Origin of the sequence: Erwinia rhapontici (genome assembly GCF_020683125.1) — a bacterium.
Classification (GTDB): Bacteria; Pseudomonadota; Gammaproteobacteria; order Enterobacterales; family Enterobacteriaceae; genus Erwinia; species Erwinia rhapontici.
In genome coordinates, this window is the sequence record NZ_CP085627.1 from 3,792,747 (window position 1) to 3,850,417 (window position 57,671).

The window sequence follows — 57,671 nt, forward strand, 5'->3', positions numbered from 1 at the left end:
GCATAGCCCGAAACACGGATAGTCAGCTGTGGGTATTTTTCCGGGTTTTTTACGGCTTCTTCCAGCGTTTCACGGCTCAGGACGTTCACGTTCAGATGCTGGCCGCCTTCCACGCGCACCTGCGGTTTCATTTCCAGTGGAATTTCACGATATTCGATCTGGCCAAGCTCGCTGACTGGCACGATCTGATCTTCGCTATAACCTGCTTTGGCACAAACGCAACGCGCTTCCGCTTTATCACTGTCCAGCAGCCAGAATGAATTCAGTAATGCACTGTTGGATGCTTGAGTAATTTGAATTCCGGTAATCATGTGAGTCGCCTCCCAGGCAATACGGCGCTGCTCTCATTTCCAGCGCCAGGTTGATGAAAAAAACCGTGATCTTCTGGGATCTGTATACCAGCACCAGAATGGTGTCTCCTTGATACAAATCAACCTGCGAGGAGGAATTTAAAGCCTGAAAACAGCAACTTTCTGTTTTATATCAATTTTATCAAATCAAAAAATTCTTCTTTTTTTGCAAATTTTCAACTTTATTTTAAGTATTACCTTGTGGCAAAGCGCGATAAGCTACGCACTTTGATGATGAGAAGGAGACGGTAATGGTCAATACCATGACCTGGCACGACGTGCTGGCCGAGGAAAAAGAGAAGCCTTATTTCAGGGAAACACTGGCAAAAGTCGCGGCAGAGCGCGCAGCCGGTAAGACCGTCTATCCACCGCAAAAAGACGTTTTTAACGCATTTCGTCTCACTGAACTGGGCGAAGTGAAAGTGGTGATTTTAGGTCAGGACCCCTACCACGGTCCGAATCAGGCACATGGGCTGGCGTTCTCCGTTCTGCCTGGTGTTGCGGTACCCCCTTCACTGGTGAATATGTATAAAGAACTGGTCACGGATATTCCTGGTTTTGAGCGACCAAAACACGGCTTTCTCGAAAGCTGGGCACGTCAGGGCGTGATGCTGCTCAACACCGTACTAACCGTGGAAGCGGGCCAGGCACATTCACATGCTAAATTCGGCTGGGAAACCTTTACGGATAATGTGATTGCAGCCATTAATCAGCATCGTGAGGGCGTGATATTTCTGCTGTGGGGCTCTCACGCGCAGAAAAAGGGCGCGATTATTGACCGTAACCGCCATCACGTACTACAAGCCCCCCACCCTTCCCCGCTCTCTGCGCATCGCGGTTTCTTCGGCTCTGCCCATTTTTCGAAAACCAATCAGTGGCTCAGTGAGCACGGCGAAACCCCCATTGACTGGGTTCCGCACTTACCTTCCGAGTAAGCTCGATTATCAGGGGGTATCAACCCCCTGTCAGGCACGGGCATCCTGTTCATTTACATTCCCACACGTAATAATGCGATTTTTGTCACAATTTTTTATCAAGATTTCCCTCTCCCTGCCGATCTGATCGGCTTCAGGGTGCATATTCATGCGCCCAAGATTGGCTGGTCCATTCAGGGGAGAAGAACGGATGTTATCCATGAAGAATATGAAAGTAGGTGTCCGTCTGGGCGCCGCCTTCGGCCTGGTGATACTGTTATTGATTATCGTTAGTGCCACAGCAACACTCAAAATTGGCAACATTAATCAGGCGGTAGACAGTATCGTCAGCGATCGTTATATCAAAGTCCGGCTGGCATTTGATGTACGCGATGGCGTCAACGAACAGATTAAATATTTGCGCGGTATGGTTCTGGATATTGCCCGTCCGGACAGTAACATCAAACGGTTTAAGCAGCTCGATGGCGCGACGCAGAAAACCAATGCGGCGATTGAAAAAATCGCACAGTTGCAAAGCACTGAGATGGGGATTAAAAAAATCCAGGACGTCAAAGATGCCGCCCAGCGTTTTGAGAGTGATAAACAAGAACTGCTGACCCTCATCCGTGCAGGAGATGTTGCGCCGGCCACGGAATATGTACTGCGAAAAATCACCACCTCGCAGAATGCGTTTCTCGATATAGTGGTGAGTTTTGCGGATTCACAGTCCTCACAGTTGCAGGCTGAAGGAGCCAATGCCGTCAGTGATGGCACCACCGCCATTCACATCACGCTGATTTTCTCGCTACTGGCTATCGCTGCGGCGATGCTGCTCGGCTTCTTCTTAACCCGTTCGATTGTGCGCCCGCTGCGTGAAGCCGTCGGCATTGCTGAAAATGTTGCCGCTGGCGATCTGCGCACCACCATTCATGTCAACTCGACGGATGAAACCGGTCAATTGATGCTGGCGCTGAAAAACATGAATGACAATCTGCTGAAAATTGTTAACGAAGTCCGTTCCGGTACGGACCTGATTGCCACGGCATCCAGTGAGATTTCAGCGGGTAATATGGATCTCTCCTCACGCACTGAGCAACAGGCCAGCTCCCTCGAAGAAACCGCCTCTGCGATGGAGCAGATTACCGCCACGGTGAAACAAAACGCCGATAACGCTCGCCAGGCTAACCAGTTAGCCGCTCAGGCCTCTCTGGTGGCGGAACAGAGCGGCGATGCGGTGAAGCAGGTGGTCAGCACGATGGAAATGATCAACGGATCATCGAAGAAAATCGTCGATATTATCAGTGTGATTGACGGTATTGCCTTCCAGACCAATATCCTGGCGCTGAATGCGGCGGTAGAAGCCGCCCGTGCAGGTGAGCAAGGGCGTGGTTTTGCCGTTGTGGCTTCAGAGGTTCGCAGCCTGGCACAGCGCTCAGCATCCGCTGCCAAAGAGATTGCACAGCTGATTCAGGATTCTGTTGCACGGGTTGATGAAGGGGGTCGACAGGTCGCAAAAGCCGGGCTGACCATGGACGACGTTCTCAGCAGCGTGAAAAACGTGACCGGAATTATCGGTGAGATTACTATCGCCAGCGCCGAGCAAAGCAGCGGCATTGATGAGATCAACATGGCCATCACGCAGATGGATCAGGTGACTCAGCAGAATGCGGCGCTGGTGAATCAGTCGGCAGCGGCAGCCCAGTCAATGCAGGAACAGGCCGAACAACTGTCTCTGGCAATACGCGTGTTTAAGGTGAATGAACCCGCTTACCACTAATTCACCGGCAAAAAAATAGCCGCACAAGGCGGCTATTTTAAACAGGCAGACACAGGGGCGACCGGAAAAAAAGGTCCCCCCCTACAGCAATTAATTTTTAGCTTTCGATACTGCAACCATCGCCGGGCGCAGCAGGCGACCGTTCAGGGTATAGCCACGCTGCATCACCATCAGCACATGATTTGGCGCAACGTCTTCAGATTCCATCATAGACATTGCCTGATGGACTTCCGGGTTGAACGGCACGTTGATATCCCCCACCACTTCCACGCCAAACTTGCGCACAGCGCCCAGCAGGGATTTCATGGTCAGTTCGATGCCTTCAATCATAGCGGCCAACTCAGGATTGGATTTATCCGCCACTTCCAGCGCGCGTTCCAGGCTATCAATCACTGGCAACAGCTCGTTGGCAAATTTTTCCAGCGCAAATTTGTGCGCTTTTTCCACATCCAGTTCACTACGGCGACGGATGTTTTCGATCTCAGCCTGAGCACGAAGCTGTGCGTCACGCACACCGCCCAGCGACTCCGCCAGTTGGGCTTCCAGTTGTGCAATACGCTCATCCCGCGGGTCCACCACTTCTGCTGTCTCCGCGTCCTGGGTTTGCGCCTGCTCCATCTCAATTTCGTCTGAGACTTGCTCGTTAGGTGTGTTCTGTTCTTTACTACTCATGAATTTCTCCGCGTTTGTGCATATTCATCTCGCTGGTTCGCTTATTATGGGGATCAGAATCGCGGTTTCAAGGGAACCAGTCACATTGTCGGGGGAGTTTACCTCGTGAGGAATGCCAGGAACATGAATAACCACTTCAACTGCATCGGGATCGTCGGCCATCCACGCCATCCCACTGCACTAACCACCCACGAGATGCTCTATCGCTGGCTGACAGCGAGAGGCTATCAGGTGATTATTGAGCAGCAGATTGCGCGTGAGTTAAAACTGGAAGGCGTGCAGACCGGAACGCTGGCAGAGATTGGCCGCAAGGCCGACCTGGCGGTGGTGGTAGGCGGTGACGGGAATATGCTGGGCGCAGCAAGGGTGCTGGCACGTTACGATATTAAGGTCATCGGGATTAATCGCGGCAATCTCGGGTTTCTCACCGATCTCGATCCTGATAACGCTCAGCAGCAACTCGCTGACGTGCTGGAAGGAGAATACTTCATCGAGAGCCGCTTCCTGCTGGAAGCTCAGGTCTGCCGCCAGTCCGGCAGCCCGCGTATTGGTACGGCTATCAATGAAGTGGTGCTGCACCCGGGTAAAGTGGCACATATGATCGAATTCGAAGTGTACATTGATGAAAATTTCGCGTTTTCACAGCGTTCGGATGGCTTGATCATATCGACGCCGACCGGGTCGACGGCTTATTCATTGTCAGCAGGTGGCCCTATTCTGACGCCATCGCTGGATGCTATCGCCGTGGTACCGATGTTCCCCCATACCCTCTCGGCTCGCCCGCTGGTGATCAACAGCAGCAGTACGATTCGTCTGCGTTTTTCTCATATGCGCAGCGATCTGGAGATCAGTTGTGACAGCCAGATAGCACTCCCCATTCAACAGGGTGAAGATGTATTAATCCGGCGAAGTGATTACCACCTCAACCTGATACATCCTAAAAATTACAATTATTTCAACACGCTAAGCTCAAAGCTGGGTTGGTCAAAAAAATTATTCTAAAACTGCTGCCAGCGGGTTTACTGTTTATAAAACCAGTATATACTGTATGAAAAACCATATCTGTGTTTTCATACAGGAATACCATCATGCTGGCACAACTGACCATCAGTAACTTCGCGATTGTACGTGAGCTGGAGATCGACTTTCAGCGCGGAATGACGGCCATTACCGGTGAGACCGGCGCAGGTAAATCCATCGCTATCGATGCGCTGGGTTTATGCCTGGGGGGCCGGGCCGATGCAGATATGGTGCGCCAGGGTGCGGCACGCGCCGACATCTGTGCGCGATTCTCGCTGAAAGATACCCCCTCAGCCCAGCGCTGGTTAACCGACAATCAACTCGACGACGGCAATGAATGTCTGCTGCGCCGGGTGATCAGCAGCGATGGGCGTTCGCGTGGCTTTATCAACGGCACCGCCGTGCCTCTTTCACAGCTGCGCGATCTCGGCCAGGCGCTGATTCAGATCCACGGCCAACATGCTCACCAGCTCCTGCTCAAACCTGAACATCAAAAAAATCTGCTGGATGCCTATGCGGGCGAACCGTTGCTGATGCAAAACATGGCGCAACACTATCGCCAGTGGCATCAGAGCTGTCGCACCCTTGCCCAGCATCAGCAACAGTCACAGGAGCGTGAAGCCCGTCGTGAACTGTTGCAGTATCAGCTCAAAGAGCTGAATGAATTCGCCCCGGTCAGCGGTGAATATGAGCAGATTGATGAAGAGTACAAACGTCTCGCGAACAGCGGTCAGCTCCTCTCCACCAGCCAGCAGACTCTGCTGATGCTGGCTGATGGCGACGATAACAATCTGCAAAGCCAGCTGTATAACGCACGCCAGCTGATGGCAGAACTGATTGAGATGGATGATAAGCTCAGCGGCGTCTTTGCCATGCTGGAAGAAGCCGCAATCCAGATCAGCGAGGCCAGTGATGAACTGCGCCATTATTGCGATCGGCTGGATCTCGATCCCAACCGTCTGCATGAACTGGAACAACGGCTGTCACGCCAGATCGGCCTCGGACGTAAGCACCACATCGCTCCTGAAGAACTGCCGACTTTCTACCAGCAGCTACTCGCTGAACAGTTGTTGTTAGATCAGCAGGAAAGCGACCAGGATGAATTGAGCCAGGCCGTCAGCCTTCATTACGATGCTGCCCTCAACTGCGCACGGCAGTTGCATGAGCGCCGGGTTCACTTTGCTGATGAGCTTACCGGGTTAATTACCGAAAGCATGCATATGCTGTCGATGCCCCACGGGCGCTTTACAATTGATATCCAGTTCAACCCCGAGCATTTGACTGCGGAAGGCGCTGACCGCATTGATTTCCGCGTCAGCACCAACCCTGGCCAGCCGGTTCAACCGTTAGCGAAGGTCGCTTCCGGCGGGGAACTGTCACGTATTGCGTTAGCGATTCAGGTCATTACTGCACGTAAGATGGACACACCGGCGTTGATTTTCGATGAAGTGGATGTCGGTATCAGCGGACCCACCGCCGCGGTAGTCGGTAAAATGCTGCGTCAGTTGGGTGAGTCCACGCAGGTTATGTGCGTGACGCATCTGCCGCAGGTCGCTGGCTGTGGTCATCAGCATTTCTATGTCAGCAAAGAGACCGATGGCGCGATGACAGAGACGCATATGAAGCCCCTGGACAAGCGTGCACGCCTGCAAGAACTGGCGCGCCTGCTGGGTGGTAGCGAAGTTACACGCAACACGCTGGCGAACGCAAAAGAACTTTTAGCCGCGTGAAGATTGCACTTTTTTACCGGTTTGTGGTCATATCGTTGCTTCGCAGAGGTTTTAAACTGCGGAAAGGTTTATTATCATCGGCAAGTTACGCTGGTATCATCATTGCACACTGATAAACCCGAAAGACCCGGAGCTGCGGTTTCAGGGGAAACGAATATAGCCACAAAGGAATAAACATTGATTATGCGCTGTAAAACGCTGACTGCTGCTGCGGTGGTTCTTCTGATGATGACCGCGGGTTGTTCCACTCTGGAGCGCGTGGTTTACCGCCCGGATATCAACCAGGGCAACTACCTGGTTGCGAACGATGTTGCTAAAATTCACACGGGGATGACCCAGCAGCAGGTTGCCTATACCCTGGGTACGCCGATGATGCATGATCCGTTTGGCAGCAACGTCTGGTATTACGTGTTCCGCCAGCAGCCAGGCCACGAGGTGGTGAAGCAGCAGACACTGACCCTGACTTTCGATCAGAGCGGCACACTGACTAACATTGATAACAAAGCTGCTCTGTCTGCTAACGCAGGCTAAAAGCAGGTTGTGAGCTCAACAAGATAAGGCGCAGATTGCGCCTTATTTTTTTGCCGCGCGTTCAGCACGCTGACGACGAAGATCTTTAGGGTCGGCGATCAGCGGACGATAGATTTCAATACGATCGCCGCTCTGTACCACATCATGCAGTTTCACCGCGCGACTGAAGATGCCTACTTTGTTTTCCTGCAAATCAATATCGCTGCGCAGAGCCAGCAGACCAGAAGCGACAATGGCCTGCTCAACGGTGCTGCCCTCTTCGACCTTTACGCTGTAAAGGTACTGTTTATCTGGCAATGCATACACCACTTCAACAGCGATATCAGGCACTGTACACCTCTTTCGCGCGCTGGGTGAAAGCCTGTACCATGCTGCTGGCCAGCTCTTTAAAGATTCGGCCAAAAGCCAGTTCGACCAGCATATTGGTGAACTCGAAATCCAGATTTAACTCCACTTTGCAGGCTTCATCGCTCAACGCCGTAAAGCGCCAGCCGCCGCTCAGTTTGCGGAACGGGCCGTCAACAAGTTGCATATGGATGCTTTGGTTATCCGTCAGCGTGTTACGCGTGACAAATGTCTTACTGATTCCAGCTTTAGAGACATCCACCGAGGCCGTCATTTGATCGGAACTGGCATCCAGCACCCGGCTACCGGTGCAACCCGGTAAAAACTGCGGATAACTGTCAACATCATTCACTAAGCGGTACATTTGTTCCGCACTGTACGGCACCAGCGCCGAACGACTAATCTGGGACATATCGATTCCTGTCATTTTCTAAACATACCAATAATACCATCGCCGGCAATCAAACAAAAATTCTCTCCTGCTAACCATCTGCTAGAATAGGCTTTTCCCCCATGCCTGGCGCTACAGGGGATGCCATTAATCACTGCTTCATGTACACTAAGTGGCACTATGACAAAGAAAAAAGCACATAAACCCGGTTCCGCGACCATTGCCATGAACAAGCGCGCCCGCCACGAATACTTCATCGAAGAAGAGTTCGAAGCCGGGCTTTCGCTCCAGGGATGGGAAGTCAAATCTCTCCGCGCCGGTAAGGCCAACATCAGTGATAGCTACATCATGCTACGCGATGGCGAAGCCTACCTGTTCGGGTCAACTTTCCAGCCTCTGAGCGTCGCCTCATCGCATTATGTTTGCGATCCCACGCGCAGCCGTAAGCTGCTGCTGAAAAAGCGCGAACTGGATAGCCTGATTGGTAAAGCCAATCGTGATGGTTTTACTATCGTTGCACTGTCGATGTACTGGAAGAATGCCTGGGCCAAACTGAAGATCGGCGTGGCGAAAGGTAAGAAAGAGCACGACAAGCGCGATGACATTAAAGATCGTGAGTGGAAACAAGACAAAGCACGTATCATGAAGCACGCTAATCGCTAACCTACTGGTACAACGACAGGTTTTTCTGATATACTGCTAAACAGTACTTGGGGCTGATTCTGGATTCGACAGGATTTGCAAAGCCCTAGGAGCATGCCGAGGGGCGGTTTGCCTCGTAAAAAGCCGCAAAAAAATAGTTGCAAACGACGAAAACTACGCACTAGCAGCTTAATAACCTGCTTAGAGCCCTCTCTCCCTAGCTTCCGTTCTTAAGACGGGGATCAAGAGAGGTCAAACCTAAAAGAACTCGCGTGAATACCTTGCCTGGGGTTGAAGCGCTAAAATCTAATCAGGCTAGTTTGTCAGTGGCGTGTCCGTTCGCAGCTGACCGGCGAATGTAAAGATGGACTAAGCATGTAGTGCCGACGGTGTAGTAATTCTGGACGCGGGTTCAACTCCCGCCAGCTCCACCAAATCTTTTCGCGGCGGTTCCAGAGCCGACCGCGTAGAAGTCCTGAAAGCCCACAAGGTTAACGCCGAGTGGGCTTTTTTGTGCCCTCGATTTGCCCCGCGAAGTCCGAACTCAACTCATTAAATCCGAACATTTTAGGCTGGTTGATAGGCCCAATGAAAACAATTATGTTTTTCGATGGGCCTCCAGGAGCAGAGACTGAGCATGGCAAGTCAAACCATAGCCATTGACCGATACGGAAATCAAAGCCGCCAAACCTAAAGACGTCGATTACCAACTTTAAATAATGATGGGCTGACGCTCCTAATGAAATCCAGTGGAAGCAAACTCTGGCAATTTCGCTACTATCGCCCCTTCACCAGGCAGAGTTTTGAAGCCTACCCCTCGATCACACTTTCCGACGCATGGAAGCGGAGAGCAGAATCGCGTGCATTACTTGCAAAGCAGATCGATCCTCTTGAACATCAGAAAGAGCAGCTTCGATCTTCACAAGAAGCCAAAACCAATACTTTCAAATTGATTGCCGAACGTTGGGGAATGTGAAGAAAACAAGCGTAACTGAAAATTATGCTGAAGGTATCTGGCGGTCTTTGGAGAGAGATGTTTTTCCTGTTATTGGTGAAATCTGCATTACCGACATCGAAAACTATACTCTACTCAAAGCCATACAGCAGGTTCAAGCCAGCGCATTAATGAGGTGATGGTATACGCCAAAAATACCGGGCTTATTGACGCTGTTTCTAGCGTTAATATCGGCAAGGCCTTTGAGAAAACTCAAAAGAAGAATATGCCAGATTTATGCAAATAAGTGTTTTTACGAAAAAGACGATGGTGTACAGGATAACGTTTACCCGTTCACTCCGCGCCATTACTATCCATTCTGGATAGCTTGATAACAAGGAAAGGTTATGGAAAACGGTTTTAGTATTGCAATGACCCCGGTCCAGCTGGCAGCCGTCATGGCTGATGAATCTGTGCTCACTGAACGTATCTGGGGTAGCATCGGGTTTCTCGGGAGTGTACTGGAGCTGGCCGGTGCCACCGCCCTTTGCCTGGTCCCTGAACCTACCGGAGTGACGAAAGCGGGATGCATTATTGTGGGGGCGCACAGTCTGGATGGGATGAGTGCTTCGGCCTATCAGGTGTATTCCGGCAGACCAACAGCCTCAGTGACCGCTCGCGCTACGGCGGGTATCGCAAGAGAGCTGGGATCAGATAAGTCCACTGCTGACCAGATTGGTATCGCCGTGGATGTGATCCTCCCGTTCTCTGTTGCTGGTGCAGCTCGTGTGGCGTCGGTCAGAATGGGTCAGGTTAACCTGATGAAACATGAGGCCGTGAAAGGTTTTTCGGGCGGTGGGCATACTTTGAAAAAGCATGTTGGTAAAACTCAGCAGGATTTACTGGATAAACGCGCCAGAGGCATTCAATCAGGTACATATAGAGCAAATAGCGCATCCAGTTCATTCATATCACAGGCAATTGCAGAAAAGGCATTAAGCCAGGCCGTCAGAGCGAACAGGGCTGTAATAAGACAATGGGCCAGAAGCACCTCTGTAGTTCGGTCGGATTACTCTTTGCAGCTCAGGCATACATTTAGCAAACCTGTGGGAATAGTGCTCAAAAATGGGTCGGAAACGGTTTCTGAAACAAATAAATTTGAATTCGTTTTATATAAGAAAAGTTATAATGGTAAACCCTATTACCTTCTTACTGCTTACCCTATCTGAGTGAAAAATGGAAAATTACCGTTCTATTAAAATGTTTTTTCTGATTTTTTTTGGGCAGGATGCTGATCATTGGGGGAATTCTTACCCTGAGATTGTCGATAGTGCTATTGAGTTTCAGGATGGAGTAGACGATGTACTAATTTCCGACATTGACAGATTTATTAGTGAGCACCCAACCAACGAGAAAGCGTCACAGGTGTTGAACGAAATTACAATGGGTTCCGTTGGAGATACTGCATCATTTCCCCCAACGTTAATCGACTTCCTGACCTGGCTCTCAGCTTATCTGAAACAAAAGCGTGACGAATAAATAGGAAGCCCGCTACTCAACGCTGCGGGACAGCAGGCTGAGTGCGACCACAGGTGTACGGATGGTTATAGCCAGTGATTTAAGTCCTTTGGGCACCTCACCAACGGCCAGATCGTGACGGCTGTTTCCTTCAGCTGAATCAGGCGCAGATAGTCGATGGCAATCAGCGCCGTCTTTGACTGCTGTTGCTTGTGGCAATTCTCGCCCAGTCTTCATCCCATATCCCCCCGAAGCCGCAGAGGCCTTTCTTACCCGGGTTCATCTGACATCCTCTACGGTTTCATGGTATGGTGCCGGGCTGTAACGTCATCATGTACAATCCGTTAGCAGGATGGCACCATCCCCCGGTTTTTTAGCATCCCCCACGTTGATTTGCACTGCTACGCACAGGGGCAGCCGTGGCGCATTCCGGGCATCTTATGGCGTCACAGTTTCGCTTTCTGCCGGGCCTGTCTACGGGTATCATCGCTACGCTCCTGGCACCGGTTCGGCCTGGTATAATATAGATTCAAAATTTGCCATTTTTTCCAGTACCGCCGTCTTTGTTATTGATACGAAAATCGGCTGAAATAAGGTATAAAGCCGCATGAAAATTCCCAACAGACTCCAGCCTCTGGTTGATGATGGCCTGATAGACGATGTGCTTCAGCGACTAAAAAGCGGTAAAGAAGCAGACGTTTACACCGTTTTATGCGGTGACAATATCCGCTGCGCCAAAGTTTATAAAGAAGCAACCCAGCGTAGCTTCAAGCAAGCCGTGCAGTACCAGGAAGGGCGTAAAGTCCGTAATACCCGTAATGCCCGTGCCATGCAAAAAGGCTCAAAGTTCGGCCGTAAGCAACAGGAAGAGACCTGGCAAACGGCAGAGGTTGATGCCTTGTTCCGCCTGGCGAATGCCGGAGTTCGCGTGCCACAGCCCTATCTTTGTATGGACGGGGTGTTGTTGATGGAACTGGTCACTGATGCAAACGGTGGAGTTGCCCCACGTCTCAGTGATGTGACCTTAACGGAAGAAATGGCCGTTACTGATTTCCACGAGATGATCCGCAATATCGTGCGCATGTTGTGTGCAGGGATTGTGCATGGTGATTTATCGGAGTTTAACGTGCTGCTGGATGCACAAGGGCCGGTCATTATCGACTTACCCCAGGCCGTTGATGCCGCCGCTAATAATCATGCTGAATCCATGTTTGAGCGTGATGTGAATAACATCACTACTTACTACGGCCAGTTCGCACCACAGCTTCTGCAAACACGTTATGCGAAAGAAATCTGGTTGCTGTATGAAGACGGCAAATTAACACCAGAAGCCCCGCTCACCGGTCTGTTCGTTGAAGAGGTCCATGATGTGGATATGGATTCCCTGATGGATGAAATCATCTCAGCAGAAGATGAGTTTTACGACCGTCAGCGAGCAGCCCAGGAACGCGAAGATTAATAAGAGAGTGCGCCAGGTTACAGCAGCAGGATGATGACAGCCCACAAGGTTAATACTGGTGGGCTTATTTAACACTGAACCGATAGCGTAGAAAAATGTGATACCTTGCCATGTTATAAAATCTAATACCTCCCTTCCCTAACAGCCGCTACAAAGTGCTCCTCTTTAAGACATCGCATTTTCTGAAATGAAACCCCCTCTCGCTGTCGTTATGCTGCAGTCCCTCACTTCTTAAAATACATGGATTGTTATGATGAAGAATTATCCTCACGCGACAGCGAGACTGCTTTTCGGCATTTTTTTTTGTACAGCCCCGGTCACAGTCGCCCTTGCCGGTGTCCCAAATGCAATACGTACGCCGCTTTCACTCGACTATAACGGTGATAATGTCGATTTGAAGAAAGAAAAAGAAGCAAAAGAAGCAGAAGCAACAAAGTCACCAGACTTATTTGGCCCAACGACAGGACCGCTGCCTTTCTTTGGTGAGGAAATACGCAAGCGGGGTTATGACTTGCCCGATCCTTATGGGATTGGCTATAACCATATGAATATGCGCCAGAACATCAAAGTTAATAGCATCGGTTTTTCCGGACTTAAACTTTTCGGCTTTCCTATCCCTCAGAGCATTTTTAAAATCGATGTCGGCCACACGCGGGAAAGGTCTCTGACTGATACCGCGAAACTGGACACCTGGTTATTCCCTTTCTTAAATGTTTACGCAGTTGTCGGGCATACCAAAGGAAGTTCAAACTCTACTGTTTCCGTTAATGCCCCCATCATCGGAAAAATGTCAGATATCGATTTTATCCTGAAATTCAAAGGGACCACCTATGGTGCGGGCACAACCCTGGCCTATGGCTACCATAACTGGTTTGGCACTATGGATTTCAATTATACCCGTACGAACTTTGATATCCTTGACGGTAGTACTACCGCCTATACGTTTACGCCGCGCATTGGGTATCGTTTTACCGTTCCTGGATCAACGAAATATTCTATTCCCGTTTCTCACGCCAGTTTATGGGTTGGCAGCATGTACCAGGATGTTTCCCAGAATTTTGGTGGCAATCTGAGTAATCTACATATGCCGGCTAATTTGATTAACCTGGTTAACTTCGTTAATAAAGACAAAGAAGGACGCTTTCGTGTCAAACAGCACCTCCAGTCACCCTGGAATATACTGGTGGGTGGTCAGTACGAATTGACACGTAACTTTAATGTCATGACTGAAGTGGGCTTTGAGAAACGTAATAGTATTATGGTTGGCGGCGAGTTCCGTTTCTAAATATGCGCTATTTCCGCGCCCTGTTAGTGGGGTTATTGTTAATTCCAACTTTGTCTGAGGCAACATTATTACCCAGCAGGGCGACAGTCGACGGCTATCTTGCCAGATTCAGCTCAGACCCTGTTGATATGCACAAAAGGATCGACTGGGGCGTTGTGCCAGGCCCCTTTTATACTCCCGAGCTGGGCATTGGCATCGGGGTGGCGGCTGTAGGCTTTTATCGTCCCGATGAAGAACAACAGCGGGCCCCGATTTCGTCGCTCTCACTGACCGGATTTGTCAGCTCCACAGGCGCCTTTGGCGTTGGTTACGAAAACAACACATTTCTGCGTAATGACCAATGGCGTTTTATTCTGAGCGGCGATGTCAGCTATCGCCCACTGGATTATTGGGGCCAGGGATATGCGGAGGGCCATCACCAGCGAGGGAAACAGTCCTATAACTCGCGCACCCTGTCGTTCAATCCAGAGATCCTGTATCGATTACAGGCGCATACCTATGTCGGTATGGGGGGGGCCCTCGCCTATGAGAAGGCAACCGGACTACAGAATAAGGCGGCAGGCAGTTTCTTCCAGCATCCGGTACCGCTAAACGAGCTTAACACCGGTTTCAGCTTGCTATTCAGCTACGACACACGAGATGTCACCATTAACCCCTCTAAGGGACAGTTGTTGAATCTCCGCTACACCGATTACCTCCCGGAATTAGGCGGAGACAACCGACTCTCCATCTGGGATATGCAATACAACCTTTACCACGCCGTCAACCCAACCACGCTGCTGGCATGGGATCTGTACGGCCGTTTTGCCGGCGGCAATGTGCCCTGGACGATGGACGGCACACTCGGCGACAGCCATCACCTGCGCGGTTACTACCAGGGACGATATCGCGACCGCAATGTGGTCACTACGCAGATTGAACTGCGTAAAAAACTCAGCTGGCGACATGGAATGGTTGCCTGGGCTGGCGCAGGCAGTATGTCTCCCCATCCCAGTGAGGTTCTGGACGGGCATTGGCTCCCTTCTGTCGGTATCGGCTATCGTTTTGAAATTAAGAAAAGAATGAATTTGCGTCTGGATTACGGTGTAGGACAGAAAAGCTCAGGCTTCTATTTTCAGGTTGGAGAAGCCTTCTGATGAAAAAAGTACTGCTCCTGTTATGCCTGTTCCTTAACGCCTGCCATGCCAGTATTCCCCTGACTGATAAGCCGATAACGCCGGGTGATTTTCAGCTTCCGCCCCCACCCGCGCAACACGTCTGGCCAGCGATCCTGCCACTCCCTCCTCCTGATGGTCTGCGCCCTTGTTGTGCTTTTGGCTATAACATTCGGGCTAAGCTTTTAGGGGTTCCTGTCCCCTTTTTTCAATTACGTAATGTCGTCGATCCTGATAACACGGGAAAGCATCACTATAACGACAGCTGGAAAAGCATCTTTACGACACTGACGGGAATAAGCAGTGAGCTCAACGGTATTATCTATACCCGACGGGGCGGATTTATTGACCTTGCTCATGTGCGTGATACCGCGGATAACACGCTATGGCTGTTCAGCAAAATTTGGCCAGCGCTGGGGCGTGCTACCACGATAAAGATGAGCGATGAACTCGGGCAACGCATTATCCGACTACGGCAGTTCTCGCCCCCTGAAGACACGCTGGCGCGTTACAATCTGAGTGTCAGTCTGGCGGCTTACCTCGCCTTTCAGCTCGCCGCCTGGCATGAGGTCGCTCAGTGGTATGGCTTCGAGTCCGTACCCGGCTATCCTGAAACCGTTTCCGCATTTTCACCAGAAGATCTCTATTCCAATCTGCTCGGGGCGCGCATGGCTACAGATATACTTAATTCGGGCGGAGCATCATCACTGCCGCAGTATCAATATTCGATGGCACAGATGCTTCCGCTGGCGCTCGCACAGCTACAAGCCGTCAGCCCGCAAGCCACCCGCTTTCACTTTGATATGCTGGATGGCATATGGTGGAACAACCATTGTCGCCTGCCCGACAAATTTCTGGTGCGTCTGCGCAACTACAGCGTCAGTCACCAGCGGCTGCCGTCGCGTCCTGCGGATACTGTGCCGGAACTGTGGCTGACGTTACCCGATCATTTTGACCATCGTCCGTTGTCACAATTTGCACGACTTGAAATCTGGCGCGGTGATCATATGGCTAACCTGCCTTCGCCGTCATTGATGTATAGCGATAATGATTTTGTCACTCTGGCGCAACAGGCAGCAAAAAATGACCGCCACGCCCTGGCAAAAATCGGTAACCAGTGTGATTAACGCCCCCCTGCCAACCTTCCGTAATATAAGAAAATATTATTAATAACCAGAGAGCGTGAAGCACACTCCTGGTGTTTCAGTATGTCCACTCTCCCCGTATTTCTGCCATTTCCGGCAGGCAACCGTTTTCGCCTTGCCACAAACGGCCCTAAACCCCATTACGGGAAAAGTTCCCCTCACACGGCACTTTAATGTGACATTCATCACACTTTAACTGAATTAAAATGAAACTGAATTTGACAAGTGTGAGCAATCTCTATTTCCTAATGCCCTGATAGCGGCACACTGCCGCAGTATTCATGGCGGGTGTTTTTGTTACAGTCACAAGCACCCATTTGTCGCCCGTAGATAACATGACCCGACCAGCGCGCTGGCTGCCGAGCAGGGTCTCAGAGCATGTGGTAATAATAATGAAATATAAAATTATGATGGCTGGCGCACTGGCAGCACTTTCCTATACCAATGTTTCTCTCGCCGAAACCAACAGTCCGGAATATGTTTCTGACTGGTGGCATCAGAGCGTGAACGTCGTAGGAAGCTATCACACCCGCTTCGGGCCGCAGCTGAACAACGACGTCTATCTGGAATATGAAGCGTTTGCGAAAAAGGACTGGTTCGATTTCTACGGCTACATCGACGTTCCTAAATTCTTCGGCGTGGGTAACGGTAACGATGTCGGCGCGTGGGATGATGGTTCTCCGTTCTTCATGGAGATCGAACCGCGCTTCTCTATTGATAAACTGACCGGCACCAACCTTGGTTTTGGTCCGTTCAAAGAGTGGTATTTCGCCAACAACTATATCTACGATATGGGCGACAACAAGGCGAGCCGCCAGAATACCTGGTATATGGGTCTGGGTACCGACATCGACACCCATTCTGATGTGGGCCTGTCACTGAACGTGTATGCCAAATACCAGTGGGAAAACTACGGTGCAGCCAATGAAGACAGCTGGGACGGCTACCGCTTCAAGGTGAAATACTTCGTTCCACTGACTCAGCTGTGGGGCGGCAACCTGACCTATATCGGCTTTACCAACTTTGACTGGGGTTCTGACCTCGCCGATAAAGCCGGCCCGTCACGCACCAGCAACTCTATCGCGTCCAGCCATATTCTCTCGCTGGGCTATGATCACTGGCACTACTCTGTTGTGGCGCGTTACTTCCACAACGGCGGCCAGTGGAATGACGGCACCGAGTTGAACTTCGGTAAAGGTGATTTTAACGTGAAATCAAACGGTTTCGGTTACTACCTGGTTGTCGGTTACAACTTCTGATAACCCGGGGATATCCCCAATGCTGACATAACGCGCCTGAGGGCGCGTTTTTTTTGCCTGCAATAAACCGCTATACTCCTCCGGCAATATTGCGTCCGCTAAAAGGAATTTTTATGTCTGCCAAGTCTGTTGATCACAGTGTGAAACTGCGCCCGCTCGAACGCGAGGATCTGCGTTTTGTTCATCAGCTGGATAACAACGCCAGCGTGATGCGCTACTGGTTTGAAGAGCCGTACGAGGCGTTTGTTGAGCTGTCCGATCTCTACGACAAGCATATCCACGATCAGAGCGAACGTCGGTTTGTGGTTGAACACGATGGAAGTAATGCCGGGCTGGTTGAACTGGTGGAGATTAATCATATCCACCGTCGTGCAGAGTTTCAGATAATTATTGCCCCCAGCCATCAGGGAAAAGGGCTGGCCAGTAAAGCCGCGAAACTGGCGATGGATTACGGATTTTCGGTCCTTAATCTCTACAAACTTTACCTGATCGTCGATAAAGAGAACGAAAAGGCCATCCATATTTACCGTAAGCTGGGCTTTGAAATTGAAGGCGAGCTGATCCACGAGTTCTTTATCAACGGTGAATATCGCAATACCATCCGCATGTGCATTTTCCAGCATCAGTATCTGGAAAAATTTAAACCCGCGCAGGGTATGGTCAAAACCACGGCGCAGTAAACAACAACGGCAGGTGGGATAGCCCGACCTGCCGTTGTTCGTTTAGCCGCCTCGCGCGCCAACCGGATTCATGATGGTCTGCAAGCGTTCCGGTTCAATCTTGTACATGCCCCCGTAGAACGGGTCGACCACCAGCCAGCCAGGGATGCCAAGCAGCGGAATGTTGCCCAGCAGATACCACAGGTTCGGGCTCTCTTTCAGTGGGAGCGTTTGCGGAACATAGCCTGCGCGCTCCAGCATCACCAGATACTTTTTCTTACCGAAGTAGTTGCCGTTAGACTTCTGCAGCGTAACGGTTTTTGGCGTGTAACCTTCGGCCACCGCTTTACCCGTTTCATCCTGTACCACAAACTTCACCCCTGGGGGCTGAGTCTGAAGCGTCACATCCTGGGTTTCACTACCGACAATCGTGGCGCAACCACTTAACATCCACGCTGCTGCCAGCGCTGCTATCAGCCGTTTCATCATTCATCCTGCCTGAATCCATCATGCTAACAGTCTACGCGTCAGATAAGGCAAGCTAGCGCGTTAATAGCGCGACGAATTGGTGGTTTATTCAGCCATTGGCACGCTGGGGTTAACCAAACATTCTTTCCAGATAGCGTTCCAGCGCAACGCGTGAGCTGAAACCATGAGGGATGCCGTAGTGATCGTTTGATTCCCCGACCAGATACATCGGGAAACGGACGTAATGGTCGCAGGTTTTAACATCCGATGATGCCGTGGCGATCGCCTGGCTTCGCTCCTTGAGCGTTGGGTGAATGACCAGAGCGGTTCGACCCAGACGTGCCTCACGGTTAACATACACATAGTCTTCACCGCGACAGTAACCGTAAGTTTTTGCGGTGACCGCATCCATCTCAAATCCCGCTTTTTCCAGTACGCGAGCTACCTCATCAGGTCGTAAATACATACTTGCTCCTCTAAGTCTGCTAACCCGGCAACCTTACAACAGGCTGCACAGTCAGCGCTTTCGGAATAGTCCATAAACGCCCTGTCGTGCATGGCGTTCTCTGCGTGTGTTCTATACTTAATAGTACGTTTTCAGAGTAAGGGAGCAAAAAATGTTCAACCGGACCACAAAAAATAACGATATAGACTTGAATCAGGATGTTTCTCTGCTGGCTGATAGCCTGGATGATTTATTGAAATCCTGGGGAAGCAAATCAAAGGAAGAAGCGGATGAGGCACGCTCTCGGGCCGAATCCCTGTTGAAAGAGACGCGGGCCAAACTCCATGGCCGCAACCGCGTAACCCAGGCCGCGAAAGACGCCGGAAATCATGTCGACAACTACATCCACGATAAGCCCTGGCATGGTGTAGGTATCGGTACCGCACTGGGTATCCTCGTTGGGGCGCTTATTGCCACCACCACATCCAGCAGATAGTCGAAAAATTTGCGTTAGAAAAAGAGGCCCGTGGCGAAAGCTGCGGGCTTTTTTTGTCAGCAAAACTTTTTAATCGGGCGCAATCCTTGTGGCACAAGGCTTCAGTGTGAGCTGACTTAACAAATACTAAAATCCTATATGTTGTGTGGTTGCATTTCGGCGGCACTATATCTAGTATTTACCCCATCAAGACCACACAACATGGTGTGGCAGTGGTGGCGCTTCCTGGGCAGTAAACTGGCGCCAGATACTCAAGATAACCAGCCCACAAGGTAAATACGAATCATGCGCATTATTATTTACACTAAAGATAACTGTGTCCAGTGCAATGCCACAAAAAATGCCATGGACAAGAAAGGCATCGATTATCAGTTGATCAATCTGGACAGCGAACCTGCACATGTGGAGACACTGAAGTCTCTCGGTTACCGCCAGGTGCCGGTGGTGATGGCTGAACAGGATCACTGGAGCGGTTTTCGTCCGGACAAAATCCATGCGCTGAGCCACCTGGCTGCGGCGCGGGGATGAGATCATGACCACGCTGGTTTACTTTTCCAGCCTGTCTGAAAATACCCATCGATTTATCACCCGTTTAAATCTGCCTGCTGTGCGTATTCCACTGGACTACGCGCAGTGCTTGCAGGTTGATCAGCCCTACATTCTGGTGGTGCCCAGCTACGGCGGCGGCACGGCTCAGGGTGCGGTCCCTAAACAGGTGATTCAGTTTTTGAATGACACCAATAATCGTCAGCTGATCCGCGGCGTTATCGCTGCTGGCAACCGCAATTTTGGCGAGGCTTACTGCCTGGCTGGCGACATTATTGCGCGAAAATGTCAGGTGCCTTATCTCTATCGCTTTGAGCTAATGGGCACCTCTGACGATATCGCTAACGTACACAAGGGAGTAACCCAATTTTGGCAGCGACAGACAGCACACTCATAGAGCCCACCGCAGCAACGCCGGATTACCATGCGCTTAATGCCATGCTTAATCTGTACGATGCTGAAGGTCATATTCAGTTCGAGAAAGATCGTGAGGCCACGCGTCAGTATTTTATCCAGCACGTGATCCCTAATAGCGTTCAGTTCGACTCTATTGCTGACCGTTTACAGTATCTGGTTTCCGAAGGCTATTACGAAGCTGACGTTCTGAATGCCTATCCGTTTGAGTTCGTCTGTTCGCTGTTTCAGCAGGCTTACGACCGTCGTTTCCGCTTCCAGACGTTTCTCGGTGCATGGAAGTTTTACACCAGCTATACGCTGAAAACCTTCGACGGAAAACGCTATCTGGAAGGCTTCACTGAACGCGTCTGCATGGTGGCCCTGACGCTGGCAAAAGGCGATCAGGCGCTCGCCCTGTCACTGACCGATGAAATTCTCGCTGGCCGCTTCCAGCCTGCCACGCCAACCTTCCTGAACTGCGGTAAGCAGCAACGCGGTGAGCTGGTTTCCTGCTTCCTGCTGCGCATCGAAGACAATATGGAGTCGATTGGCCGTGCGGTGAACTCCGCGCTGCAACTCTCCAAACGCGGCGGTGGTGTTGCCTTCCTGCTGTCAAACCTGCGTGAGTCCGGTGCGCCAATCAAGCGCATCGAAAATCAGTCTTCCGGGGTGATCCCGGTGATGAAGATGCTGGAAGATGCCTTTTCCTACGCCAATCAGCTGGGTGCGCGCCAGGGCGCAGGGGCTGTCTATCTCAATGCGCACCACCCCGACATCCTGCGTTTCCTTGATACCAAGCGTGAAAACGCTGATGAAAAAATTCGTATCAAAACGCTGTCGCTTGGCGTGGTGATCCCGGATGTCACCTTCCAGCTGGCGAAAGACAACCAGCCGATGGCGCTGTTCTCGCCGTACGATGTCGAACGCATTTACGGCCTGCCCTTTGCCGATATCAGCATCAGCGAGAAGTATGACGAAATGCTGGCCGATGAGCGCATCCGTCGCACCTTTATTAATCCGCGCGAGTTCTTCCAGACGCTGGCCGAAATCCAGTTTGAGTCCGGTTACCCGTACATCATGTTTGAAGATACGGTTAACCGCGCCAATCCGATTCATGGCCGCATCAATATGAGCAACCTGTGTTCGGAGATCTTGCAGGTCAATACCCCAACGGAATATAACGATGACCTCAGCTACAAGCGCATCGGTAAGGATATTTCCTGTAACCTCGGCTCGCTGAATATCGCCCATGCCATGGATTCTGTCGATTTCGCACGCACGGTGGAGATTGCTGTACGTGGCCTGACAGCGGTGTCAGATCAAAGCCATATCCATTCCGTGCCCTCCATTGAACAGGGCAATGCGCAGTCGCACGCTATCGGCCTGGGACAGATGAACCTGCATGGCTATCTGGCGCGTGAAAGCATTCAGTACGGTTCCGACGAAGGGCTGGATTTCACCAATATCTACTTCTATACCGTCACCTATCACGCGCTGCGCACCTCAAACCTGCTGGCGCGCGAACGTGGTGCCAGCTTTAGTGGCTTTGCCGACTCACGTTATGCCAGCGGTGAATACTTCAATCAATATGTAGAACAGAGCTGGCAGCCGCGCACGGCTCAGGTCGCTGCGCTGTTTGCCAAAGCGGGGATCGCCATCCCTACGCAGGCACAATGGCAGGCACTGAAAGAATCGGTGATGCAGTACGGGCTGTATAACCAGAATTTACAGGCGATCCCACCGACCGGTTCGATTTCTTATATCAACCACGCCACATCGAGCATCCATCCGATTGTGTCGCGCATTGAAATCCGCAAGGAAGGAAAAACGGGCCGTGTCTATTACCCTGCGCCGTTTATGAACAACGATAACCAGGCGTTCTATCGTGATGCCTATGACATTGGCCCGGAAGCGATTATTGATACTTACGCGGAAGCCACGCGCCACGTGGATCAGGGACTGTCACTGACGCTGTTCTTCCGTGATACCGCCACCACGCGCGATATCAACAAAGCTCAGATTTACGCCTGGAAAAAAGGCATCAAGACGCTGTATTACATCCGTCTGCGCCAGATGGCACTGCAAGGCACCGAAGTTGAAGGCTGCGTGTCCTGCTCGCTGTAAAACATCGCTGTGGGAGGGCGAGGCATGCCTCGCCCCTACACATCATGCACAGCATGCCCCGAACCGTATTGCGTAGGGGTCAGGCATGCCGACCCGACAAATCGTGCACCATATGTACAGCACCGTATTGCGTAGGGGTCAGGCATGCCGACCCGACAAATCGTGCACCACATGTACAGCACCGTATTGCGTAGGGGTCAGGCATGCCTGACCCGACAAATAGTGCACCATATGTACAGTACCGTATCGCGTAGGGGTCAGGCATGCCTGACCCGTTAAGATCCGCTCCAGGAACAACAACATGAAATTAAAGAAAATTCACGCCATTAACTGGAACAAAATCGAAGACGACAAAGATCTGGAAGTGTGGAATCGCCTCACCAGCAATTTCTGGCTGCCCGAGAAAGTGCCACTTTCTAACGATATCCCCGCGTGGAACTCCCTGAATCACGATGAACAACAGCTGACGATCCGCGTGTTCACCGGCCTGACGCTGCTGGATACCATTCAGAACACCCTGGGCGCACCCGCGCTGATGGCTGACGCACTGACGCCGCATGAAGAAGCGGTGATGTCGAATATCAGCTTTATGGAAGCGGTCCATGCGCGTTCCTACAGCTCGATCTTCTCCACGCTGTGCCACACCAGCGATGTCGATGCTGCTTACGCCTGGAGCGAAGAGAACGGTCCGTTGCAGCGCAAAGCCGAGATCATTCTTCAGCACTATTATGAGAACGATCCGCTGAAGAAAAAAATCGCCAGCGTGTTCCTTGAATCCTTCCTGTTTTATTCCGGTTTCTATCTGCCGATGTACTGGTCAAGTCGCGGCAAGCTGACGAACACCGCTGACCTTATCCGCCTGATTATTAAAGATGAAGCGGTTCACGGCTACTATATTGGCTACAAGTATCAGAAGGCGCTGGAGACGCAGAGTACGCAGCGTAAAGAGGAGCTGCAACAGTTCGCCGTTGACCTCCTGCTGGCACTGTACGAGAACGAGCTGGAGTACACCGATGCCCTGTACGAAGGCGTAGGCTGGCAGGAAGATGTGAAGAAGTTCCTGCATTACAATGCCAACAAAGCCCTGATGAACCTCGGCTATGAGGCACTGTTCCCGTCAGAGATGACCGACGTGAACCCGGCGATCCTCTCTGCGTTGTCACCGAATGCCGATGAAAATCACGATTTCTTCTCTGGTTCCGGCTCCTCTTATGTGATGGGGAAAGCCGTCGATACCGAAGATGCCGACTGGAACTTTTAACCCTTTCAGAGATGGCTGTAACTGACAGCCATCTTTCTCCTCTTCCCGTTTTAATTAGTTATTAATTTTCAAACCTTCCCTCCTCTTTCAGCGTCATCAATATGGCAGTTTTCTTACAATTATTTCCGTTGTCATAACGTCAGATAGCGAGCTAATTCAGCAGTCACTGAGATGTTTCTTAGCGAAATATTCATTTTTTTCAGACCAACTCAATTCGCTCTCATCCCTTACCTGCTCTGGCATTCGCCGGGACTGGCATCTCAATCAACATTTATGAACAGCCCATTTAGGGTTGTCTCAGATTCTCAGTGTGCTACGGTATAGTCCGTTAATATTTAACCACACAGAAGAGCAAATATATAAAACCAACCAATAACCAGGAAATTAATTAATGCATGGCTATTAAACTTGAAGTTAAAAATTTATATAAAGTTTTTGGGGAAAACCCCGAGCGCGCATTTAAGCACATTGAAAAAGGGATCAGTAAAGAGGCACTTCTGGAAAAAACCGGACTGTCTCTCGGCGTGAAAGACGCCAGTCTGGCCATTGAAGAAGGCGAGATTTTTGTCATCATGGGGTTGTCCGGTTCTGGGAAATCCACCATGGTTCGCCTTCTCAATCGTCTGATAGAACCCACCCGCGGCCAGGTCATCATTGATGGCGAAGATATTGCCAAAATATCTGACAGTGAATTACGCCAGGTTCGTAGAAATAAAATCAGCATGGTATTCCAATCCTTCGCACTGATGCCTCATATGACGGTATTAAATAATGCCGCCTTCGGGATGGAATTAGCCGGTATTCCTTTGCAAGAACGTCAGGAAAAAGCACTGGATGCATTACGTCAGGTTGGGCTGGATAATTATGCTCATGCCTACCCGGATGAACTCTCCGGAGGCATGCGTCAGCGTGTTGGATTAGCCCGTGCACTGGCCATCAATCCCGACATATTATTGATGGATGAAGCCTTCTCTGCACTCGATCCATTAATTCGTACCGAGATGCAGGATGAGCTGGTGAAATTACAGTCTCGCCACCAGCGTACTATCGTCTTTATTTCCCACGATCTTGATGAAGCAATGCGCATCGGTGACCGCATTGCGATCATGCAAGGCGGGGAAGTGATTCAGGTCGGTACGCCGGATGAAATTCTCAATAATCCCGCTAATGACTACGTGCGTACCTTCTTCCGTGGCGTCGATATCAGCCACGTGTTCAGTGCGAAAGATATTGCCCGCCGCAGTGCCGCAGCACTGATCCGTAAAGCCCCCGGTTTTGGCCCTCGTTCAGCAATCAAACTACTCCAGGATAATGACCGCGAATACGGTTATGTCCTGGAGAAACAACGATTCGTCGGCACCGTGTCGATTGATTCTCTGAAGGTGGCACTGGCCGCCGGCGAAGGCCTCGATCAGGCACTGCTGGAAAGCCCGGCGGCGATGCCTGCGGAGACGTCATTAAGCGATCTTCTCTCACATGTGGCGCAGGCCCCTTGTGCGGTGCCTATCGTGGGCGAAGAAGGTCAGTATGTGGGGATTATTTCCAAAGGAATGTTGTTGCAGGCATTAGACCGTGATGGAGGCCAGCCATGAGTGAACAAACCAGTAACCCGTGGGAGTCCGGCGCCACGCAGAATGCCGCACCCGCCACCAGCGCCCCAACGGACAGTAGCCAGGCTGCCGCCAGCAGCAGCGATCCCTGGGGTTCACCCACGGACGCGGCGACTACTCAGCCCGCACCGGATGCCGCCTCCAGCGGTGGTGACGCCTGGGGAACCGCCCCAGCCGGTGGCCATGATGCCGCAGCCAGCGGCGACTGGCTGAACAGTGCCCCGACCCCGCAGGTGGAACATTTTAATATTCTCGATCCGTTCCATAAAACCCTGATCCCGCTCGACAGCTGGGTAACCACCGCTATTGACTGGATTGTTGTCCACTTCCGTCCGCTGTTTCAGGGTATCCGCCTGCCGGTGGATTACATCCTCAGCGCCTTCCAGAACCTGCTGCTGGGCATGCCCGCGCCGGTGGCGATTATCGTATTTGCGCTGATCGCCTGGCAACTGTCCAGCTTCAGTATGGGCGTGGCCACGCTGGTCTCTCTGGTGGCGATTGGCGCGATAGGTGCCTGGTCACAAGCGATGGTAACACTGGCGCTGGTACTGACCGCCCTGCTGTTCTGCATCATTATCGGTCTGCCGATGGGGATCTGGCTGGCACGCAGCGAGCGAGCGGGCAAGATCATTCGCCCACTGCTGGATGCGATGCAGACCACGCCTGCGTTTGTCTACCTGGTGCCGATCGTGATGCTGTTCGGTATCGGTAATGTGCCGGGTGTGGTGGTGACGATTATCTTCGCCCTGCCACCGATTGTACGTCTGACCATTCTGGGTATTAAACAGGTGCCTGCCGATCTGATCGAAGCGGCAGAGTCGTTCGGCGCCAGCCCACGTCAGATGTTGTTCAAAGTACAGCTACCACTGGCGATGCCCACCATTATGGCGGGGGTCAATCAGACGCTGATGCTGGCACTGTCGATGGTAGTGATTGCCTCGATGATCGCCGTCGGTGGTCTCGGCCAGATGGTGCTGCGCGGTATCGGCCGCCTGGATATGGGGCTGGCCACCGTCGGTGGCGTCGGCATTGTGATTCTGGCGATTATTCTCGACCGCCTGACGCAGTCGCTGGGACGCGACAGCCGCAGTCGTGGCAACCGTCGCTGGTACGCCAGTGGCCCTCTGGGTCTGCTGACTCGCCCTTTCTGCAAAACCAAATAACAAAAAGGTACTGATGACTATGCGAAAAATAACACTGCTGGCCGCCGCGTTCACCACGCTGGCCGCCGCCCAGGTATCCGCCGCCGATCTGCCTGGTAAGGGTATTACCGTTAAGCCCGCACAGAGCACCATCACCGAAGAGACGTTCCAGACGCTGCTGGTCAGTCGTGCACTCACGAAGCTGGGCTACACCGTTGAAGCGCCGAGTGAAGTCGACTACAACGTGGCATACACCTCGATTGCGTCCGGCGACACCACCTTTATTGCCACTAACTGGAAACCGCTGCATGACGATATGTATAAAGCGGCAGGCGGTGACGCTAAATTCTATCGTCAGGGAACCTATGTGCAAGGGGCAGCCCAGGGCTACCTGATTGACAAAAAAACTGCCGAAAAATACCACATCACGCGTATCGATCAGTTGAAAGATCCGAAGCTGGCGAAACTGTTCGATACCAATGATGACGGTAAAGCCGATATGACCGGCTGTACGCCAGGCTGGGGCTGTGAAGCGGTGATTAATCACCAGATCAAGGCCTTTGATTTGACGAAGACCGTTGAGCATAACCAGGGTAACTACTCGGCGATGATCGCCGATACCATCACCCGCTTTAAAGAAGGTAAACCCATCTTCTATTACACCTGGACGCCATACTGGGTGAGTGATGTGCTGGTGCCAGGCCGTGATGTCGTCTGGTTGCAGGTGCCTTTCTCTTCGATGCCTGGCGAACAGAAAGACGTAGATACCAAGCTGCCTAACGGTGCGAACTACGGCTTCCCGGTGAACACTATGCACATCGTTGCCAATAAAGCCTGGGCTGAGAAAAACCCGGCGGCGGCAAAACTGTTTGCTGAGATGAAGCTGCCGATTGCCGATATCAATGCGCAGAACTCACGTATGCATCAGGGGCAGTCTTCTGAAGCCGATATCAACGCACACGTTGACGGCTGGATCAAAGCCCACCAGGCACAGTTTGATGGCTGGGTGAAAGACGCGCTGGCTGCGGGTAAATAATCACTCGCCAGGGGCAACCAGAACAACGGTTGTGCCATGAGCGTGAATCACCTTCAGACTGACGTAAGGGTCGACCTCTTTTTCGGTCGACCCTTTTCTTATCAGATAAAACAGGACAACCCTGCTGCCGAACTGGTTTGTCCTGTCAATTATCATGTGAGTGAAATAGTTTTTTAGGTTATTATTAGCCACTCAGATAATTCTCACACTCATACTGGTTGTTATGACATCCCCTCGTCCCGGCCTGAATTCTGCACTTGTCGCCCTGATGTCCATCGCTACAGGCTTATCCGTTGCCTGTAACTATTACGTGCAGCCCTTGCTGGCAACCATTGCTCAGACCTTCGATCTCTCATTCCATCAGGCAGGATTTATCGTCACCACCGCTCAGTTAGGCTATGCCGCCGGGCTGCTTCTGCTGGTGCCGCTTGGCGATATGCTTGAGCGCCGGGGGCTGATCGTCATCATGAGCCTGCTGGCAGCCGGCGGTATGGTAATCACTGCGCTGTCAGGTTCGCTGATGATGATGCTACTGGGTACCGTTCTGACCGGGCTGTTTTCTGTGGTCGCGCAGCTTCTGGTACCGCTGGCTGCCAGTCTCGCGGCACCGGAAAAACGGGGAAAAGTCGTCGGTACCGTCATGAGCGGCCTGTTGCTGGGTATCCTGCTGGCGCGCACCGTTGCAGGGGGGCTGGCGCAGTTGGGAGGATGGAGACTGGTTTACTGGGTGGCGAGTGTATTGATGGTAATGATGGCACTGGCCTTGTGGCGCTGGCTGCCTCGTTATAAGCAATCGATTCCGTTAAATTATGGTCAGCTGCTGGGATCTATTTTTACCCTGTTCGCACAGCATCCGATATTACGTACTCGTGCGATTACTGGCTGCCTGGCGTTTGCTAACTTCAGCGTGCTCTGGACCTCGATGGCGTTTCTGCTGTCATCGCCAGAATGGAATTATTCCGAAGGTGAGATTGGTCTTCTGGGTCTGGTTGGCGCAGCGGGAGCTCTGGCAGCACGGCAAGCAGGGTCACTGGCCGATAAAGGCAAAGCCCGCCTGACCACCAGCGCAGGCCTGCTGATCCTGCTGGCTTCATGGGGCATTATCGCGTTTGGTGCGCACTCATTAATCGCTCTGATTATCGGGATTATCCTACTCGACCTGGCCGTACAGGGCGTGCATATTACCAATCAGAGCGTGATTTATCGTCATATGCCGGAAGCACGTAACCGACTGACCTCCGGCTATATGACCAGCTATTTTATCGGCGGTGCCGCCGGCTCACTGCTTTCCGCATCCGCTTTTCAGACGGCAGGCTGGTATGGTGTCTGCGCAGTCGGTGCTCTGTTAACCTTAGTTAATCTATTTAACTGGTGGCGAAGTCATCATTATGAGGCTGAATTGCATTGATTTTTTGCGGTGAAAATGAAGTTTTTTCAATGCCTGCTGCCTGTTAAGACATTTCGTACTCTGGTAAGGTTAGGCGCAATTTATTCAGGCTGGTGATGTTTTCAGATGAAATTATTCAGTAACAGTAGAGTAACATTAGCTCATGGCTGAGCATCAGAACCTGGTTACAGATGAAAATCTTCCCCGCGCCAGTGGGTGTGAAGGCGTAACAGACAGCCTGCCGAGGGTGATTGGCTACCTGCCTGTCCCATTTGCCTTTGGTCTGAATGCCTCCCGTCCTGGTTTTACTCCATCTGAAGCTTCTGTTTCATCTTCGTCACTGACCGATATTTTCGCGATTTTGCCAACCCTTGTGGGTTTCGGCTTGCTAAGTATTACCTTCTATTTTTCGCGCAGCATTGTTTATTCAACGCTGTTGAGCGCCCTGGGTTACGGAGTGACCTGGAAACTACTGATGATGGCAGCATAAACGTGAGTGAATCACCGTCTGCAGAGAAGTGGAATTACTTTATTAATCATCATTGTTATTATACCAGTTGCAACTAGTGAGGTTCCTACATAATGGAAAGTTCGTTTACTCCCATTGAACAGATGCTGAATTTTCGTGCTAATCGTCAGAAAGATTTCCCGTTACAGGAAATTATGCTGACCCGTCTGTGTATGCACATGCAGAGTAAGTTGCTGGAAAACCGCAACAAAATGCTGAAGGCACAGGGGATCAACGAAACGCTGTTTATGGCATTAATTACGCTGGATGCGCAGGAAGATCACAGCATTCAACCGTCAGAACTGAGTTCTGCGCTAGGTTCATCCCGCACTAACGCCACGCGTATTGCCGATGAGCTGGAAAAACGCGGCTGGATTGAGCGTCGTGAAAGCGATAACGACCGCCGTTGTCTGCATCTGCATCTGACGCCAAAAGGACACGAGTTCCTGCGTCAACTTCTGCCACCACAGCATCAGTGCCTGCAATTATTGTGGTCTGCACTGAGCTCATCAGAAAAATCACAGCTTGAGGGAATCACCCGCAAACTGTTGACCCGCCTCGATAAAATGGATGAAGAGGAAGTTGTCGCCTCCCTTTCCAGATAATTGATCCACTAATAGCATAATGTGCGACACACCATTTATTGGAAATCGCTACTTTAAGCCCCTTTAGAACACATTCATGCCAGCGCTTACCCCGCTGGCATTTTAGACTCGGGCGATCGCACGTATTGATGATAGCGGCCCCGAATGGCAGAGAATCAGGAGAACATCATGAGTGCAAGCGCGGTGACACAAGACCCGCAACAGCCACGCAATAAGAAAAAGACGCGCAAAAATGCACTGATTTTTCTGGCTGTACTGTTCGTCATTATCGGGGTGGCTTATCTGACGTACTGGTTCCTGGTATTACGTCATTTTCAGGAAACAGATGACGCCTATATTGCCGGAAATCAGGCACAGGTGATGGCGCAAGTCTCCGGCAGCGTCAATAAAGTCTGGTTTGACGATACTGACTTCGTGAAAAAAGGTGATGTGCTGGTCACGCTGGATCGTACCGATGCTGAACAGGCTTTCGAGAAAGCACAGACGGCACTGGCAACCAGCGTACGTCAGACACACCAGCTGATAATCAATGGCCGACAGTATCAGGCCACTATCGGCTTGCAGAAAACGGCCCTCGAACAGGCTCAGGCAGATTTACGCCGCCGTGAGCCGCTGGGTGCATCTAACCTTATTGGCAAAGAAGATCTGCAACATGCGCGTGATGCGGTTGCCACAGCGAAAGCTCAGCTTGATGTGGCGATGCAGCAGTACAACGCAAACCAGGCGATGATTCTGGATACGTCACTGGAAAACCAACCCGCAGTGAAACAGAACGCCGCCGCCCTGCGTGATGCCTGGCTGGCATTGCAACGTACCAACATCATCAGCCCCATTGATGGCTATGTGTCGCGCCGCAGCGTGCAGGTAGGTTCACAAATCGGTACAACCACGCCGCTGCTGGCGATTGTTCCGGCCAATAATCTGTGGGTGGATGCTAACTTCAAAGAGACGCAACTGGCAGGCGTTCGTATCGGCCAGCCAGCCACAGTGGTCAGTGATATCTACGGTGATGACGTGGTGTATAAGGGCAAAGTGGTCGGCCTTGATATGGGAACGGGCAGCGTGTTCTCCCTGTTACCGGCACAAAATGCTACCGGCAACTGGATCAAAGTCGTTCAGCGTCTGCCTGTACGTATCGAACTTGACCCACAGGAAGTGGCGAAACATCCACTGCGCATTGGCCTGTCGACGCTGGTCAAAATCGATACCAGCAACAGTGAAGGTGCCGTACTCGCCACCAGCGTACGCAGCAAGCCTGCCTACGAAAGTGATGCTCTGGCACTGGACCTGACGCCAGCGAATCAGCTGATTAGCGATATTATCCGTGCCAATGCCGGCTAAAACGGCGGGAGACTGTTATGGCGCGTAAACCGCTTGAAGGCGCGCAACTGGTTCTGATGACCATTGCGCTGTCGCTGGCTACTTTTATGCAGGTGCTGGATTCCACGATTGCTAACGTGGCGATCCCCACCATCGCCGGGAACCTGGGGGCCTCGAACTCCCAGGGGACCTGGGTGATCACCTCGTTTGGCGTAGCTAACGCAATTTCGATTCCGATCACCGGCTGGCTGGCCAAGCGTTTCGGGGAAGTGAAACTGTTCCTGTGGTCGACGGTGGCCTTCGTCATCGCCTCCTGGCTATGCGGCATGTCCGAAAGCCTGAGCATGCTGATCTTCTTCCGCGTGATCCAGGGGATCGTCGCGGGTCCCTTGATCCCGCTGTCACAAAGCCTGCTGTTAAGCAATTATCCCCCCGCGAAACGTAGTGTCGCACTGTCGCTGTGGGCAATGACCGTGATCGTCGCGCCGATCTGCGGCCCTATTCTGGGCGGCTGGATCAGTGATAACTATCACTGGGGATGGATCTTCTTTATCAACGTGCCTATCGGCGTGGTGGTGGTGATCCTGGCTTTACAGACATTACGTCATCGCGAAACGGAAACGGTCATCCGTCCGATAGATACCGTCGGTCTGGTGCTACTGGTGGTCGGTATCGGCTGTCTGCAGGTCATGCTGGATCGCGGTAAAGAGCTGGACTGGTTCAGTTCCCCTGAAATCATCACATTAACGGTCATCGCCGTCGTAGCCCTGGTGGTGCTACTGGTGTGGGAGTTGACCGACGATCACCCGATCGTGGATTTGTCGCTGTTTAAATCGCGCAACTTCACCATCGGCTGTCTGTCGATCAGCCTTGCCTATATGCTCTATTTCGGTTCAATCGTTCTGCTGCCGCAATTGCTACAGGAGGTCTACGGCTATACGGCCACCTGGGCGGGGCTGGCCTCGGCACCGGTGGGGATTATTCCGGTCATACTGTCACCGATTATCGGCCGCTTTGCGCATAAGCTGGATATGCGACGGCTGGTGACGTTCAGCTTCATTATGTATGCAGTGTGCTTCTACTGGCGCGCCTATACTTTTGAACCGGGAATGGACTTTGCTGCCTCCGCCTGGCCGCAGTTTATCCAGGGGTTTGCGGTGGCCTGCTTCTTTATGCCACTGACAACCATTACCCTTTCGGGGCTGCCACCGGAAAGACTGGCGGCGGCATCCAGCCTGTCGAACTTTACCCGAACGCTGGCGGGTTCGATTGGCACCTCGATTACCACCACCATGTGGACCGATCGTGAGTCGCTGCATCATGCTCATCTGACGGAATCGATAACGCCATACAATACAAACTCGCAACAGATGTACGCGAAGCTGGAACAAATGGGGATGACCCATGACCAGGCATCAGCCTACCTTGCACAGCAGATCACCAATCAGGGGCTCATCATCTCAGCCAATGAGATCTTCTGGGCTTCTGCGGGGGTGTTTATCCTGCTGCTGGTGCTGGTGTGGTTTGCCCGTCCGCCGTTTGGTGCGGGCGGGGGCGGGGGCGGCGCCCATTAAAAAAGGGGCAGATCATTGATCTGCCCCTGGAATCAGGGGGTGTCCCGTTTGACGGACCCCCCCTTTTTTATTGCCGTTCGTTCATGCCTGGATCAGACGTTCTGACGCCACCATTCGGCCAGCAGTACACCGGTTGCGACGGAAACGTTCAGACTTTCCACTTTCCCGGTCCCGCCGATAGAAACGCTCAGGTCGCCCTGATCGAAGGTGCTGTCAGACAGACCATCACGTTCCTGACCCAGTACCAGGACCATTTTTGCCGGCAGTTCAGCTCGTGAGAGCGGCACACCTTTATGGCTGGACGTGGTAACAATGGTATAGCCTGCTTTGCGGAACGCGCTCAGACCTGCGGCAAAGTTCTCGCCGCTAATTGCCTGAACATGCTCTGCGCCACCTTCAGCAGTACGCACAGCGGCGCCCGACTCCAGCAGGGAAGCATCATCCACCAGCAAACCTTTCACACCAAAGTGTGCGCAGCTACGCATAATGCCGCCGAGGTTGTGCGGGTTGCCGATATCTTCCAATGCCAGCACGCAATCTTTCTCACCGGCTGTTGCCAGCCATTCGCTAACGGGCATGCCCACGCGTTTTTTGATCAGGAAGCAAACACCGCCGTGGTGTTCAGTGCCGGAAGCTTTCTGCAGCTCGGCTTCATCCACAGTGTGGTAAGCCTTGCGGTTCGCCGCCATATATTTTAACGCTTCACGGAAACGCGGTGTGACGCTCTGGATAAACCAGGCACGCACAATACTTTCCGGACGGCTCTGGAACAGGGCCTGGCAGGCATTTTCGCCATACACACGCGTCTCTTCCATACGCTGACGGCGTATCTGCTCGGGATCGATATAACTTTTACCGCTGATGCCACCATGGTCCGGTTTATCATCAACAGCGGGTGCAGCATTTGGCGCACGGGAAACGGTACGCCACGGAGAGTCAGAGTGCCCTTCGTCGCGATCGCGCCCGCCACGTGGCTTGCTGTCTGCATTACGTGAAGGACGGCGTGCGCCATCCTGCTGACGTGGGCCGCCTTTACCGGTACGGGGATTCCCGCCCTTGTTGCTGCTCTCGTCATCACCGCGGACATACATCACTTTGACCTTGCCGCTCTTACCTTTAAATTCGTCGTTCATTTTTCCTCCACCTGGCCTGAGCGCGAAGCGCGCAGATTACCTGATGTGGCAGCACTTAGCTATCAACTTCCAATAAAAGCCAGTAGCCGCTAATCCGCATCATTGTTATGAGACATTACCTATTATACCCATTGAACAAATCTCGTTGTTAGCCTCTTCACCCGACAGCATAATGTTGGCTGATTTACTAAGAATTGCAGTAAGTAATCACTTACTCCTGAACTGAGGTGAATAATGAATACGGTTTGTGCATCCTGCCAGGCGACCAACCGCGTACCGGCTGAACGGCTGACTGACGGCGCCAAGTGCGGCCGCTGTGGTCATGTGCTGTTTGACGGCCATGTGGTCAATGCCACCGCCGCGACGCTGGACAAATACCTGCAGGATGACCTGCCGGTAGTGATCGACTTCTGGGCGCCCTGGTGCGGCCCGTGCGTTAACTTTGCCCCGGTGTATGAATCGGTGGCGCAGGAACGTAACGGTAAGATTCGTTTCCTGAAAGTGAATACCGAAGCTGAGCCAGAACTGAGTGCACGCTTTCGCATCCGCAGCATTCCGACCATTATGGTGTTTAAACAGGGCCAGATGGCGGATATGTTAAACGGTGCGATGCCAAAAGCGCCTTTCGAAGCCTGGCTGGACGAAAATCTGTAACCATCTGGCCGGGCACGCCCGGCCAGAATCCGTTAGAATAGCGTTTTTCCTTGATGACCGATCATGACCGATAACGCTGTTCTGTTGCTGCGCGCTGCACGCCTTGCCCGAGCCACCCGTCCTTTCCTTGCCCGAGGTAACCGCATTACGCGCTGCCAGCGTTGTCTGCTGCCGCAAAAAAATTGCCTGTGCGACACCATTGATAGCCAGCAGGCACGCAGCCGCTTTTGTCTGGTAATGTTTGACAGCGAACCCCTGAAACCCAGTAACACCGGACGGCTGATCGCAGATATTCTGCCGGATACGCTGGCGTTTGGCTGGTCGCGGACCGAACCCGATGCCGCCCTGCTTGAAGCCGTACGCGACCCGCGTTATCAGCCCGTTGTCGTTTTCCCGGAATCCTATGCCGACGCTGGCCGTGCAGTACTGAACAGCCCACCCACCAGCGGAAAACCACCGCTGTTTATCATGCTGGACGGCACCTGGACCGAAGCGCGTAAAATGTTTCGCAAAAGCCCGTGGCTGGACACTCTCCCGGTGATGTCGCTGACTCTGACCCGCCCTTCTAACTATCAGTTACGCGTCGCTCACGCCGAAGGCCAGCACTGCACGGCAGAAGTCGCCGCCGAGTTGCTGTTACAGGCGGGCGACACCGCTGCGGGTGAGGCCCTGTTTCGCCACTTTGATCTGTTCCGCCAACGTTACCTCGCTGGAAAACCCCATCACCCACAGCAGATGGCTGAAAATGATGAATAAATTCTGGCTGCGATCAATTAACTGATACGCAATCCAGCATCTTCGTCAGACCCGGAGTAAACTCAAGCTACTTTGCCCGGCAGCATAGCGGGTCATTCTCGAAGGGAGCGGAGATGAGTCAACGAGGATTAGAAGCCCTGCTTAAACCGAAATCCATTGCGGTGATCGGTGCCTCCACCCGGCCTGAACGTGCCGGCTATCTGATGATGCGTAACCTGCTGGCCGGGGGATTCAGTGGGCCGGTACTCCCGGTAACGCCCAAATATCAGGCGGTTTGTGGTGTGCTGGCATGGCCTGATATTCCCAGCCTGCCACTCTCTCCCGATCTCGCCATTATCTGCACCCATGCAAAACGCAATCTTGAGCTGCTCACGGCACTGGGCGAACGTGGCTGTAAAGCCTGTATCATTCTCTCTGCTCCTGCCGAGCAGCTTGCTGAACTGAAAGCCTGTGCCAGCCGCTGGCAAATTCGACTCCTTGGCCCTAATAGCCTGGGTTTGCTTGCGCCGTGGCAGGGGCTGAATGCCAGCTTCTCCCCGGTGCCTATTACCCCTGGCAAGCTGGCCTTTATTTCCCAGTCTGCGGCGGTGTCCAATACCATTCTTGACTGGGCGCAACAGCGACAACTGGGTTTCTCCTGGTTTATCGCGTTAGGTGACAGCCTGGATATTGATGCCGATGATCTGCTGGACTTCCTGGCGAGAGACGGGAAAACCAGCGCCATTTTGTTGTACCTTGAGCATCTCAGCGATGCCCGTCGTTTTGTTTCAGCCGCCCGTAGCGCTTCGCGTAATAAGCCGATTCTGGTGATTAAAAGTGGCCGCAGCCCCCATGCCCAAAAGTTACTGAAAACCCACGGTGGGATGGACGCCGCCTGGGATGCCGCCATTCAACGTGCGGGTCTATTGCGTGTGCAGGATACCCATGAACTGTTCTCCGCGGTGGAGACACTCAGCCATATGCGCCCACTACGTGGGGAGCGGTTGATGATCATCAGTAACGGTGCGGCACCGGCGGCACTGGCACTGGATGCACTCTATGCCCGTAACGGTAAGCTTGCTACGCTGAGTGAGTCTTTACTCACTGAAATGGCCTCACTGCTCCCGGAAGGTGTCACGCCAGGTAACCCGCTCGATCTGAAAGATGATGCCACCCCGGAGCACTATTTACAGGCATTGTCCCTGCTGCTCTCCAGCCATGACCTGGATGCCATTTTGATCATTCATGCGCCCAGCGCAGTCGCACCGCCGACACTAACGGCCCAGAAGATTATCGCCCTGGTGAAACAGCATCCGCGCGGTAAACAGCTCACCTTGCTGACCAACTGGTGTGGTGAGTATTCATCACTGGACGCACGTCGTCTGTTTAATGATGCCGGTATTCCAACGTATCGCACCCCCGAAGGGACGGTGACGGCCTTTATGCATATGGTGGAGTACCGCCGTAACCAGAAACAGCTACGTGAAACGCCTGCATTGCCCGCCAACCTGACCGCAAATACCACCGATGCACATCGTTTGATCCATCAGGCATTAAAAGACGGTGCCACCTCGCTGGATACGCATGAAGTTCAGCCTATTCTGCAAGCCTTCGGCCTGACCACACTTCCCACCTGGATTGCCAGCGACAGCGCAGAAGCCGTGCAGATCGCCGGGCAGATTGGCTATCCGGTAGCGCTGAAACTGCGCTCGCCGGATATTCCGCATAAATCTGAGGTGCAGGGGGTGATGTTATATCTGCGTACCCCGGACGAGGTACAACAGGCTGCCGAAGCCATTATCGATCGCGTGCAGCTCGCCTGGCCGCAGGCTCGCATCCAGGGATTGCTGGTACAAAGCATGGCGAACCGTGCCGGAGCGCAGGAACTGCGCATCGTGGTAGAGCAGGACCCGCTGTTCGGGCCGGTGATTATGCTGGGAGAAGGCGGAGTGACCTGGCATGCCGACAAGCAAGCGGTTATCGCCCTGCCGCCGCTGAATATGACCCTGGCGCGCTATCTGGTGATTCAGGCCATTAAGAAGGGAAAAATACGTGGCCGCAGCGCGCTTCATCCACTGGATATTGTGGGCCTGAGCCAGGTGCTGGTCAGGGTATCCAACATGGTGGTTGACTGCCCGGAAATCGTGCGGCTGGATATTCATCCGTTACTGGCCAGTCATGATGAATTTACTCTGCTGGATGTGACGCTCCAGCTGGCTGAGTTCAACGGAGATGCCGAAGGCAGGCTGGCGATCCGCCCTTATCCTCATGAACTGGAAGAGGCCGTGCAGTTAAAAAATGGCCAGCAGTGTCTGTTCCGGCCTATTCTCCCGGAGGATGAACCGCTGCTGCAGCAGTTTATTGCTCAGGTAACGAAAGAAGATCTTTACTACCGCTATTTTAGTGAGATCAACGAGTTCACCCATGACGATTTGGCTAACATGACGCAGATCGACTACGATCGTGAAATGGCGATTGTCGCAGTACGTCAGCATCAGGGGCAGGATGAGATCATCGGCGTGACCCGTGCCATCTCTGATGCCGATAACATTGACGCCGAATTTTCAGTATTGGTACGCTCAGATTTGAAAGGACTTGGCCTCGGCAGGCGTCTGCTGGAAAAGATGATCATCTATACCCGGCAGCATGGTTTACAGCAGTTGAACGGCATTACCATGCCGGGTAACAGAGGTATGGTCACTCTGGCACGTAAGCTGGGTTTTGCCATCGATATCCAACTTGAAGATGGCATTGTCGGCCTGTCACTGCTGTTGCAAAACGCTCACACAGGCGACGAAAAGTAAATCTGATAGCATCATGACCAACTAGTGGTATTATTCGCGGTTAGGGTCATGATTTTATGGCAAAAGGCCATTCTATGAACAGAGAAGAAACGCACTGTGATGTTGTCAAAATTTAAACGCAATAAACACCAACAGCACCTTGCGCAACTGCCTAAAATAGCTCAGTCAGTTGCTGATTTCACCACGCTGTATTCACCCGCAGAATTTCGCGAAACGCTGCTGGAAAAAATTGCGTCTGCCACACGGCGTATCTGCATAGTGGCCCTCTATCTGGAAAATGATGAGGGTGGTCGCGCCATCCTGTCTGCACTTTATGCAGCAAAACAGCAGCGCCCTGAACTGGATATTCGCGTTCTGGTCGACTGGCATCGTGCACAGCGTGGGCGCATCGGCGCGGCGGCCGGAGCAACCAATGCCGACTGGTATTGTGACATGGCGGCTCAACACCCCGGTCTGGCGATTCCAGTCTATGGTATCCCGGTCAATACGCGTGAAGCACTCGGTGTTTTACACCTGAAGGGCTCCATCATTGATGATACCGTGCTGTATACCGGGGCCAGTTTTAACGATGTGTATCTGCATCAGCAAGACAGATATCGCTATGACCGCTACCAGTTGATCGGTAATCGCACGCTGGCAGATACCATGTTTGACTGGATTGAAAACAATCTGATCCAGGCGGAAGCGGTCAATCGTCTTGACCAGTATGAGCGGCCAAAAAGCCCGGAAATAAAAAACGAAACCCGGCAATTCCGTCAGGATTTGCGTGGCTTCGACTACCAGTTTAACGGGGATGCCAACAACGAAGAGCTGGCGGTTACGCCTCTGGTTGGCCTCGGTAAACGTAGCCTGTTGAACAAAACCATCTATCATCTGATGCCCTGCGCCGAGCAGAAGCTGACGATCTGTACGCCCTACTTCAATCTCCCCGCTATTCTGGTGCGTAACATTATCTATCTGTTGCGACAGGGTAAGGATGTCGAAATTATTGTTGGCGACAAAACAGCGAACGATTTCTATATCCCGGAAGATCAGCCATTCAAGATCATCGGCGCGCTGCCTTATCTGTATGAAATTAACCTGCGTCGTTTCCTTAGCCGCTTACAGTATTATGTCAACAGTGGGCAACTCACCGTACGCTTGTGGAAAGATGGTGAGAATAGCTACCACCTCAAAGGGCTGTGGGTTGATGACGAATGGATGATGGTCACGGGGAATAACCTGAATCCGCGCGCCTGGCGCCTGGATCTGGAAAATGCTGTACTGATCCACGATCCCCTCCAGCAACTGACCGCGCAGCGCGATCACGAGCTGAACCTGATCCGTGAACATACCACCACCGTGCAGCATTTCCACGATCTGGAAAGCATTGCAGATTATCCGGTGAAAGTTCGTAAACTTATCCGCCGCTTACGACGTATTCGTATTGACCGGTTAATCAGCCGTATTCTCTAATCTGCCTCTGTTTTCGCGCCCCGCTCAGCCGGGGCTTTTTTATGGGAGGATGTATGCGTATCTGCCTGCTGTCTGCCGTACTATTTTGCAGTGGCTGTACTCATATGGCCCAGGATGAGTGGACCGGGCGTGATAAAGCCCAGCATTTTCTCTCATCCGCTTTTCTTTCTGCCGCCGGAAGCGCCTATGGAGAACATCAAAACTGGCGTGAAGGCCATAGCGGCAGCTTCGGGGTGATGTTTGCGATTAGCCTCGGCGCGGTAAAAGAGCTGTACGATAGCAGAGAGGGTGGAAGCGGCTGGAGCTGGAAGGATTTTAGCTGGGATGTCGCCGGTGCTGCCACCGGCTATGCATTATGGAACCTGGGTCAGTAGTGACAGCTTCAGACTATTTCGTGTCAGATCGACGATTATCGCCAGATTCAAAGCACAAAAAAACCCCGGCCTTTCGGTCGGGGTTCTTTCTTCGTTTGATGCCTGGCAGTTCCCTACTCTCGCATGGGGAGACCCCACACTACCATCGGCGCTACGGCGTTTCACTTCTGAGTTCGGCATGGGGTCAGGTGGGACCACCGCGCTAAAGCCGCCAGGCAAATTCTTTGTGCTCTGTCCTGTGTCTTTTGTGCTCTGACTGCGTTGCCTGCGCTCGTAAGCTCAGTCACATACTTATGTATGCTCCTTCCCTCACTTCACTGGCCGCCTTGTCACAGCGCAAAATCCTTCGGACTTAATTCCGGTAACAAGCTGAAAATCTCTTTTGCGTCTCTCTAACGCCACCAGAACGCTTCTGGCGTTGTAAGGTTAAGCCTCACGGGTCATTAGTACCGGTTAGCTCAACGCATCGCTGCGCTTACACACCCGGCCTATCAACGTCGTAGTCTTCAACGTCCCTTCAGGGGTCTCAAGGACCCAGGGAGAATTCATCTCGAGGCAAGTTTCGCGCTTAGATGCTTTCAGCGCTTATCTTTTCCGCACTTAGCTACCGGGCAATGCCATTGGCATGACAACCCGAACACCAGTGGTGCGTTCACTCCGGTCCTCTCGTACTAGGAGCAACCCCTCTCAATTCTCCAGCGCCCACGGCAGATAGGGACCGAACTGTCTCACGACGTTCTAAACCCAGCTCGCGTACCACTTTAAACGGCGAACAGCCGTACCCTTGGGACCTACTTCAGCCCCAGGATGTGATGAGCCGACATCGAGGTGCCAAACACCGCCGTCGATATGAACTCTTGGGCGGTATCAGCCTGTTATCCCCGGAGTACCTTTTATCCGTTGAGCGATGGCCCTTCCATTCAGAACCACCGGATCACTATGACCTGCTTTCGCACCTGCTCGAGCCGTCACTCTCGCAGTCAAGCTAGCTTATGCCATTGCACTAACCTCACGATGTCCGACCGTGATTAGCTAACCTTCGTGCTCCTCCGTTACTCTTTAGGAGGAGACCGCCCCAGTCAAACTACCCACCAGACACTGTCCCCACGCCGGATCACGGCGCCAGGTTAGAACATCAAACGTTAAAGGGTGGTATTTCAAGGTTGGCTCCACGCAGACTGGCGTCCACGCTTCAAAGCCTCCCACCTATCCTACACATCAAGGCTCAATGTTCAGTGTCAAGCTGTAGTAAAGGTTCACGGGGTCTTTCCGTCTTGCCGCGGGTACACTGCATCTTCACAGCGAGTTCAATTTCACTGAGTCTCGGGTGGAGACAGCCTGGCCATCATTACGCCATTCGTGCAGGTCGGAACTTACCCGACAAGGAATTTCGCTACCTTAGGACCGTTATAGTTACGGCCGCCGTTTACCGGGGCTTCGATCAAGAGCTTCTCCTTGCGGATAACCCCATCAATTAACCTTCCGGCACCGGGCAGGCGTCACACCGTATACGTCCACTTTCGTGTTTGCACAGTGCTGTGTTTTTAATAAACAGTTGCAGCCAGCTGGTATCTTCGACTGCCTTCAGCTCCAGGAGCAAGTCCCTTCACCTACCGACAGCGTGCCTTCTCCCGAAGTTACGGCACCATTTTGCCTAGTTCCTTCACCCGAGTTCTCTCAAGCGCCTTGGTATTCTCTACCTGACCACCTGTGTCGGTTTGGGGTACGATTCAATGTTACCTGATGCTTAGAGGCTTTTCCTGGAAGCAGGGCATTTGTTACTTCAGCACCGTAGTGCCTCGTCATCACGCCTCAGCCTTAAAGAGTTCCGGATTTGCCTGGAACTCAAGCCTACACGCTTAAACCGGGACAACCGTCGCCCGGCTAACATAGCCTTCTCCGTCCCCCCTTCGCAGTAACACCGAGTACAGGAATATTAACCTGTTTCCCATCGACTACGCCTTTCGGCCTCGCCTTAGGGGTCGACTCACCCTGCCCCGATTAACGTTGGACAGGAACCCTTGGTCTTCCGGCGAGCGGGCTTTTCACCCGCTTTATCGTTACTTATGTCAGCATTCGCACTTCTGATACCTCCAGCAAACCTCACAGTTCACCTTCGACGGCTTACAGAACGCTCCCCTACCCAACAATACTTGCGTATCGCTGCCGCAGCTTCGGTGCATGGTTTAGCCCCGTTACATCTTCCGCGCAGGCCGACTCGACCAGTGAGCTATTACGCTTTCTTTAAATGATGGCTGCTTCTAAGCCAACATCCTGGCTGTCTGTGCCTTCCCACATCGTTTCCCACTTAACCATGACTTTGGGACCTTAGCTGGCGGTCTGGGTTGTTTCCCTCTTCACGACGGACGTTAGCACCCGCCGTGTGTCTCCCGTGATAACATTCTTCGGTATTCGCAGTTTGCATCGGGTTGGTAAGCCGGGATGGCCCCCTAGCCGAAACAGTGCTCTACCCCCGAAGATGAGTTCACGAGGCGCTACCTAAATAGCTTTCGGGGAGAACCAGCTATCTCCCGGTTTGATTGGCCTTTCACCCCCAGCCACAAGTCATCCGCTAATTTTTCAACATTAGTCGGTTCGGTCCTCCAGTTAGTGTTACCCAACCTTCAACCTGCCCATGGCTAGATCACCGGGTTTCGGGTCTATACCCTGCAACTTAACGCCCAGTTAAGACTCGGTTTCCCTGCGGCTCCCCTATACGGTTAACCTTGCTACAGAATATAAGTCGCTGACCCATTATACAAAAGGTACGCAGTCACCTAACAAGTAGGCTCCCACTGCTTGTACGTACACGGTTTCAGGTTCTGTTTCACTCCCCTCGCCGGGGTTCTTTTCGCCTTTCCCTCACGGTACTGGTTCACTATCGGTCAGTCAGGAGTATTTAGCCTTGGAGGATGGTCCCCCCATATTCAGACAGGATGTCACGTGTCCCGCCCTACTCATCGAACTCACAGTAGGTGCATTTTTGTGTACGGGAGTATCACCCTGTACCCTGCGACTTTCCAGACGCTTCCACTAATGCACAAACTGATTCAGGTTCTGGGCTGTTCCCCGTTCGCTCGCCGCTACTGGGGGAATCTCGGTTGATTTCTTTTCCTCGGGGTACTTAGATGTTTCAGTTCCCCCGGTTCGCCTCATGCCACTATGTATTCATGACATGATAGTGTGTCGAAACACACTGGGTTTCCCCATTCGGGTATCGTCGGTTGTTGCGGTTCATATCACCTTACCGACGCTTATCGCAGATTAGCACGCCCTTCATCGCCTCTGACTGCCTAGGCATCCACCGTGTACGCTTAGTCGCTTAACCTCACAACCCACAAGCGTCCCGAAGAACACATTGCTGTTGTAAGCATTTGAGAGACTCGAACATATCGTTAATTTCATTCTTATTACGGAGAATGAAAACGACATGTCGTTTCAATTTTCAGCTTGTTCCGGATTGTTAAAGAGCATAATACTTCGCAGCATACTGTTATCCAGCACACTCTGAAGTATTTTATTTAGAAAAACAGTATGGTGGAGCTAAGCGGGATCGAACCGCTGACCTCCTGCGTGCAAGGCAGGCGCTCTCCCAGCTGAGCTATAGCCCCATACAGTCTTACAGAAACCTTTTACTACCATTACATTCCAGCGAAGAAATGTAATTTGTGCTCAGGCAAGGCATGCAGGAGGGAAGTTTACTTTGGTAAACGACCGAATGCATAACGCCGCATGAGTGCAAATTTGGTAGGCCTGAGTGGACTTGAACCACCGACCTCACCCTTATCAGGGGTGCGCTCTAACCACCTGAGCTACAAGCCTGTAGAGGTTTTTCTGCTCGTTACTTTTTCATCAGACAATCTGTGTGGACACTACGCGGGAAGGTATCTTCAGGTAAGGAGGTGATCCAACCGCAGGTTCCCCTACGGTTACCTTGTTACGACTTCACCCCAGTCATGAATCACAAAGTGGTAAGCGCCCTCCCGAAGGTTAAGCTACCTACTTCTTTTGCAACCCACTCCCATGGTGTGACGGGCGGTGTGTACAAGGCCCGGGAACGTATTCACCGTAGCATTCTGATCTACGATTACTAGCGATTCCGACTTCACGGAGTCGAGTTGCAGACTCCGATCCGGACTACGACGCACTTTATGAGGTCCGCTTGCTCTCGCGAGGTCGCTTCTCTTTGTATGCGCCATTGTAGCACGTGTGTAGCCCTGGCCGTAAGGGCCATGATGACTTGACGTCATCCCCACCTTCCTCCGGTTTATCACCGGCAGTCTCCTTTGAGTTCCCGACATTACTCGCTGGCAACAAAGGATAAGGGTTGCGCTCGTTGCGGGACTTAACCCAACATTTCACAACACGAGCTGACGACAGCCATGCAGCACCTGTCTCACGGTTCCCGAAGGCACTAAGGCATCTCTGCCGAATTCCGTGGATGTCAAGGCCAGGTAAGGTTCTTCGCGTTGCATCGAATTAAACCACATGCTCCACCGCTTGTGCGGGCCCCCGTCAATTCATTTGAGTTTTAACCTTGCGGCCGTACTCCCCAGGCGGTCGACTTAACGCGTTAGCTCCGGAAGCCACGCCTCAAGGGCACAACCTCCAAGTCGACATCGTTTACGGCGTGGACTACCAGGGTATCTAATCCTGTTTGCTCCCCACGCTTTCGCACCTGAGCGTCAGTCTTTGTCCAGGGGGCCGCCTTCGCCACCGGTATTCCTCCAGATCTCTACGCATTTCACCGCTACACCTGGAATTCTACCCCCCTCTACAAGACTCTAGTCTGCCAGTTTCGAATGCAGTTCCCAGGTTGAGCCCGGGGATTTCACATCCGACTTGACAGACCGCCTGCGTGCGCTTTACGCCCAGTAATTCCGATTAACGCTTGCACCCTCCGTATTACCGCGGCTGCTGGCACGGAGTTAGCCGGTGCTTCTTCTGCGGGTAACGTCAATCGACGAAGCTATTAACCTCATCGCCTTCCTCCCCACTGAAAGTACTTTACAACCCGAAGGCCTTCTTCATACACGCGGCATGGCTGCATCAGGCTTGCGCCCATTGTGCAATATTCCCCACTGCTGCCTCCCGTAGGAGTCTGGACCGTGTCTCAGTTCCAGTGTGGCTGGTCATCCTCTCAGACCAGCTAGGGATCGTCGCCTAGGTGAGCCATTACCCCACCTACTAGCTAATCCCACCTGGGCACATCCGATGGTGTGAGGCCCGAAGGTCCCCCACTTTGGTCCGAAGACGTTATGCGGTATTAGCTACCGTTTCCAGTAGTTATCCCCCTCCATCGGGCAGTTTCCCAGGCATTACTCACCCGTCCGCCACTCGTCACCCAAGGAGCAAGCTCCCCTGTGCTACCGTTCGACTTGCATGTGTTAGGCCTGCCGCCAGCGTTCAATCTGAGCCATGATCAAACTCTTCAATTAAAAGTTCGATTTGCTGCAACAAGTGCAGCGATGCTCAAGTGTAAAACGTCATAATGAATTTCATTATGTGTTCACTCTTAAGACTTGATATTTTTTTGTCACCCGGAGGTGACTGATATCAATCCTGCGAGTGCCCACACAGATTGTCTGATAAATTGTTAAAGAGCGGTGCAATCAGTGCCGAAGCTTCCTGTTGCGAGGTGGCGTATATTACGCTTTCCTCCTTCGGAGTCAACTTCTTTTTGAGAAGTTTTTCCGGCGGTTCAGATGCTTCCTGAACCTCCTGACACGTTGACTTGTAAGCCGTTGTTCCGTGTCAGTGGAGGCGCAGTATAGGGATTTTCTGGAGAGTGACAAGGGCTAATTGCAAAAAACTTTTCACATGCTTATTTTTCATGCAAAACCCGCCTTTGACCTCGATTTATGCTGCTTTAATAAACAGAAATGGGCCAAAGGCCCATTTCTGTTACTTACCGTGATTACTGATGTACGACGATTACGCCATCCTGCACATCCATTTCTATGGTTTTCCCCGGAACCAGCGCACCAGAAAGTATCTGCTGTGCCAGCGGGTTCTCAATTTGCTGCTGAATTGCACGTTTCAGTGGCCTTGCCCCATAGACTGGGTCATAACCATTTTCACCCAGCTTCTGCAGCGCAGCTTCAGAGATATGCAGAGCATACCCACGATCGTCCAGACGCTGATACAGGCGTGCAAGCTGGATGCGTGCAATAGACGCAATATGTTGCTCACCCAGCGGATGGAACACGACCAGTTCATCGATACGGTTAATGAACTCCGGACGGAAGTTCTGGCTGACAACCGACAACACCAGTTCTTTCATCTCACCGTAGCTCAATGCACCGAAGCGTTCCTGGATCAAATCAGACCCCAGGTTCGATGTCATGATCACCACCGTATTACGGAAATCGACCGTCCTGCCCTGCCCGTCAGTAAGACGACCATCATCCAGCACCTGCAACAGGATGTTAAACACATCCGGATGCGCCTTTTCTACTTCATCCAGAAGGATGACAGAGTAAGGTCTGCGGCGAACCGCCTCGGTCAGATAGCCCCCTTCTTCATAACCGACATAGCCCGGAGGTGCCCCGACGAGACGAGACACTGAGTGTTTTTCCATAAACTCGGACATATCGATACGCACCATCGCGTCATCGCTGTCGAACATAAAGTTAGCCAATGCCTTACACAACTCAGTTTTCCCTACCCCGGTTGGCCCAAGGAACAGGAACGAACCAATCGGGCGATTCGGATCGGCCAGGCCAGCACGGCTGCGACGAATCGCATTCGATACCGCTTCCACGGCCTCATTCTGACCAATCACCCGCGTATGCAACTCCTGCTCCATACGCAGTAACTTGTCACGCTCACCTTCCATCATGCGGTCGACAGGAATACCAGTCCAACGCGCTAACACATCAGCAATTTCAACATCGGTAACACGGTTACGCAGCAGCCGCATGGTTTTACCTTCGGTCTGCGTTGCGGCAGCAAGCTGTTTTTCCAGCTCTGGAATTTTCCCGTATTGCAACTCGGACATCTGCCCGAGGTCTCCCTGACGACGCGCCTGCTCCATGGCCAGCTTCGCCTGTTCTAACTCAGCTTTAATATGCTGAGTACCAGAGAGCTCCGCTTTTTCAGCTTTCCACTCTTCTTCCAGTTCTGAGTATTCACGCTCTTTCTGGTTCAGCTCAGTTTCCAGCATCTCCAGCCGTTTGATACTGGCGTCATCAGACTCTTTCTTCAGCGCCTGCTGTTCCAGTTTCAGCTGAATGATACGTCGCTCAAGTCGGTCAAGAGACTCTGGCTTCGAGTCGATCTGCATACGAATACTCGACGCAGCCTCATCAATCAGGTCAATCGCCTTATCCGGTAACTTACGGTCGGAAATGTAGCGATGCGATAAAGTCGCCGCTGCCACGATAGCAGGGTCAGTAATCTGCACATGGTGATGCAGCTCATAACGCTCTTTCAGCCCACGCAGGATCGCGATGGTATCTTCCACACTCGGTTCAGCAACAAAGACCTTCTGGAAGCGTCTCTCCAGCGCAGCATCTTTTTCTATATACTGGCGATATTCGTCCAGGGTGGTGGCACCCACGCAGTGCAGTTCACCTCGCGCCAGTGCAGGTTTCAGCATGTTGCCCGCATCCATCGCGCCATCAGCCTTACCGGCACCGACCATGGTGTGCAACTCGTCAATAAACAGAATGACATTGCCTTCCTGTTTCGACAGATCGCTGAGAACCGCTTTCAGGCGCTCTTCAAATTCACCACGATATTTGGCACCCGCCACCAGCGCCCCCATATCAAGTGCCAGTACCCGGCGGCCTTTCAGACCTTCGGGCACTTCACCATTAATGATGCGCTGCGCGAGGCCTTCAACGATGGCGGTTTTACCAACACCAGGTTCACCGATCAGTACCGGGTTATTTTTAGTACGGCGCTGCAAGACCTGAATCGTACGGCGAATTTCTTCGTCACGGCCAATAACCGGGTCAAGTTTACCCAGCTCCGCGCGCTCGGTCAGATCGATGGTGTATTTTTTTAATGCCTGGCGCTGATCTTCAGCTCCCTGGTCGTTCACGCTATCGCCTCCACGCATCTGATCGATCGCTTTCGTCAGCTTATCGCTGGTGACCCCCGCAGATTTGAGTAAATCTGCCAGAGAACCACGCGAGTCGAGCGCCGCCAGAACGAATAATTCGGATGAAATAAAGTTGTCGGCACGTTTTTGCGCCAGTTTGTCACACAGGTTAAGCACCCGTACCAGGTCCGCAGAAGGTTGAACATCACCCTCGGTGCCTTCGACCTGCGGTAAACGGGTGAGTGCCTGTTCAATGTTGGTACGCAGTGAAGCGACATCAACACCGGCAGCGGTCAGTAAAGGACGAACGGATCCGCCATCCTGATTGAGCAATGCGCTCATCAGATGCAAAGGTTCGATGAATTGATTGTCACGGCCGAGGGCCAGAGATTGAGCATCAGCCAGAGCCAGCTGAAATTTGTTAGTAAGACGATCCAGACGCATAATTTCCCCCTATCAGGTCAAATTGCTACTGGAGATTAAATGAGGTCATCCCTCAAATTTTTCAAGGTAATGACCTGACATTTTGGAGAAAAAAACATCAATCCGGACCGTCTTATGGCGCTAGGTTATATCAGCCAGATCAAACTTGCCATACGGCCAGTGACGCCATCGCGTCGGAAGGAGAAAAATTGCTCACTTTGATTGAGGGTACATTGGCCGTCACCCCAGACGTGGCGCACGCCGATGGCCTCTAAACGCTGTTTTGCTAAATGTCCGAGATCGGCATAAAACTTTTCACCCTTAGGGAGAAAAGCGGCTGCAGCGGCTGGATTTTGCGCAATAAAAGCCTCACGCACTTCCGGCCCGACCTCAAAAGCATCCGGACCAATCGCCGGGCCAAGCCAGGCGAAAATCTGCGACGGAGGGGCAGAAAAGGCATTAATTGTTGCCTCCAGCACGCCGTCACATAATCCACGCCAGCCAGCATGCGCGGCAGCCACTTCCTGACCATCCTGCGAACAAAAAAGTACCGGCAGACAGTCAGCCGTCATCACAGCACAGACAACGCCTGGCGTGCGGGTATAAGCCGCATCAGCACGCAGTGAAGCCGGTATCTTCCAGTCCAGCGTCAGAACCTCTGTACCATGTACCTGCTCAAGCCATTGCGGCATGGACGGTAAATCGGCCAGTTCCAGCAGCCGCTGACGGTTAGTCTGCACATGCTGTAACTCATCGCCCACATGAGCACCGAGGTTAAGACTGCCCCACGGTGCCTGGCTGACGCCCCCCTGACGCGTACTACTGCACGCGCGAACGTTAGCGGGGGCCGACCACTTCGGTACAATCAGGCTCATTACCAGTCCAGTTGCTCTTTAAATTCTTCGGTATCCGCTTTCAGCGCATTGATCAAATCGACCATGTCCTGTGGCAGCGGTGCATGCCATTCCATTTCAATCCCGGTAATCGGGTGATAGAGACGGAGCATCGTGGCGTGCAGGGCCTGACGATCGAAACCACGCAGCGTACTGATAAAGGCATCTGATGCCCCTTTCGGTGGGCGTGGACGACCACCGTACAGCGGATCACCCACCAGAGGATGATTAATGTGCGACATATGCACACGGATCTGGTGAGTACGGCCAGTTTCCAGACGCAGGCGTAAACGCGTATGGGCACGGAAATGCTCCATAATACGGTAATGCGTCGTGGCTGGTTTACCCATCGGATGCACTGCCATGTGGGTACGTTTAGTCGAGTGACGACTGATCGGTTGATCAACCGTACCGCCTGCTGTCATACGACCAATAGCCACGGCTTCATACTCGCGAGTGAATTCGCGCAGTTGGAGTGACTCCACCAGATGCGTCTGTGCAGGGACCGTTTTCGCCACCACCATCAGACCTGTCGTATCTTTATCCAGACGGTGCACAATGCCAGCACGAGGCACATCCGCAATCGCCGGGAAATGATGCAACAGTGCATTCAGCACCGTGCCATCAGGATTACCGGCTCCCGGATGAACCACCAGATCGCGCGGTTTGTTAATCACCAGAATGTCGTCATCTTCATAGACAATGTTCAGTGGGATATCCTGCGCTTCCCAGCGAGCTTCTTCGTCAATTTCCGCATCGATGATAATTTGCTCACCGCCGAGCACTTTTTCTTTCGGTTTGTCGATAATTGCACCGTTGACGGTGATGCGACGGTCGAGAATCCATTCTTTTATGCGAGAACGTGAATAATCAGGGAACAATTCGGCCAAAGCCTGATCTAAGCGTTGTCCGAGTTGCGATTCGGATACCGTTGCGTTGAGTTTTACTTGTTGTGCCATAAATAAACAGCTTCTTCGTTAACGTTGGGTTTTCACGGCGATGCCGTTTAATATAATGTGCTATCGTACCTGGTCACTATCGGAAGCTTAACGGACAGCTTCCTGAATAACACTCTGAGGATAAGCAAATCGTCATGACGCGTATGAAATATCTGGTGGCTGCAGCCACGTTGAGCCTGGCATTAGCTGGATGTTCCGGCTCCAAGGATGTGGTGCCTGACAGCCCGCCTTCCGAGATTTATGCCACTGCCCAGCAAAAACTGCAGGACGGTAACTTTAAAGGAGCAATAACGCAACTGGAAGCGCTTGATAACCGCTATCCATTCGGCCCTTACTCCCAGCAAGTTCAGCTAGACCTGATCTACGCATACTACAAAAATGCCGATTTGCCGCTGGCGCAAGCCGCCATTGACCGCTTTATGCGCCTGAATCCAACGCATCCGAACATTGATTACGTTATTTATATGCGTGGTCTGACGGACATGGCGCTGGATGACAGTGCATTGCAAGGCTTTTTTGGTATCGACCGCTCAGACCGCGATCCAACCCATGCGCGTGATGCTTTCAAAGACTTCTCGCAGCTGCTGCGTGGCTATCCAAACAGCCAGTATGCAACCGATGCACGCAAGCGCCTGGTGTTCCTGAAAGATCGTCTGGCGAAATATGAGTTATCCGTGGCGGAATTCTACACTAAACGCGAGGCGTATGTCGCTGTGGTTAACCGTGTAGAGCAAATGCTGAAAGATTACCCGGATACAAAGGCTACGCGCACTGCACTGCCGCTGATGGAAAATGCTTACCGTCATCTGCAGCTGAATGCAGAAGCCGATCGTGTGGCAAAAATCATTGCGACCAATCAGGCCTGAGTCTGACCTGACAAAAATGGCAGCCTCTGGGCTGCCATTTTTTTGACTAAAAAACGGCAAAATGCCAAATTTCCAGTCAGGTTAACCTATCAACAATGCCACTGAAAATGCCCCTCGACAACCCCCAGAGCCCTATTTACCCGCCCATCTCACAGTTTTGTTCTTCTTGACAAAAAGCGACAAAATAACGTGATTTTGATCACACATTTTCACACTTTTCGCGGTATGCTGGGTTCACCAAGACGGAAATGACAGAGAGGTAAGCACTATGGTACTGAACATTACCAGCAAGCAAATGGAAATTACTCCGGCTATCCGCCAACATGTCGAAGACCGTCTCGCCAAACTTGAAAAGTGGCAAACTCATCTGATAAATCCACACATTGTTTTGTCAAAAGAGCCGAAAGAGTTTGTTGCCGATGCAACTATCAATACGCCAAACGGCCCGCTGATTGCCGGCGCCAAGCATGAAGATATGTACACAGCCATCAACGATCTGATTAACAAGCTGGAACGTCAGCTGAATAAAGTTCAGCATAAAGGTGAAGCGCGCCGCGCCACCGCCAGTGTTAAAGATCTGAGTGTGGTTGAGACAGACGAAGAGTAATCGGTTTAAACCGTCATAACGCGCCTGCGGGCGCGTTTTTTATTGACAGAATGAAATTGCAGCGGTTACTTTATCCTTCCAGACATCATGGATAGCACAATGAGATCAGCACCGTTTTTCTTCGCATTCTTTTTTACCTTCTTTACCTTCCCCTGATTTGGGAGGCAATTCGTCGTGTAAGAGTGAATGCGAAGACGAACATTAAAGCCTCCCAAATGGGAGGCTTTTTTTTTAGTAACATCTGACAGGTAGCAAATATGAATCCCGAAAATCCTTTGCTGGCTCTGCGCGGTAAGATCAGCGCACTGGACGAACAACTGCTGGCCCTGCTGGCCCAGCGCCGTGCGCTGGCGGTAGAAGTTGCTGAGGCCAAAATGGCCACCCACCGTCCCGTCCGTGATATCGACCGCGAACGCGATCTGCTTGAGCACCTGATCACTCTGGGCAAAGGCCATAAGCTGGATGCGCATTACATCACACGCCTGTTTCAGCAAATCATTGAAGATTCCGTGCTGACTCAGCAGGCGCTGCTGCAAAAACATCTGAACAACACCAACGCTCACTCTGCGCGCATCGCCTTTCTCGGGCCAAAAGGCTCTTACTCGCATCTGGCATCACGCCACTATGCCGCACGTCATTTCGATAACTTCATTGAGAATGGCTGCCTGAAGTTTCACGATATCTTCAATCAGGTTGAAACCGGGCTGGCTGACTACGCCGTGCTGCCGGTTGAGAATACGACTTCAGGGTCAATCACTGATGTCTATGACCTGTTGCAGCAAACCAGCCTGTCTATTGTCGGTGAGATCACTATCCCTATTGATCACTGCGTCCTCGTCTCCGGTAATACTGACCTGCAGCAGATTGAAACAGTCTACAGTCACCCTCAGCCATTCCAGCAGTGCAGCCAGTTCATCAATCGTCATCCGCACTGGAAAATTGAGTACACCGAAAGTACTGCGGCTGCGATGGAGAGAGTCGCTGCCATGAATTCACCGAAAGTTGCCGCGCTGGGCAGTGAAGCCGGCGGTGAGCTTTATGGTTTACAGGTGCTGGAGCGGAATCTGGCTAACCAGCGCCAGAACATTACCCGCTTCATCGTACTGGCCCGTAAGCCGGTCGAGGTTTCACTCCAGGTTCCGGCAAAAACCACGCTGATTATGGCCACTGGCCAGCAGGCAGGCGCCCTGGTGGAAGCTCTGCTGGTGCTGCGAAAACATAATCTGACAATGAGTAAACTGGAGTCGCGCCCGATTAACGGGAATCCATGGCAGGAGATGTTTTACATCGATTTCCAGGGCAACCTGAATACCGATGCTGTACAGCAGGCGCTAAGCGAGCTGACGCCAATCACACGTTCCCTGAAGGTACTGGGCTGCTACCCTAGCGAAAACGTCGTCGCCATCGATCCCCAATAACGCCGGACACCTCGCCAGCCCAATCGCGGCTGGTGATTTTCCCCTTTTGCCACAGAGAATCATTTACCCTGTGATGTCGATCGCTATATCATAAGATATACAACGATACTCAGGCAGCGATGATGACTTCCCTTTTCCGCTCTTTTTCCGTACTTATTCTTTCTGCTTTATTCGTTTTTTCTGCGCAAGCATCACGCCAGGTAACCGATCAGCTCGGTCGTCAGGTGACATTGCCCGATCGCGTTGATCGGGTCGTCGTCCTTCAGCATCAGACCTTAAATCTACTGGTACAGCTCGATGCCACGGGAAAAATAGTCGGCATTCTCAGCAACTGGAAACAGCAGCTGGGCGACGGCTATGCACGTCTGGTACCCCAGTTGAATACGTTGCCGATGCTGGGCGATCTGACCCATGTTGATCTGGAGAAGCTGGTTGCCCTTCATCCGCAGGTGGTGTTTGTCACGAACTATGCGCCCCAGGAAATGATTGATCAGATTCAGGATCTCGGCATCGCTGTTATTGCCATCTCTCTGCGTACCGACAGCGGCACACAGCAGGCCCAGCTCAACCCACAGTTAGAAAATGAAGAACAGGCCTACAATGATGGCCTTGCACAGGGTATCCGTCTGATTGGCGAGGTGGTCAATCAGCAAAAGCAGGCCGACGCTCTGGTTGCAGAAACCTTTAAACAGCGTCAGCAGGTTGCCGACCGGCTCAAGGACATTCCGGAAAAAGAGCGTGTTCGTGTCTACATGGCTAACCCCGATCTGACAACCTATGGTTCGGGTAAATACACCGGGCTGATGATGGCGCATGCCGGAGCAATGAACGTTGCCGCATCGACCGTTAAGGGCTACAAGCAGGTTTCAATGGAGCAAATTCTGGCATGGAATCCGCAGGTCATCTTTGTCCAGGACCGTTATCCAAAAGTACTCGACGAGATTAACCAGCAGCCCGCCTGGCAGGCCGTGGATGCCGTCAAAAATCACCGGGTTTATCTGATGCCAGAGTATGCCAAGGCCTGGGGCTACCCGATGCCGGAAGCGATGGCACTGGGAGAATTGTGGATGGCGAAGAAACTGTACCCGGCCAGATTTACGGATATTGATATGCAGCAGCAGGCAGACAGCTGGTATCAACGTTTTTACCGTACTCACTACCACGGCAAGAATGGATGAAACCTTTACAGGTATTGGCCGCGGGAAGCCTGCGTCACGTCTGGCCAGGCGTGGTAAGTGCATTCCAGCACTATTATCCGGCGGGGATAGAAACGCAGTTCGGTCCAGCCGGAATACTGCGTCAGCGTATAGAGCAAGGTGAGGCCTGCGATTTGTTCGTCTCTGCCAGTATTGCCCATCCGCAGACACTGTTACAGGCAGGGCTGGCACAAAGGACAGGCGTATTCTGCCATAACTTTTTGTGCCTGAACGTTCGCAGCGATAGCGTCGATTCGGCGGCTGAGTGGCTCGATCTGTTGCGCAATCCTGCTCTGCGTCTCGCCACCTCAACACCTGGCTGCGATCCCTGTGGCGATTACGCCTGGCAGCTATTCGAACGTATTGGACAGCATGAGACTGAACTGGGCCAACGGTTAAAGCAGCGTGCGATGTCACTGGTCGGTGGAAAAGGATTCCGTACCCGTACCTCCGGGGATGCAGGCTTCAGTCTGGTTGATAAAGTCAGGGCAGGCCGATCTCTTTATTGGCTACCGCAGCTATGCGCATCTTCTACAGGCGAATGAGGGTATTACGACGTTGTTGATACCTGAGGCGTGGCAAACTCGCGCTGACTATGGCTATGCTGTTTGTCAGCCCGCAGGCCACAAGCTCGCTGAGCTGTTGTTAACTTGTGAGGGACAGGAGATTTTCGTCAAGGCGGGGTTTGGTACGATTAAAACGGAGGGGCCAGATATGTCGGCCCCTCCTGTTAAACACTAGGGTCTGCTGTCATTTGCCTGACGCAGTAACGTGCGGCTTTCTGCCTGGAAGCGTTTCGCGTGGTCGCCAAACCAATGCTCTACCCGGCGGAAGCTGTCGATAAACGCCTGCTTATCGCCCTGCTCCAGCAACTTTATTGCCTCTCCAAACCGCTTATAATACCGTTTGATCAGGGCCAGATTGCTTTCTGAAGACATAATAATGTCGGCGTAGAGCTGTGGATCCTGAGCAAACAGGCGTCCGACCATCGCCAGCTCCAGTCGATAGATCGGTGATGAAAGCGCCAGCAGTTGGTCCAGTTGAACATTTTCTTCTGCCAGGTGCAGACCATAAGCAAACGTAGCGAAGTGGCGCAATGCCTGAATAAACGCCATGTTCTGGTCATGCTCCACGGCACTGATACGGTGCAGGCGTGCGCCCCATACCTGAATCTGTTCCAGGAACCACTGATAGGCTTCCGGCTGACGACCATCACACCACACCACCACCTGCTTCGCCAGGCTGCCGCTATCCGGGCCGAACATGGGGTGTAACCCCAGCACCGGTCCTGCATGCGCGGCCAGCATGGCCTGCAACGGTTTATTTTTCACCGAGGCCAGATCCACCAGGATGCAATCCTGCGGCAGCGGAGGCAGCTCACCAATCACCTGCTCGGTCAGATGGATAGGAACACTAATAATCACCATGCCCGCGTTGGCCAGCATCGCTTCTGCGTTATCCCAGTCACCTTTATCGAGGATCTGTACCTGATAACCCGACAGGGTAAGCATCTTCTCAAACAGACGCCCCATCTGCCCCTTACCGCCAACAATCACTACCGGACGCAGTTCGGGACAGAGGGTTTTAAAGCCCTTATCGTTTTCGCTGGTGTAGGATTCACGCATCACGCGGCGCAGAACATCCTCGATCAGATCGGGAGGCACGCCCAGCAACTCCGCTTCATGACGGCGTGAGGCCAGCATCGTGGCCTCACGCTCAGGAACATAAATCGGTAACCCGTAGCGGCTTTTTACCTCGCCGACTTCGGCGACCAGCGTCAGCCGTTTCGCCAGCAGATCCAATAGCGCTTTATCGACTTCATCAATTTGATCGCGTAACGCGGTCAGTTCAGCCACCATAACTCATTAACCCTCTTACGACAGACGCGCCGCCAGTACTCCGGTCAAATCCTGATGAATTTCGCGCAGCAGGGTTTCCGTTGTTTCCCAGTTAATGCAGGCATCGGTAACGGAAACGCCGTAGCGCATATCACTGCGCGGCTGCTCAGAAGACTGGTTGCCTTCGTGAATGTTACTTTCCAGCATCAGACCCATAATTGAACGGTTGCCATCTTTAATCTGCGCAACGGCAGACTCGGCCACGCCGGACTGGCGACGAAAATCTTTATTAGAATTGCCATGACTGCAATCTATCATCAAGGAAGGACGGAGTCCCGCCTGCTGCATCTCTTTTTCGCACTGCGCCACATCGGCCGGACCGTAGTTCGGGCTTTTCCCACCGCGCAGGATCACATGCCCGTCAGGATTACCCTGGGTTTGCAGCAGGCACACCTGCCCTGCCTGGTTGATACCCACGAAACGGTGTGGCATCGCGGCTGCACGCATTGCATTAATCGCGGTGCCAAGACTGCCATCGGTACCATTTTTGAAGCCTACCGGCATTGAGAGGCCCGACGCCATTTCGCGGTGTGTCTGCGATTCGGTGGTACGTGCACCGATGGCCGACCAACTGAACAGATCGCCAAGGTATTGCGGGCTGTTTGGATCCAGCGCTTCCGTTGCCAGTGGCAAGCCCATCTCCACCAGATTCAACAGTAGCTGACGTGCAATATGGAGGCCAGCTTCCATATCAAAGGTGTTATCCATATGCGGATCGTTGATCAGACCTTTCCAGCCAACCGTGGTACGTGGCTTTTCAAAGTAGACGCGCATCACAATGTAGAGCTGGTCTTCCACCTGGTCCGCCAGTGCTTTCAAATCGCGGGCATAGGCCAGTGCAGCTTCAGTATCGTGGATAGAACAAGGGCCACAGACCACCAGCAAGCGATGATCTTTTCCGCTGATGATATCGGAAATAGTCTGACGTGAAGCGGCAATCTGCCCTTCCAGTACGCTGTTCAGCGGGAACTGTTTTTTCAGTTCTTCCGGGGTAATCAGAATCTGTTCATCAGCGATGTGAACGTTATTCAGCGCATCTTTTTGCATGATCGTCATCCTGGTCATTCGATTAATAGGGGTCCTCAGTGAGGTTGCTGACAACTGTACCAGAATGCGTACATAAAACAATATAGTGATGTACAGATTTATTACCACAGAGAAGAAAGCCACACCAATAAAACAATTTAAATAAATAAATACAATGAGTTAAACAAGAACCCTCAAAATACACCACAACTCAAACTGTAATTATATATTTACAGATAGTATTTCAACATCAAAAAAGCCAATCATTTCCAATACCTGCTCTCCTGAGAGGCGCTATAATTTTTGTCCGTCAGGACAAATAATTCAGAGTGAATCATGAAAATAGTCATACGCCCATTCGAAAACAGTGATGCTGTAGCCTTCGTCGAGGCCGTCAGGGAGTCACTGAAGAGTTTAATACCGTGGATGGCATGGGCCCATGAAGATTACACAGCCGAGGAAGCACTTAAGTGGTTCAGC

The 57,671-nt window shown here is 52.2% G+C and carries 50 protein-coding genes, 2 tRNA genes, 3 rRNA genes, 1 other RNA gene, 2 pseudogenes and 1 other annotated feature (2 of these 59 cut by a window edge); of the genes and pseudogenes, 41 read left to right on the top strand and 17 right to left on the bottom strand.

Annotated elements, in window-relative coordinates:
• Positions 1-311 carry the 5' portion of an autonomous glycyl radical cofactor GrcA gene (grcA, locus tag LJN55_RS17530; RefSeq protein ID WP_133845825.1) on the bottom strand. 73 nt of this gene lie to the left of the window's left edge, so the window shows 311 of its 384 coding nt (coding positions 1-311); it begins with the start codon at positions 309-311; its stop codon lies beyond the left edge, outside the window.
• 290 nt (positions 312-601) lie between these two features.
• On the opposite strand from grcA, the gene ung reads away from it, so the two are divergent.
• Together ung and LJN55_RS17540 are read left to right on the top strand one after the other, a co-directional pair.
• On the top strand, positions 602-1,285 hold the full coding sequence (ung, locus tag LJN55_RS17535) for a uracil-DNA glycosylase (protein WP_133845824.1): 684 nt from the start codon (positions 602-604) through the stop codon (positions 1,283-1,285).
• A gap of 190 nt (positions 1,286-1,475) precedes the next feature.
• Complete coding sequence (locus LJN55_RS17540) at positions 1,476-3,041, top strand: methyl-accepting chemotaxis protein (protein WP_133845823.1); 1,566 nt, start codon at positions 1,476-1,478, stop codon at positions 3,039-3,041.
• Positions 3,042-3,131: 90 nt separating this feature from the next.
• On the opposite strand, the gene grpE is transcribed toward LJN55_RS17540, so the two are convergent.
• On the bottom strand, positions 3,132-3,713 hold the full coding sequence (gene grpE, locus LJN55_RS17545) for a nucleotide exchange factor GrpE (protein WP_159338557.1): 582 nt from the start codon (positions 3,711-3,713) through the stop codon (positions 3,132-3,134).
• A 123-nt stretch (positions 3,714-3,836) separates the two neighbouring features.
• On the opposite strand from grpE, the gene nadK reads away from it, so the two are divergent.
• The 3 genes from nadK (at position 3,837) to bamE (ending at position 6,994) form a co-directional block, all read left to right on the top strand.
• Positions 3,837-4,715: an NAD(+) kinase gene (gene nadK / locus LJN55_RS17550; protein ID WP_133845821.1), complete on the top strand. Its 879-nt coding sequence runs from the start codon at positions 3,837-3,839 to the stop codon at positions 4,713-4,715.
• Between the two features lie 86 nt (positions 4,716-4,801).
• Positions 4,802-6,463 (top strand): DNA repair protein RecN, encoded by a 1,662-nt coding sequence (gene recN, locus LJN55_RS17555; protein WP_133845820.1) that lies wholly within the window; start codon positions 4,802-4,804, stop codon positions 6,461-6,463.
• Positions 6,464-6,646: 183 nt separating this feature from the next.
• Positions 6,647-6,994 carry an outer membrane protein assembly factor BamE gene (bamE, locus tag LJN55_RS17560; protein ID WP_227534951.1) on the top strand — a complete coding sequence of 116 codons (348 nt, stop codon included), beginning with the start codon at positions 6,647-6,649 and terminating at the stop codon, positions 6,992-6,994.
• Positions 6,995-7,036: 42 nt separating this feature from the next.
• On the opposite strand, the gene LJN55_RS17565 is transcribed toward bamE, so the two are convergent.
• Together LJN55_RS17565 and LJN55_RS17570 are read right to left on the bottom strand one after the other, a co-directional pair.
• Positions 7,037-7,324, bottom strand: a complete 288-nt coding sequence (locus tag LJN55_RS17565) for an RnfH family protein (RefSeq protein ID WP_159338559.1) — start codon at positions 7,322-7,324, stop codon at positions 7,037-7,039.
• Entirely contained in the window at positions 7,317-7,751 is a 435-nt protein-coding gene (locus LJN55_RS17570; RefSeq protein ID WP_133845817.1) for a type II toxin-antitoxin system RatA family toxin, read from the bottom strand. The genes LJN55_RS17565 and LJN55_RS17570 overlap by 8 nt, the downstream gene beginning before the upstream one ends.
• Before the next feature lie 159 nt (positions 7,752-7,910).
• Here LJN55_RS17570 and smpB point away from each other — a divergent pair, with 159 nt between their 5' ends.
• The 11 genes and pseudogenes from smpB (at position 7,911) to speG (ending at position 17,806) form a co-directional block, all read left to right on the top strand.
• Positions 7,911-8,393 (top strand): SsrA-binding protein SmpB, encoded by a 483-nt coding sequence (smpB, locus tag LJN55_RS17575; protein ID WP_133845816.1) that lies wholly within the window; start codon positions 7,911-7,913, stop codon positions 8,391-8,393.
• Between the two features lie 49 nt (positions 8,394-8,442).
• Positions 8,443-8,806: a transfer-messenger RNA gene (ssrA, locus tag LJN55_RS17580) on the top strand.
• 225 nt (positions 8,807-9,031) lie between these two features.
• A pseudogene (locus LJN55_RS17585) lies at positions 9,032-9,604 on the top strand (integrase arm-type DNA-binding domain-containing protein); the annotation flags it as partial.
• A 109-nt stretch (positions 9,605-9,713) separates the two neighbouring features.
• Positions 9,714-10,535, top strand: a complete 822-nt coding sequence (locus tag LJN55_RS17590) for an RNase A-like domain-containing protein (protein ID WP_227534952.1) — start codon at positions 9,714-9,716, stop codon at positions 10,533-10,535.
• Positions 10,536-10,542: 7 nt separating this feature from the next.
• Complete coding sequence (locus LJN55_RS17595) at positions 10,543-10,845, top strand: hypothetical protein (RefSeq protein WP_133845814.1); 303 nt, start codon at positions 10,543-10,545, stop codon at positions 10,843-10,845.
• A 586-nt stretch (positions 10,846-11,431) separates the two neighbouring features.
• Positions 11,432-12,283 carry a PA4780 family RIO1-like protein kinase gene (locus LJN55_RS17600; protein ID WP_167863440.1) on the top strand — a complete coding sequence of 284 codons (852 nt, stop codon included), beginning with the start codon at positions 11,432-11,434 and terminating at the stop codon, positions 12,281-12,283.
• 250 nt (positions 12,284-12,533) lie between these two features.
• Complete coding sequence (locus LJN55_RS17605; protein ID WP_227534953.1) at positions 12,534-13,568, top strand: hypothetical protein; 1,035 nt, start codon at positions 12,534-12,536, stop codon at positions 13,566-13,568.
• Between the two features lie 128 nt (positions 13,569-13,696).
• The gene (locus LJN55_RS17610) at positions 13,697-14,704 is read left to right on the top strand and encodes a BamA/TamA family outer membrane protein (RefSeq protein ID WP_227534954.1); all 1,008 of its coding nucleotides are present in this window, start codon (positions 13,697-13,699) and stop codon (positions 14,702-14,704) included.
• Entirely contained in the window at positions 14,704-15,849 is a 1,146-nt protein-coding gene (locus LJN55_RS17615; protein WP_227534955.1) for a DUF4056 domain-containing protein, read from the top strand. Before LJN55_RS17610 ends, LJN55_RS17615 begins: the two co-directional genes overlap by 1 nt.
• Positions 15,850-16,259: 410 nt before the next feature.
• Positions 16,260-17,126 (top strand): nucleoside-specific channel-forming protein Tsx, encoded by an 867-nt coding sequence (locus LJN55_RS17620; protein WP_133845807.1) that lies wholly within the window; start codon positions 16,260-16,262, stop codon positions 17,124-17,126.
• 113 nt (positions 17,127-17,239) lie between these two features.
• Positions 17,240-17,806 carry a spermidine N1-acetyltransferase gene (gene speG, locus LJN55_RS17625; RefSeq protein ID WP_133845806.1) on the top strand — a complete coding sequence of 189 codons (567 nt, stop codon included), beginning with the start codon at positions 17,240-17,242 and terminating at the stop codon, positions 17,804-17,806.
• A gap of 42 nt (positions 17,807-17,848) precedes the next feature.
• Here speG and LJN55_RS17630 read toward each other — a convergent pair whose 3' ends face one another.
• Both LJN55_RS17630 and LJN55_RS17635 read right to left on the bottom strand, forming a co-directional pair.
• Positions 17,849-18,271, bottom strand: coding sequence for a hypothetical protein (locus LJN55_RS17630; RefSeq protein WP_166653754.1), 423 nt, complete (start codon positions 18,269-18,271; stop codon positions 17,849-17,851).
• A gap of 112 nt (positions 18,272-18,383) precedes the next feature.
• Positions 18,384-18,719 carry a DUF2002 family protein gene (locus LJN55_RS17635; RefSeq protein ID WP_133845804.1) on the bottom strand — a complete coding sequence of 112 codons (336 nt, stop codon included), beginning with the start codon at positions 18,717-18,719 and terminating at the stop codon, positions 18,384-18,386.
• Positions 18,720-18,870: 151 nt separating this feature from the next.
• Between LJN55_RS17635 and LJN55_RS17640 the strand changes: the two genes are divergently transcribed.
• From LJN55_RS17640 to emrB, 13 genes and pseudogenes are all read left to right on the top strand, one after another.
• Positions 18,871-19,194 (top strand): DUF883 family protein, encoded by a 324-nt coding sequence (locus tag LJN55_RS17640; RefSeq protein WP_133845803.1) that lies wholly within the window; start codon positions 18,871-18,873, stop codon positions 19,192-19,194.
• 285 nt (positions 19,195-19,479) lie between these two features.
• The gene (gene nrdH / locus LJN55_RS17645; protein ID WP_133845802.1) at positions 19,480-19,722 is read left to right on the top strand and encodes a glutaredoxin-like protein NrdH; all 243 of its coding nucleotides are present in this window, start codon (positions 19,480-19,482) and stop codon (positions 19,720-19,722) included.
• A 4-nt stretch (positions 19,723-19,726) separates the two neighbouring features.
• Complete coding sequence (gene nrdI / locus LJN55_RS17650; RefSeq protein WP_133845801.1) at positions 19,727-20,137, top strand: class Ib ribonucleoside-diphosphate reductase assembly flavoprotein NrdI; 411 nt, start codon at positions 19,727-19,729, stop codon at positions 20,135-20,137.
• Positions 20,110-22,260 (top strand): class 1b ribonucleoside-diphosphate reductase subunit alpha, encoded by a 2,151-nt coding sequence (nrdE, locus tag LJN55_RS17655; RefSeq protein ID WP_227534956.1) that lies wholly within the window; start codon positions 20,110-20,112, stop codon positions 22,258-22,260. Before nrdI ends, nrdE begins: the two co-directional genes overlap by 28 nt.
• A gap of 301 nt (positions 22,261-22,561) precedes the next feature.
• Entirely contained in the window at positions 22,562-23,521 is a 960-nt protein-coding gene (gene nrdF / locus LJN55_RS17660; RefSeq protein ID WP_227534957.1) for a class 1b ribonucleoside-diphosphate reductase subunit beta, read from the top strand.
• A gap of 395 nt (positions 23,522-23,916) precedes the next feature.
• Positions 23,917-25,113: a glycine betaine/L-proline ABC transporter ATP-binding protein ProV gene (proV, locus tag LJN55_RS17665; protein WP_133845798.1), complete on the top strand. Its 1,197-nt coding sequence runs from the start codon at positions 23,917-23,919 to the stop codon at positions 25,111-25,113.
• The gene (proW, locus tag LJN55_RS17670) at positions 25,110-26,294 is read left to right on the top strand and encodes a glycine betaine/L-proline ABC transporter permease ProW (RefSeq protein ID WP_133845797.1); all 1,185 of its coding nucleotides are present in this window, start codon (positions 25,110-25,112) and stop codon (positions 26,292-26,294) included. Before proV ends, proW begins: the two co-directional genes overlap by 4 nt.
• A 19-nt stretch (positions 26,295-26,313) precedes the next feature.
• Complete coding sequence (gene proX, locus LJN55_RS17675) at positions 26,314-27,309, top strand: glycine betaine/L-proline ABC transporter substrate-binding protein ProX (RefSeq protein WP_159338584.1); 996 nt, start codon at positions 26,314-26,316, stop codon at positions 27,307-27,309.
• A gap of 223 nt (positions 27,310-27,532) precedes the next feature.
• Complete coding sequence (locus LJN55_RS17680) at positions 27,533-28,717, top strand: MFS transporter (RefSeq protein ID WP_227534958.1); 1,185 nt, start codon at positions 27,533-27,535, stop codon at positions 28,715-28,717.
• A 142-nt stretch (positions 28,718-28,859) separates the two neighbouring features.
• Positions 28,860-29,018, top strand: a pseudogene (locus tag LJN55_RS23990) (branched-chain amino acid ABC transporter permease); the annotation flags it as partial.
• 260 nt (positions 29,019-29,278) lie between these two features.
• Complete coding sequence (gene mprA / locus LJN55_RS17690) at positions 29,279-29,809, top strand: transcriptional repressor MprA (protein WP_133845794.1); 531 nt, start codon at positions 29,279-29,281, stop codon at positions 29,807-29,809.
• 168 nt (positions 29,810-29,977) lie between these two features.
• Complete coding sequence (emrA, locus tag LJN55_RS17695) at positions 29,978-31,150, top strand: multidrug efflux MFS transporter periplasmic adaptor subunit EmrA (RefSeq protein WP_133845793.1); 1,173 nt, start codon at positions 29,978-29,980, stop codon at positions 31,148-31,150.
• A gap of 17 nt (positions 31,151-31,167) precedes the next feature.
• Positions 31,168-32,703 (top strand): multidrug efflux MFS transporter permease subunit EmrB, encoded by a 1,536-nt coding sequence (gene emrB / locus LJN55_RS17700; RefSeq protein ID WP_227534960.1) that lies wholly within the window; start codon positions 31,168-31,170, stop codon positions 32,701-32,703.
• A gap of 92 nt (positions 32,704-32,795) precedes the next feature.
• On the opposite strand, the gene LJN55_RS17705 is transcribed toward emrB, so the two are convergent.
• Positions 32,796-33,836: a tRNA/rRNA methyltransferase gene (locus LJN55_RS17705; protein WP_133845791.1), complete on the bottom strand. Its 1,041-nt coding sequence runs from the start codon at positions 33,834-33,836 to the stop codon at positions 32,796-32,798.
• Between the two features lie 234 nt (positions 33,837-34,070).
• Here LJN55_RS17705 and trxC point away from each other — a divergent pair, with 234 nt between their 5' ends.
• The 5 genes from trxC (at position 34,071) to LJN55_RS17735 (ending at position 39,858) form a co-directional block, all read left to right on the top strand.
• A complete protein-coding gene (gene trxC, locus LJN55_RS17710) occupies positions 34,071-34,490 on the top strand; it encodes a thioredoxin TrxC (protein ID WP_133845790.1) in 420 nt (139 codons plus the stop codon).
• Positions 34,491-34,553: 63 nt separating this feature from the next.
• Positions 34,554-35,246, top strand: a complete 693-nt coding sequence (locus LJN55_RS17715) for a tRNA-uridine aminocarboxypropyltransferase (RefSeq protein WP_200644204.1) — start codon at positions 34,554-34,556, stop codon at positions 35,244-35,246.
• Between the two features lie 113 nt (positions 35,247-35,359).
• A complete protein-coding gene (locus LJN55_RS17720) occupies positions 35,360-38,029 on the top strand; it encodes a bifunctional acetate--CoA ligase family protein/GNAT family N-acetyltransferase (RefSeq protein ID WP_227534961.1) in 2,670 nt (889 codons plus the stop codon).
• 99 nt (positions 38,030-38,128) lie between these two features.
• Positions 38,129-39,484 carry a CDP-diacylglycerol--serine O-phosphatidyltransferase gene (pssA, locus tag LJN55_RS17730; protein ID WP_133845963.1) on the top strand — a complete coding sequence of 452 codons (1,356 nt, stop codon included), beginning with the start codon at positions 38,129-38,131 and terminating at the stop codon, positions 39,482-39,484.
• Positions 39,485-39,537: 53 nt separating this feature from the next.
• Positions 39,538-39,858, top strand: coding sequence for a YfiM family lipoprotein (locus LJN55_RS17735; protein WP_133845787.1), 321 nt, complete (start codon positions 39,538-39,540; stop codon positions 39,856-39,858).
• Positions 39,859-39,958: 100 nt separating this feature from the next.
• Here the strand turns inward: LJN55_RS17735 and rrf are convergent.
• The 8 genes from rrf to rluD all read right to left on the bottom strand — a co-directional run bounded on the left by rrf (position 39,959) and on the right by rluD (position 50,180).
• Positions 39,959-40,074, bottom strand: a 5S ribosomal RNA gene (gene rrf / locus LJN55_RS17740).
• 206 nt (positions 40,075-40,280) lie between these two features.
• A 23S ribosomal RNA gene (locus tag LJN55_RS17745) occupies positions 40,281-43,186 on the bottom strand.
• A 207-nt stretch (positions 43,187-43,393) separates the two neighbouring features.
• A tRNA-Ala gene (locus tag LJN55_RS17750) sits at positions 43,394-43,469 on the bottom strand.
• Between the two features lie 134 nt (positions 43,470-43,603).
• Positions 43,604-43,680: transfer RNA gene (locus tag LJN55_RS17755), tRNA-Ile, on the bottom strand.
• 73 nt (positions 43,681-43,753) lie between these two features.
• Positions 43,754-45,296 (bottom strand): 16S ribosomal RNA (locus tag LJN55_RS17760).
• The 16S, 23S and 5S rRNA genes sit together here with 2 tRNA genes alongside, the layout of an rRNA operon.
• A gap of 479 nt (positions 45,297-45,775) precedes the next feature.
• On the bottom strand, positions 45,776-48,349 hold the full coding sequence (gene clpB / locus LJN55_RS17765; RefSeq protein WP_227534962.1) for an ATP-dependent chaperone ClpB: 2,574 nt from the start codon (positions 48,347-48,349) through the stop codon (positions 45,776-45,778).
• Between the two features lie 125 nt (positions 48,350-48,474).
• Complete coding sequence (gene yfiH / locus LJN55_RS17770; RefSeq protein ID WP_227534963.1) at positions 48,475-49,203, bottom strand: purine nucleoside phosphorylase YfiH; 729 nt, start codon at positions 49,201-49,203, stop codon at positions 48,475-48,477.
• On the bottom strand, positions 49,203-50,180 hold the full coding sequence (gene rluD, locus LJN55_RS17775; protein WP_133845971.1) for a 23S rRNA pseudouridine(1911/1915/1917) synthase RluD: 978 nt from the start codon (positions 50,178-50,180) through the stop codon (positions 49,203-49,205). The genes yfiH and rluD overlap by 1 nt, the downstream gene beginning before the upstream one ends.
• A 134-nt stretch (positions 50,181-50,314) precedes the next feature.
• On the opposite strand from rluD, the gene bamD reads away from it, so the two are divergent.
• The 6 genes from bamD (at position 50,315) to LJN55_RS23935 (ending at position 55,008) form a co-directional block, all read left to right on the top strand.
• The gene (bamD, locus tag LJN55_RS17780; protein WP_133845972.1) at positions 50,315-51,046 is read left to right on the top strand and encodes an outer membrane protein assembly factor BamD; all 732 of its coding nucleotides are present in this window, start codon (positions 50,315-50,317) and stop codon (positions 51,044-51,046) included.
• 268 nt (positions 51,047-51,314) lie between these two features.
• Complete coding sequence (gene raiA, locus LJN55_RS17785) at positions 51,315-51,653, top strand: ribosome-associated translation inhibitor RaiA (protein WP_227534964.1); 339 nt, start codon at positions 51,315-51,317, stop codon at positions 51,651-51,653.
• Positions 51,654-51,751: 98 nt separating this feature from the next.
• Positions 51,752-51,886 (top strand) — a sequence feature (Phe leader region).
• Positions 51,887-51,910: 24 nt separating this feature from the next.
• Positions 51,911-53,071 (top strand): bifunctional chorismate mutase/prephenate dehydratase, encoded by a 1,161-nt coding sequence (gene pheA, locus LJN55_RS17790; protein ID WP_133845974.1) that lies wholly within the window; start codon positions 51,911-51,913, stop codon positions 53,069-53,071.
• Between the two features lie 122 nt (positions 53,072-53,193).
• Entirely contained in the window at positions 53,194-54,249 is a 1,056-nt protein-coding gene (locus LJN55_RS17795) for an ABC transporter substrate-binding protein (RefSeq protein WP_227536408.1), read from the top strand.
• Complete coding sequence (locus LJN55_RS17800; protein WP_265105968.1) at positions 54,246-54,812, top strand: substrate-binding domain-containing protein; 567 nt, start codon at positions 54,246-54,248, stop codon at positions 54,810-54,812. The genes LJN55_RS17795 and LJN55_RS17800 overlap by 4 nt, the downstream gene beginning before the upstream one ends.
• Complete coding sequence (locus LJN55_RS23935; protein ID WP_265105969.1) at positions 54,724-55,008, top strand: substrate-binding domain-containing protein; 285 nt, start codon at positions 54,724-54,726, stop codon at positions 55,006-55,008. Before LJN55_RS17800 ends, LJN55_RS23935 begins: the two co-directional genes overlap by 89 nt.
• Here LJN55_RS23935 and tyrA read toward each other — a convergent pair.
• Both tyrA and LJN55_RS17810 read right to left on the bottom strand, forming a co-directional pair.
• The gene (gene tyrA / locus LJN55_RS17805; RefSeq protein ID WP_133845976.1) at positions 55,005-56,126 is read right to left on the bottom strand and encodes a bifunctional chorismate mutase/prephenate dehydrogenase; all 1,122 of its coding nucleotides are present in this window, start codon (positions 56,124-56,126) and stop codon (positions 55,005-55,007) included. The two genes, LJN55_RS23935 and tyrA, sit on opposite strands and share 4 nt — an antisense overlap.
• Positions 56,127-56,141: 15 nt before the next feature.
• The gene (locus LJN55_RS17810) at positions 56,142-57,212 is read right to left on the bottom strand and encodes a 3-deoxy-7-phosphoheptulonate synthase (protein ID WP_133845977.1); all 1,071 of its coding nucleotides are present in this window, start codon (positions 57,210-57,212) and stop codon (positions 56,142-56,144) included.
• 315 nt (positions 57,213-57,527) lie between these two features.
• Here LJN55_RS17810 and LJN55_RS17815 point away from each other — a divergent pair, with 315 nt between their 5' ends.
• A protein-coding gene (locus tag LJN55_RS17815) for a GNAT family N-acetyltransferase (RefSeq protein WP_133845978.1) crosses the window boundary here: on the top strand, positions 57,528-57,671 show its 5' end (the start). It continues 384 nt past the right edge of the window; only the first 144 of its 528 coding nucleotides appear in the window; its start codon is at positions 57,528-57,530; the stop codon falls past the right edge of the window.

Bases quoted from the DNA above. Each gene is read 5' to 3' on its own strand.
- ung (WP_133845824.1), top strand. From the start codon at position 602: ATGGTCAATACCATGACCTGGCACGACGTGCTGGCCGAGGAAAAAGAG.
- LJN55_RS17540 (WP_133845823.1), top strand. From the start codon at position 1,476: ATGTTATCCATGAAGAATATGAAAGTAGGTGTCCGTCTGGGCGCCGCC.
- grpE (WP_159338557.1), bottom strand. From the start codon at position 3,713: ATGAGTAGTAAAGAACAGAACACACCTAACGAGCAAGTCTCAGACGAA.
- nadK (WP_133845821.1), top strand. From the start codon at position 3,837: ATGAATAACCACTTCAACTGCATCGGGATCGTCGGCCATCCACGCCAT.
- recN (WP_133845820.1), top strand. From the start codon at position 4,802: ATGCTGGCACAACTGACCATCAGTAACTTCGCGATTGTACGTGAGCTG.
- bamE (WP_227534951.1), top strand. From the start codon at position 6,647: ATGCGCTGTAAAACGCTGACTGCTGCTGCGGTGGTTCTTCTGATGATG.
- LJN55_RS17570 (WP_133845817.1), bottom strand. From the start codon at position 7,751: ATGTCCCAGATTAGTCGTTCGGCGCTGGTGCCGTACAGTGCGGAACAA.
- smpB (WP_133845816.1), top strand. From the start codon at position 7,911: ATGACAAAGAAAAAAGCACATAAACCCGGTTCCGCGACCATTGCCATG.
- LJN55_RS17590 (WP_227534952.1), top strand. From the start codon at position 9,714: ATGGAAAACGGTTTTAGTATTGCAATGACCCCGGTCCAGCTGGCAGCC.
- LJN55_RS17595 (WP_133845814.1), top strand. From the start codon at position 10,543: ATGGAAAATTACCGTTCTATTAAAATGTTTTTTCTGATTTTTTTTGGG.
- LJN55_RS17600 (WP_167863440.1), top strand. From the start codon at position 11,432: ATGAAAATTCCCAACAGACTCCAGCCTCTGGTTGATGATGGCCTGATA.
- LJN55_RS17605 (WP_227534953.1), top strand. From the start codon at position 12,534: ATGATGAAGAATTATCCTCACGCGACAGCGAGACTGCTTTTCGGCATT.
- LJN55_RS17610 (WP_227534954.1), top strand. From the start codon at position 13,697: ATGCACAAAAGGATCGACTGGGGCGTTGTGCCAGGCCCCTTTTATACT.
- LJN55_RS17615 (WP_227534955.1), top strand. From the start codon at position 14,704: ATGAAAAAAGTACTGCTCCTGTTATGCCTGTTCCTTAACGCCTGCCAT.
- LJN55_RS17620 (WP_133845807.1), top strand. From the start codon at position 16,260: ATGAAATATAAAATTATGATGGCTGGCGCACTGGCAGCACTTTCCTAT.
- speG (WP_133845806.1), top strand. From the start codon at position 17,240: ATGTCTGCCAAGTCTGTTGATCACAGTGTGAAACTGCGCCCGCTCGAA.
- LJN55_RS17630 (WP_166653754.1), bottom strand. From the start codon at position 18,271: ATGAAACGGCTGATAGCAGCGCTGGCAGCAGCGTGGATGTTAAGTGGT.
- LJN55_RS17635 (WP_133845804.1), bottom strand. From the start codon at position 18,719: ATGTATTTACGACCTGATGAGGTAGCTCGCGTACTGGAAAAAGCGGGA.
- LJN55_RS17640 (WP_133845803.1), top strand. From the start codon at position 18,871: ATGTTCAACCGGACCACAAAAAATAACGATATAGACTTGAATCAGGAT.
- nrdH (WP_133845802.1), top strand. From the start codon at position 19,480: ATGCGCATTATTATTTACACTAAAGATAACTGTGTCCAGTGCAATGCC.
- nrdI (WP_133845801.1), top strand. From the start codon at position 19,727: ATGACCACGCTGGTTTACTTTTCCAGCCTGTCTGAAAATACCCATCGA.
- nrdF (WP_227534957.1), top strand. From the start codon at position 22,562: ATGAAATTAAAGAAAATTCACGCCATTAACTGGAACAAAATCGAAGAC.
- proV (WP_133845798.1), top strand. From the start codon at position 23,917: ATGGCTATTAAACTTGAAGTTAAAAATTTATATAAAGTTTTTGGGGAA.
- proW (WP_133845797.1), top strand. From the start codon at position 25,110: ATGAGTGAACAAACCAGTAACCCGTGGGAGTCCGGCGCCACGCAGAAT.
- proX (WP_159338584.1), top strand. From the start codon at position 26,314: ATGCGAAAAATAACACTGCTGGCCGCCGCGTTCACCACGCTGGCCGCC.
- LJN55_RS17680 (WP_227534958.1), top strand. From the start codon at position 27,533: ATGACATCCCCTCGTCCCGGCCTGAATTCTGCACTTGTCGCCCTGATG.
- mprA (WP_133845794.1), top strand. From the start codon at position 29,279: ATGGAAAGTTCGTTTACTCCCATTGAACAGATGCTGAATTTTCGTGCT.
- emrA (WP_133845793.1), top strand. From the start codon at position 29,978: ATGAGTGCAAGCGCGGTGACACAAGACCCGCAACAGCCACGCAATAAG.
- emrB (WP_227534960.1), top strand. From the start codon at position 31,168: ATGGCGCGTAAACCGCTTGAAGGCGCGCAACTGGTTCTGATGACCATT.
- LJN55_RS17705 (WP_133845791.1), bottom strand. From the start codon at position 33,836: ATGAACGACGAATTTAAAGGTAAGAGCGGCAAGGTCAAAGTGATGTAT.
- trxC (WP_133845790.1), top strand. From the start codon at position 34,071: ATGAATACGGTTTGTGCATCCTGCCAGGCGACCAACCGCGTACCGGCT.
- LJN55_RS17715 (WP_200644204.1), top strand. From the start codon at position 34,554: ATGACCGATAACGCTGTTCTGTTGCTGCGCGCTGCACGCCTTGCCCGA.
- LJN55_RS17720 (WP_227534961.1), top strand. From the start codon at position 35,360: ATGAGTCAACGAGGATTAGAAGCCCTGCTTAAACCGAAATCCATTGCG.
- pssA (WP_133845963.1), top strand. From the start codon at position 38,129: ATGTTGTCAAAATTTAAACGCAATAAACACCAACAGCACCTTGCGCAA.
- LJN55_RS17735 (WP_133845787.1), top strand. From the start codon at position 39,538: ATGCGTATCTGCCTGCTGTCTGCCGTACTATTTTGCAGTGGCTGTACT.
- clpB (WP_227534962.1), bottom strand. From the start codon at position 48,349: ATGCGTCTGGATCGTCTTACTAACAAATTTCAGCTGGCTCTGGCTGAT.
- yfiH (WP_227534963.1), bottom strand. From the start codon at position 49,203: ATGAGCCTGATTGTACCGAAGTGGTCGGCCCCCGCTAACGTTCGCGCG.
- rluD (WP_133845971.1), bottom strand. From the start codon at position 50,180: ATGGCACAACAAGTAAAACTCAACGCAACGGTATCCGAATCGCAACTC.
- bamD (WP_133845972.1), top strand. From the start codon at position 50,315: ATGACGCGTATGAAATATCTGGTGGCTGCAGCCACGTTGAGCCTGGCA.
- raiA (WP_227534964.1), top strand. From the start codon at position 51,315: ATGGTACTGAACATTACCAGCAAGCAAATGGAAATTACTCCGGCTATC.
- pheA (WP_133845974.1), top strand. From the start codon at position 51,911: ATGAATCCCGAAAATCCTTTGCTGGCTCTGCGCGGTAAGATCAGCGCA.
- LJN55_RS17795 (WP_227536408.1), top strand. From the start codon at position 53,194: ATGACTTCCCTTTTCCGCTCTTTTTCCGTACTTATTCTTTCTGCTTTA.
- LJN55_RS17800 (WP_265105968.1), top strand. From the start codon at position 54,246: ATGAAACCTTTACAGGTATTGGCCGCGGGAAGCCTGCGTCACGTCTGG.
- LJN55_RS23935 (WP_265105969.1), top strand. From the start codon at position 54,724: ATGCAGGCTTCAGTCTGGTTGATAAAGTCAGGGCAGGCCGATCTCTTT.
- tyrA (WP_133845976.1), bottom strand. From the start codon at position 56,126: ATGGTGGCTGAACTGACCGCGTTACGCGATCAAATTGATGAAGTCGAT.
- LJN55_RS17810 (WP_133845977.1), bottom strand. From the start codon at position 57,212: ATGCAAAAAGATGCGCTGAATAACGTTCACATCGCTGATGAACAGATT.